Origin of the sequence: Clostridium transplantifaecale (assembly GCF_900626075.1) — a bacterium.
Taxonomy (GTDB): domain Bacteria; phylum Bacillota; class Clostridia; order Lachnospirales; family Lachnospiraceae; genus Otoolea; species Otoolea transplantifaecalis.
Genome location: NZ_UYZY01000003.1, coordinates 576,716 through 633,894 on the forward strand (window position 1 = coordinate 576,716; position 57,179 = coordinate 633,894).

Consider the following 57,179-nt stretch of genomic DNA (forward strand, 5'->3'; position numbering starts at 1 on the left):
GTGGTGATTTTCTGTATAGCGGTTTTTTTGCTCAGGTGGAAACATATGAATCCGGTAACGGTGATGGTGTTGGCGGGAGTGATTCAGATTGGCTTTTATTTTGGAGGGCGCGTGATATTTAGTTGAAAATTTTTTACTTGACTTCACCCCACAAAAGATGATATGATACTCGCGACATGGAAAATGATGATTTTTTTGGATGAGTCATCCATGCAAATATTCTTGACCACCCGCCGCAGACGGGTAGAGGCCATACGGACAGCCGGGTCAAATGCCGAGCGGCAACTTTCGTTGCCTTATTGATTGAGTTAGAAGCTCAAATTTTATAAGTTGGTTACTTTACAACCGGTGCGATGATGCACATCAACTTGTGAAACGGTCAATAAGAGTGGTAAAAGTAAAATATTTGCTATATAGACTCTGAAAATTTAAGTTTTCCTGAATCGTGAGAACGCCCGGGGAGGGTGTATAGAAAATTATGATACGGCGGGAGTATACCCGGCGGATCCAGGAGAATAGAACAAAGACTGAGATTATGCGCAAGTGATGGTGACACATTACTTGCGCTTTTTTAATTCATAGGAAATTACGCCCTATGAATTAAAAAACGCTCCGCGAGGATGCACATGCCGCGCAGGATGCTTTGAACGATTACCCTGGAACGGGGAAACAGGTTAATGTTACTGTGTACGGAGTGAACAGTAACGAAACGGGAGAAGGAGATAAGATGGATCAGAAGCTAAAATTATATGGTTTTAATAACCTGACAAAAGCCCTCAGTTTTAATATTTACGATGTCTGTTACGCCAAAACGCCCAGGGAGCAGAAGGATTACATAGCCTATATCGACGAACAGTATAATTCCGACCGTCTGACCGGAATTCTGACGACTTTGACGGATATGATTGGAGCGACCGTGTTAAACATTTCCCAGCAGGACTATGAGCCGCAGGGGGCGTCCGTGACGCTTCTGATAGCCGAGGGTTCCATGGTCCCGGTGGGGAGGGAGACACAGGTGGCCCATCTCGACAAGAGCCATGTCACGGTCCATACATATCCGGAATACCACCCCGAAACGTGCCTGGCTACCTTCCGCGTGGATATCGACGTGGCCACCTGCGGGGAGATTACGCCGCTGTCCACGCTCGACTACCTGATCGGTTCCTTTGATTCGGATATCATTACAATGGATTACCGTGTCCGAGGATTCACGAGGGATATGGACGGCAGAAAGCTATTTATGGATCACCGCGTCAAGTCCATCCAGGATTATATTGCAGAGGAGACGCTGCGCAGATACGACGTGGTGGATATCAATGTCTACGAGGCTAATCTTTTCCACACCAAGATGATGGTAAAAGACATCGACCTGCAGAATTATCTGTTTAAAACAGATGTTTACGAGCTTCCGCCGAGAACCAGGCTGGCTATTATGGACAGCCTGCGCCGGGAGATGATTGAGATTTTCAGCGGACGAAACATTTATTAACAAGAAGACGGAACCAGGGAGGAAATGGAAAATGACGGAGCTTTCCCAGGAGAGGGCGCCTATCTATGAGGCGCTGGAAAAATTTCAGAAAATGAGAATCGTACCCTTTGACGTGCCGGGGCACAAGAGGGGGAGGGGGAACCCGGAGCTGACGGCTCTGCTTGGGGAGACGTGTATGCAGATGGACGTCAATTCAATGAAACCCCTCGACAATCTGTGCCACCCCGTATCCGTCATCGCAGACGCGGAGCGGCTGGCCGCGGAGGCATTTGGCGCCGCCCATGCATTTTTGATGGTGGGAGGCACGACCTCGGCGGTTCAGAGTATGGTGCTGGCCTCCGTAAAGAGGGGGGAGAAGATCATCCTGCCCAGGAATGCCCACCGCAGCGTGATGGGAGCGCTTGTACTCTGCGGAGCTGTGCCGGTCTATGTGAACCCGGCCGGGGACAAGAGACTGGGAATTCCGCTGGGAATGCGTCTTTCGGACGTCAGAAAGGCCATTGAAGAAAATCCGGATGCAAAGGCCGTGTTTGTCAATAACCCGACCTACTACGGAATCTGTTCCGATCTGCGTTCCATTGCCAGTCTGGCGCATGAACATGGGATGCTCTGTCTGGCCGATGAGGCGCACGGGACCCATTTCTATTTTGGGGAAGGACTGCCGGTGTCAGCCATGGCGGCTGGCGCGGATATGGCGGCCATCTCCATGCACAAGTCCGGCGGGAGCCTGACCCAGAGTTCCCTCCTTCTCACAGGCCCTGCGATGCCGGCCGGTTACGTGAGGCAGATTATCAATCTGACCCAGACGACAAGCGGTTCCTACCTTTTGCTGTCAAGCCTCGATATTTCCAGGAGGAACCTGGCTCTGAGAGGCAGGGAGGCATTTGGAAAGGTAATTGAAATGGCCGGATATGCCAGGGAAGAGATAAACAGGATTGGCGGCTATTATGCCTACAGCAGGGAGCTTGTCAACGGGGACAGTATTTATGACTTTGATGTGACGAAGCTTTCCGTACACACCAGGGATATCGGCCTGGCGGGCATCGAGGTCTACGACCTTTTGAGGGATGAGTATGATATCCAGATTGAATTCGGCGATCTCGGCAATATCCTAGCTTACCTTTCCATCGGAGACCGGCAGAGAGAGTTGGAGCGCCTCGTGAGCGCGCTTTCAGAGATACGGCGCCGTTTCAGCCGCGATAAGGCAAGCCTGATGGATTACGACTATATCGATCCCGTGGTGATTCTGTCCCCGCAGGAGGCATTCTACGCAGATAAGGAATCCCTGCCGCTGAAAGATACGGCCGGGAGGATATGCAGTGAATTTGTCATGTGCTACCCGCCGGGAATTCCGATTCTGACGCCGGGAGAGCAGATTACAGGGGAAATAATTGATTACATACGATATGCAAAGGATAAGGGCTGTTCGATGACCGGACCGGAGGATGCCCGGATCGAGAGACTGAACGTGCTGAGAGGAGTATAAAAGAGGAGCATTAAATCGAAAGGGGAATAAAATGAATTTTTGGTTTTCTGAAAAACATACGCCGAACGTGAAATTGTCGATCCGGGTGGATCGCCAGCTCTACAGCGGCAAGAGTGAATTCCAGCGGATCGATGTTTTTGATTCACCGGAGTTCGGCCGTTTTCTCACATTGGACGGATATATGATGCTGACGGAAAAGGATGAATTTATCTACCATGAGATGATTACCCATGTGCCGATGGCCGTCCATCCGTCGGTAAAGCAGGCGCTTGTGATCGGAGCCGGGGACGGCGGCGTGATCCGGGAACTGACCAGGTATCACGAGATTGAACATATTGATATGGTGGAGATCGATCCCCTTGTGGTGGAGGTATGCAAAAAATATCTTCCGAAGACAGCCTGCCGCCTGGATGACGAAAGACTTGCTATCCACTATGAAGACGGGCTGAAATTCATCCGCGGCTGTGAGAACAGGTACGATCTGATTATTGTGGATTCCACGGATCCATTCGGTCCGGGAGAAGGACTTTTTACAAGGGAATTCTACGGAAACTGTTATAAGGCCCTTAAAGAGGACGGTATCATGGTGAACCAGCATGAGAGCCCCTTCTACGATGACGATGCGGAGGCGTGTAAACGGGCTCATAAACGGATTGTGGAGTCATTTCCTATCAGCCGCGTTTACCAGGCCCACATTCCGACCTATCCGTCGGGCCATTGGCTGTTCGGTTTTGCATCTAAGAAATACCATCCGCTTAAGGATTTAAATGAGACGAGATGGAATATGCGGAGCCTGCAGTGCCGCTACTATACGACCACACTTCATAAGGGCGCGTTCTATCTGCCCGCTTACGTAGAGGAGATGTTAGAAGATGTTGAAGGCAAATATTGAAAATTTTCTGGCCTGCGATGCGGCTTATGAGGAGGCCGGGATCGTGCTTTACGGCGCGCCCTTTGATTCCACCACCTCCTACCGGCCCGGCGCACGTTTCGGGTCCAGGGCGGTGAGGTCGGAATCATACGGTCTGGAGAGTTATTCTCCTTATCAGGACAGGGATCTTTTAGACTGCTCCGTGTTTGACAGCGGGGATTTGGAACTCAGCTTCGGGAACACAGGGGCTGCCCTTGCAGATTTGGAGCAGAGGGCGGACGAGATACTTCAGGATGGAAAACTGCCGTTTCTAATCGGCGGCGAACATCTGGTAACTCTGGCAGCTGTCAGGGCGGCAAAGAAAAAATATCCGGATCTCTGCATCATGCATTTCGACGCACACGCCGATTTGAGGGAGGATTATCTGGGGACTGAACTTTCCCACGCCTGTGTAATCAGGCGGTGCCACGAACTGGTGGGGGACGGCCGGATCTTCCAGTTTGGAATCCGCTCCGGTGACAGGGAAGAGTGGAACTGGGGGAGGGGACATGTGAAAACGGTTCCCTTTACACTTAAGGAAGAAGATATCCGAGAGACGTTAAAAGAGCTGGAAGGAAAACCAGTATATTTTACCGTGGATCTCGATGTAATGGATCCGTCGGTATTTCCCGGAACGGGAACGCCGGAGCCGGGAGGCGTGAGCTTTGACGAGCTCCGAAGGGCCGTAACTCTGGTCTGCGGGAACGCCAGGGTGGTCGGCTGTGATGTCAATGAACTGGCTCCGATGCTCGACGCATCCGGGGCGTCAACCGCAGCGGCCTGTAAAATCGTGAGGGAAATGCTGATTGCCTTGTCGGAACGGCGTTAGACCAGAGACAGAAAAAACAGGCAACAGCAAGAACAGGCAACAGCAAGAACAGGTAACAGCAAGAACAGACAATAAACAGAATAGAGAATAATCAGAACAGGGAGGACTTATCATGGGAAGAGCGTTAATTATCGGATGCGGCGGCGTAGCATCTGTGGCTATCCAGAAATGCTGCCAGAACAGTGAAGTATTTGAATCAATCTGCATTGCGAGCCGCACAAAGTCAAAATGTGATGCATTAAAAGAGAAGCTGGCAGGAAAAACAAAGACGGAAATCGAGACCGCGCAGGTGGACGCGGCAAACGTGGAGGAATTAGTTGCCCTCATTAAATCATACAAACCGGACGTGGTGCTGAACCTGGCTCTGCCATATCAGGATCTGGCGATCATGGATGCCTGCCTGGAGACGAAAACCCACTATATTGATACGGCCAACTACGAACCAGAGGACACGGCCAAATTTGAGTACAAATGGCAGTGGGAATACAGGGAGAAATTTGAAAAAGCGGGCATCACCGCTCTGCTTGGAAGCGGCTTTGACCCCGGAGTGACCGGCGTGTTTTCCGCATATGCTTTGAAACATGAATTTGACGAGATTAATTATATCGATATCCTGGACTGCAACGGCGGCGACCACGGTTATCCGTTTGCCACCAACTTTAACCCGGAAATCAACATCCGCGAGGTATCGGCCAAAGGTTCCTACTGGGAGGACGGCCACTGGGTGGAGACAGAGCCGATGGAGATCAAGAGAGTATATAACTTTGAAGGCGTCGGCGAAAAGGAGATGTATCTGCTGCACCATGAGGAGATCGAGTCCCTGGCATTAAATATGCCCGGCATCAAACGGATCCGTTTCTTTATGACCTTTGGACAGAGCTACCTGACCCACTTGAAATGCCTTGAAAACGTGGGAATGACTTCCATTGAACCGATTATCTATGAGGGCAGGGAAATTGTTCCCCTTCAGTTCTTAAAAGCGGTTCTTCCGGATCCGGCCTCCCTTGGCTCGCGCACGGTGGGAAAAACCAACATCGGATGCATTTTCCAGGGAAAGAAGGACGGAATAGAGAAGAAATATTACCTGTACAATATTTGTGATCACCAGGAATGCTACAAAGAGGTTGGCTCCCAGGCGATTTCCTACACGACCGGCGTACCGGCCATGATAGGCGCGATGCTGGTCATGAACGGAACATGGCAGAAACCGGGAGTTTACAATATCGAGGAATTTGATCCGGATCCCTTTATGGAGGCGCTGAACAAATGGGGACTGCCATGGAAAGAATCTCACGAGCCAGTATTGGTAGACTGAGAACGCAGTATCAATGAAGGAGAGACGGCAGATGGAAAACCGGAATCAAAAATTGAAAACCCCCTATTATCTGGTGGATGAGGCGCTGTTAACGGAAAACCTGAAGATTTTAAAGGACGTTTCAGAGCGTTCCGGCTGCAAAATCCTGCTGGCGCAGAAGGCGTTTTCCATGTTTTACGCCTACCCGCTTCTGAAAAAATATCTGTCCGGTTCGGCGGCCAGCGGCCTCTTTGAGGCCAGGCTGGGGCACGAGGAATTCGGAGGTGAAACCCATGTTTTTTCTGCGGCATACAGGGAAGACGAGTTTAATGAAATCCTGCGGTATGCGGATCATATTGTCTTCAATTCACCGTCCCAGGTGAAAAAATATGGGGAGAGGGCAAAAAGGGCGGGGAAATCCATCGGACTCCGCTTAAATCCGGAGTGTTCAACCCAGGAGGGACATGCGATTTACGATCCCTGTTCCCCTGGTTCCAGGCTGGGCACCGTAAAGAAAAATCTTAGCAGCGCCGGAGACTTTGAGAACGGGATACTGCCCCTTTTGGACGGCTTTCATTTTCACACTCTCTGTGAACAGAATTCGGATGCTTTGGAGATAACGCTGGCGGCGGTAGAAGAAAAGTTCGGTCCATATCTGTCCCGGCTTAAATGGCTGAACCTGGGCGGCGGCCATCACATCACAAGACAGGACTATGACAGGGAAAAGCTGATAAGCCTGATTTTAAAGCTGAGGGAAAAATATGGCCTAGAGGTATATCTGGAGCCGGGGGAGGCCGTTGTATTGAACGCCGGTTTCCTCGTTTCCACGGTGCTGGAACGGATGGAAAACGGAGTGGAGATTGCGGTTCTCGACACGTCGGCCGCCTGCCATATGCCGGATGTGCTGGAGATGCCTTACCGCCCGCCGGTACAGGGCGGCGGTGAACCCGGGGAAAAGAAGTATACATACCGCCTCGGCGGCCCAACCTGCCTGGCCGGAGATATCATAGGAGACTACTCCTTCGACACTCCGCTTATCGAGGGCGGGCAGGTGGTTTTCTGCGACATGGCGCTCTATACAATGGTGAAAAATAATACATTTAACGGAATGCCGCTGCCGTCTATCGTATTCAGGGATACCGGAGGGAATTTGAGGATGGTAAAAGAGTTCGGCTATGAAGATTTTAAAAACCGTCTTTCATAAAACAGGACCTGCTGTGCCGCGGTGGGCAGAGCAGATTATCCCGCGAGGTGCTGTTTAACTGCAGCAAAAGGATAAAAATTCCTTACTATGCCCATACTATCTGAAAAACGAAAAACGTAAATAGGTTGTCGCCCTTCCAAGACAATTTTACAGTAATGGGAGTCGGCAGCAGAGAGTGTGAGCAGGAGAGCGAGTGCAAAATGAAAAACCAGGAGAAAAAATCAGAGGCAAAGATAAGTGCGGCCGGAGAAGGTTTGGCTGGGGAAAGCTTAATTGGGGAAACTATATCGGATAAGCGTGAGGAAGGGCTGAAGGAAATACTGGGATATTATAGCAGCATGACATCTCCTTCCTCCCAGGAGAACATTGTTTCCATGCTGCAGGAGATACAGGAGCTTTACGGCTGCATTACCCCTGAACACAGCGCCATGGCGGCGGAAGCGGCAGGGGTGAAGGAGACGGTAATCGACTGTATTATGAAGCTGTATAAAAGCCTGAAACCGGCTCCCTACCGGCACCGTCTCACCGTCTGCACAGGAAAAAACTGTCACCGGGAAGAAAAAGACTTTCTGGACACGATAAAGAAGGAGCTTGGAATCAAGGGGAAAATCCCTTCTTCCGGTGCCCTGTCCTCAGATAAGAAAATTCTTCTGGAAACGAGAGACTGCCTGAAACAGTGCAGGACCGCTCCCAATTTCCTGCTGGACGGCAGGCTTTACGCCGGAGGCGAGAACAGTGACGTGAAAAAGTTGATTAAAACGCTGAAAGCGGAGCAGTAAGAAAACGCTCAAAGACAATTTGGCCGGAACAGGAATATAAAGAACCAGACCGTGAGGGGGCCTTAACCGGCGCCCTCTATTTTTTTTGCCGTTTCTGTCAGTTCTGCTATAATTTCCTCTTTATTTTTCTCAAGCCAGTAAATCATTCCCGTTACACTGCAGGTTCCATAGAAACTGTTTTTCCAGAATAACGGCACAGCCAGACTTGCAGCTCCCATCTGATGCTCCTGGTTTTCAAAAGAGTACCTCTGCTCCCGGATCAATTCCAATTCTTTTAGCAAATCGGATTTTTTGACAATTGTGTACTCTGTCATTGCCTTTAATTTTGTTTGAGTAAAATAGCGCCGTGTCTCGGTTTCGCTTTGATATGCCAGCAGCAGTTTTCCCGAAGCAGTGCAGTATAACGGCATCCGGTCGTTGAAATTGACCGAAATATAATATCCTTCCGCGGGAACCGCCTGATAAGCCAGATACAGCTTTTCATTTTCATAAAAAAAACCGGTCGATGTGGCTGAAAAATGTTTACAGATTCTGTCCAGACACGGTTTTATAAGTTCCTTAAGATGGGATATGCTGTTATCGCGGGCGAGGACCACCTTATCCAGAAAAATTTGCCCCAGTTTATACTTCCCGTTACTTTTCTGCTGAAGATACCGGTTTTGATACAGAGTGCTGATCAGCCCATGGGCCGTGCTTTTGTTCAAATTCAGTAGTGCGCTGATTTCACCCAGGGAAAATTCACTGTGCTCTTCATCAAAAAGACCTAATATATCCAGTGCCCTCTGAACCGACTGTATTGTTCGGCCTCCATATTCCTGACTCATTTTTGCTCCTCCTTTTCCTTCGTGCTTTTCTATAGTTTATCTCCTTTAAGGATATTTTACAAGAGTAAATTCGACATTATCGAAAACTAATTTTATTATGTCGAATTTTATTGACTTATAAAGGGCTTGTCTATATTATGAGATTAAACAGTCTGTTGCAATTTCCGAATCTATGCATGGAGAGCTAAGAGAGCTGAAAGGCCGCGGTGCCTTTCCTAACCTTGAGTATGATTGGAGGTATAACATTGACAACTGAAAAACAAAACCCGGAGGAAAAATATACGCTCAGAAAAAAGCTTGCCGCGGTCGGGCCGGGTGCTGTGATTGTCGGGTCGTTTATCGGCCCCGGCACTGTAGTGACGGCAACGCGGGCCGGGGCGGGCTATGGCTATACCCTGCTTTGGACTATTGTCTTTTCGTTTATTGCGGTTATGCTGCTGCAGGGGATGTCGGCGAAACTCGGTATTATTACGCAAAAAGGGCTGGCCGAAAATATTGTGGATACTTTTGCCCCACGCCCCGTGCTGCAGAAGATTGTAGTATGGATTATTGCCATTGCTTTGACACTGGGCGGCTTTGCCTATGCAGGGGGCGATTTGACCGGAACTTCCATCGGACTTTCCACCTTGATTGGCATTCCTTCCAATTATATTGCGCCCGTCTGGGGAATTATCATTCTGGTAATTGTAACGCTGCGTGACATCAAATGGCTCGAAAAGCTGCTGTGCGTTTGCGTTGGTTTTATGGCGCTTGTTTTCATTCTGACCATGTTTGTGGTAAAGCCGGATTTTGCCGGTGTTGTTTCGGGATTAATCCCCAGGGTTCCGGAGGGGAGCCTGATTTACTGTCTGTCTCTCATCGGCACCACGATTGGTCCGCAGAATATTTTCATCCACTCCGTCAGCGCGAAGCGCACCTGGAATAAACCGGAACAGCTCCAGCTTTCACGTTTTGACATTGGCCTTACAATGGGAATCGGAGCTTTGATTACAATCGCCGTGCTTGTCACTTCCGCCACCACCATGCTGGGATTTACGGTGCAGTCGGCGGCGGATATTGCCATTCAGCTGGAACCTCTGCTGGGAGGTTTTGCAAAGACTTTTCTCTGCCTTGGCCTGGTAGCTGCGGGATTTTCATCCGCCATTATCACACCTCTCGGTGTTTCCTATGTACTTGGAGGATTTTTCGGATGGAAGATGGACCGCAGCGATAAACGTTTTTTCTGGACCAATATCCTGGTTATTGCATTTGGTATTTTTATCGCTGCCACCGGATATAATCCGCTTTCAATTATTATTGCGGCACAGGCCTTCAACGGTGCGGTTTTACCGCTGGTGGTCATAACACTTGTCTACATCACCAGTCAGAAATCGGTTCTGGGCTGCTACGCCAATAAGACCTGGACCAGGATAGCAGGAGCGCTGATTGGCCTGATTACGATTATATTAGGGGGGACAAGTATCATTTCATTATTCTAAATTTTATATCGTGAAGGAGGAAAATATGGATAGAAATTGGGAATATGACGTACAACTGATGTCCCGTCGGCTGGCCACGCTTTACTATCATATGGTAAATGCGATGCTGGAGGAACTTCCCGAGGAACAAACGGAGCGTATTGTTAATAAGGCGGTGGAGGGCTACGGTCATTACTGGGGAGAGTATTGTAAAGAAAAAGTGCTTGCGTCCAATCTGCCGTTGACGCCGAACCACTATGATTTGGGAGGAGATCTGCCGAGCCGGGGGCTTTCGGTAGGATGCGACTTAATCAGCAATGACTGTGAGCTGCGGCAGGAATATACAGAATGCCTGTTTGCCCGTGTGTGGAAGGAACTTGGCTTTGAACGCTGGGGGCGGTTGTACTGCTACGTGGATTATGCTAAATTTGCCGCTTACAATCCTGATTTATCTGTAGAACACGAAAAAAACGAACTGGATGGAGATAACTGCTGTATCCTTCATGTTATGGCGCCCAAACACTGACCTTTATTATTTATCCTGGCTATTTTACATATCTTAATCGATGAGGATAAAATAACCGCTTGATCCCCTCGGATCGGGCGGTTATTTTGCAGCATAAAACGACATTTCCATTGCACGTATTGCCAAAAAGCAATATAATAGTTCAAGTGGCTGAGAACGGGAAAAAAAAGGAGTGAGCGGACTTCGTCTTTGGCCGGTGCCGAATTTCCCGTCTGAAAATATACAAGATGAAAAGGATGGTATATGAAGATGATACAGGATATTGCCCCTCATAAATATGACAATGCCTTCAGCGGCCGAAAGCCGGAACTGGATGATTACGTTTTACTGATACATAATAACAGCGCACTTCTGATTAACAGGGATGCGAAAATTCAGGATGGAAGCTTTGAAATCCCAATGTTTTCGGAATTGGCCGCAACCGTACCCGATGCACGTGAACGGGCGGTTTATTTATTTTCAATCGATGAAAAACCATATTTTCTTCTGGAGAAAAAAGAAGAGGAAGAAATAGTGGAAACCGGCTGTCTGGAATGGAAGGGAACGCAGTATTTCAGAATGATGGAGCCAATGTTCCAGGCGTTTGCAGCAATCACGGCAACACAGGTCTGGCGGTGGCGCCAGAGCAGAAAGTTCTGCGGACACTGCGGTGCAAGGACGACGGACAGCAAGACAGAACGGGCTCTTGTCTGCCCGGTATGCGGACAGATTGAATATCCGAAGATTTCCCCGGCCGTCATTGTGGCGGTTACAAACGGAGATAAGTTACTGATGTCAAAATACCGCGGCCGTGCATACAGAGGCTATGCCCTGATTGCCGGTTTTGTGGAGATCGGAGAGACATTCGAGGAGACGGTCCACAGGGAAGTCATGGAGGAGGTCGGTCTGAAGGTCAAAAATGTCCGGTATTTCAAGAGCCAGCCCTGGGCATTTACCGATACGGAAATGATCGGATTTTACGCTGAGCTGGACGGAGACGACGCCATCCGGCTGCAGGAGGATGAACTTGCCGAGGCAGGCTGGTATACGCGGGAAGAGATTCCGGATGACGAGGTCCTGATCAGCGTCGGCAGCGAGATGAAAATGCACTTTAAATATGGCGATGACTGGATGGAGAAGCTCGGAACGGTAAAAGGAACAGGGGAGACACTGGAATTAAGGCAAAGTGCAAGAGCCTGAAAAGTACAGAAACAGGCCGCGGCGGGTAATCGCCGGCGGCCTGTTTGCATGATATGACAGTTTCTTCGTTTTCTATAATTTCATGATGCCGATACCCAGAAGTCCCGGTCCGGTATGTACGGCAAGGGACGCAGTAATTTGTTTGGAAAGAAGAAGTTCGCCGTTTGGTATTTCTTTTGAAAGGCGTGGCTCCATCTCATCGGAGGCGGCTTCGGCGTCACCGTTCAACAGGGAGAACCATACCGGTGAGTCACCGGCAAATTCTTTCGCTTCGGAGAGCAGCTTGGTCAGCCCCTGTCTGGAACCCCGGATTTTGGCAACCGTATAATAGACGCCCTCTTCATTACAGGAAATAATCGGTTTCAGATTTAAAATACTGCCTACGATAGAGGTGACGAGCCCGATTCGTCCCCCCTTCTGCAGATAAGTCAGAGTATCCATATAATAGAAGATCTTCGAATCTTTCACCTTGTCCGGAAGCAGGCGGACCAGTTCGCCGTAAGACATGCCTTCCTCCAGCTTTTTCGCGGCCCATACAGCAAGAACACCCGATCCAAACGAAACATTGCGCGTGTCAAGAACAAACGAGGTCAATTCCGTCTCCTCGTTCAATACGCCGCAAATCGTATTATAGGTGCCGCTCAGCCCGCTTGAGATGGCAAAAGACAGCACGTGGGTATAACCTTCCCGCTTAATCTCATCCACCATATCCTTCACTTCCTGCGGCCCGGGAGTGGAAGTGTGCGGGATTTCCCCCGGAAAGCGGCTGTAGACCATCTGCGGTGTAATATCCAAATCATCGGAGTAATCCTTCTCCGGATAAATGACATGAAGCCGCAGAAGCTTCATATGATACTGGCGGATCAGCTCATCCGTAACATCACAACCCGAGTCAATCAGGATAGCAACCTTTTCCCGGGTACCTTTATTCTCATTCATATTATAATCTACATTCATAATTAAAAACCTCCAGATGTGGTTATGAAAACTACTTATTAAAGTATGACATAATGGGAGAATCCTGTCAACTAAAAAGTAGATTAGTTGAATAAGAAAAGTACCAACATAAAGACGGCTGTCCATCCGCGCCCTCTAAACTATTAAAAGATATATCTTAAAGTAATACGACCCATTCCTTTTAATTAGTTGACAAAGAAAGATTTGATTGTTAATATTAAATGTAATACATAGCGAGGTGGGGATTGCAGATGAGCAGAATTGTTTTATCATTATTAGTAGATAACACCGCCGGTGTTCTGAGCCGCGTGGCCGGTCTTTTCAGCCGCCGCGGATATAATATTGAGAGCCTTACCGTAGGCGTGACAGCCGATCCGAGGTATTCCAGGATGACGGTAGTGTCTCTGGGAGATCAGCAGGTGCTTGAGCAGATTCAGAAGCAGCTGGGAAAACTCGAAGATGTCCATGATATTAAGGAACTCCGTGAAGGTCATTCCGTTTACCGTGAGCTTATGATGGTAAAGGTGAGAGCCAATGCCAGTGAGCGTATGGCAATTAATGCAATTGCCGAGATTTTCCGCGCGTCGATTGTAGACGTCGGCAAGGAGTCTGTCACGGTTATGCTGACAGGAGATCAGTCCAAGCTGGATGCGATGATTAATCTTCTGGAAGATTATGAGATACTGGAGCTTGCAAGGACCGGACTTACCGGACTTTCCAGAGGAGCAGACGACGTCCGCTTCCTTCCGTAACCAAGTTACAAAGTGTCGCCAAAGGCGCACAGAGAGGCGTCGGCGGCATTCTTTATAAAATTATTAACTTTATACATATCCCAAGGAGGAGTACACAAACATGGCAAAGATTTATTATCAGGAAGATTGCAATTTATCATTATTAGAGGGAAAGACAATTGCCGTTATCGGTTACGGCAGCCAGGGACATGCCCATGCGCTCAATGCAAAAGAGTCGGGCTGTCATGTAATTATCGGTTTATATGAAGGCAGCAGATCCTGGGCGAAGGCAGAGGAAGCAGGATTTGAAGTTTATACAGCAGCAGAAGCAGCTAAGAAGGCCGACATTATCATGGTTCTTATCAACGATGAGAAACAGGCTCAGATGTATAAAGAGTCCGTTGAGCCAAACCTGGAAGAGGGTAATATGCTGATGTTTGCACACGGCTTTGCTATCCATTTCGGTCAGATCGTTCCTCCGAAGAATATCGACGTAACGATGATTGCACCTAAAGGACCTGGACATACGGTAAGAAGCGAGTATCAGAGAGGCAGAGGAGTTCCTTGTCTGATCGCAGTTCAGCAGGATTTTACAGGCAAAGCCCATGATAAGGCGCTGGCTTATGCACTGGCTATCGGCGGAGCAAGAGCAGGCGTATTACAGACCACATTCCGCGAGGAGACCGAGACCGATCTGTTTGGTGAGCAGGCTGTTCTCTGCGGCGGCGTTACAGCCCTGATGAAAGCTGGCTTTGAAACTCTGGTAGAAGCAGGATATGAGCCTGAGAGTGCATATTTTGAGTGTATCCATGAGATGAAGCTGATCGTAGACTTAATTTATGAGAGCGGATTTGCAGGAATGAGATATTCCATTTCCAATACGGCTGAGTTCGGCGATTATATCACAGGACCGAAGATCGTAACAGACGAAACAAAGAAAGCAATGAAGCAGATCCTTACAGACATCCAGGATGGTACATTTGCAAAGAACTGGCTGCTTGAGAATCAGGTTAACTGCCCGCATTTCAACGCAATGAGAAAGAAAGAAGCGGCTCATCAGCTCGAAGCTACAGGAAAAGAGCTTCGTAAGCTCTATAGCTGGAACAATACAAACAAATTAATCGATAACTAATATCCGGTATCCGGCTAATGATGCAGGCGGCTCCGAGCAGCAGCCTGATCGGGAACCGTGTCACGGAGATGTTGGTACATATACGGCATAGTCTGAACAGACTATGCCGTTTGTTCATCATAGGAAAGCGGAAAACCCGTTAAACTGCGTCCATCACAGAAATTCGGGCGCTAAGTTCCGCCGGAAACGGAGTCCCATATTCGCAAAGGGGCTAAAATACAGGTTGGAAAGCAGAGAAGCAGGAGGGGGAGACTATGAAAACAGAACGCAAGAAATTCAGAATACTGCTTCTCACCGCTTTTGTGCTGGCGGGGATTTTTAAGAGTTCAGGATATTTCAAATCCCAGGTATATGCCAAAAACGCGGATTATATCGTTAGAGTCGCCTTCCGGGGACTGGAAAATATGTTTCATGCCCCATATGAATATGATGCGGTTTGCCTGGGCCGTCCGCGCAAAGTGACGGAGCGCATGGTGAAGGAGCGGTTCGGCGAAGAGATAGAAAAGCGCAGCATCTATGGGGATGAAGACACATCCTACTGGTTCGTGGAGCTTGAGTATGCGGAGGATGGAGAGTATTATTTCAATAATGACAAATCTTATTTAGAGACAGCCTTTGGCGGACATTACCGTCTGTTTTATAGCAATTGGACCTCGAAAAGCGGGGAGCCGGACGGCGTGGATTTAAAAATCATGTTGAAGGCGGCGGAGTATTTATATGACGAAGACTTGTCTCACTGGGAGTCAAAACAGGGAGATACGCTGGGACTTATAAGTTTTATGCTCATCAGAAATGGAGATACCCGTTTGATAGAAAATAATAAGGCTCTGCTGGAGGCCTCCTCCGGCGGCGATATGAAAAAAGTGATGGATGTGCCGCCGGGAGGGCAGTTCGATTATTATTTTTTCGCGGAGTAAATTTATATCAGTGAAACGGAAACGCTCCCTGCGGTCAGCCTGTGTAATTTTTAAAATAATCCACATCCTCCTGATGATCCAGCCACAATTCAAACCATCCAAGAAAATCCTGGCGTTCGCAGCAGGGCTGGACGCCGACATCTGTAAAATTCCAGACCTCACCCCGGCATTTGCCGCTCACAATCAGGTGATAACTCATAGCGTCACCGAGATCAATCAGTCCATTTCATCCATCCCCATTAACCGAAAGCCGTCAATCATGACGCAGCCATTGCCGATTTCTTTTAAAAACATGCGGGATGCCTCCGGAAGCCGGATATTACAATGCGTTTCAAAACGCAGAATCTCTTCTTCCGTAAGGGGGTTCCCCATATCAATTTCCAGAGCAGCTATTTTTTCTTTTATCTGAACGATGACTTGTCCGTATTTTTTCCTTTTTATATACAGGCATTCGTGTTTCCTCCTGTTTCATCCAATTTTCCAAAGTATACCACAAATATGAGTAAAAAAGTAGAGTATAATAATTTATGTCCCGCGCTGCGCTTTTTGCCTTTTCCGTGCATCGCGAAGCGTGTTATTGTCTGCAGCAAAGCTGCTTTTTAGCTGGGTGTGAACAGTAACGAGGACAGGGGTGTTTGGGCTCCGCTTTGCCGTCCGATCTATCTTTTTTTCATTACAAAAAGCTGTATGAGTTTTTTTCCTTTTGGCAAAAATAATATTAGTAAAATTAGAAAATATTAGAAAAAAGTGTTGACAGGAAGAACTGTATCTGTTATTGTAACAGTATAAACTGTAACTAAAAAGAATACAGATAACAAGGAAGATAAATAAGGAGGAGCAACATGGAGAGCAGGAATAATAATTATGACGCGGTTATCATCGGTTTTGGCAAGGGAGGTAAAACTCTCGCAGCGGCATTGGGAAAGGCCGGAAAGCGCACGGCGCTGATTGAGCAGTCTTCCGGTATGTACGGCGGGACCTGTATCAACGTGGGGTGTATTCCGACCAAGTTTCTGGTACATAAAGCACAGGAAGCAAAGATGACCGCAGGCAGCTTCGAGGAGCGGGCGGCAATGTATGAGAAGGCAGTCGAAGGAAAAGCGGACCTTACCGGGAAACTGCGCGGGAAGAATTATCAGAAGGCTGCACAGGTCCCCAATGTGACGGTTATCACAGGCAGGGCAAAACTGCTTTCCCCGCATACGGTCGAGGTGACGACGGAACAGGGAAGGGAAGAACTCGAAGGCGCACAAATTTTCTTAAATACAGGTTCCGTAGCTTTTGTACCTCCGATTGAAGGGCTGAAAGGAAACCCATATGCATATACAAGCGAAGGGCTTCTGGAACTTAAAAAACTGCCGGAGAAGCTGGTGATTATCGGCGGCGGTTATATCGGAGTGGAGTTTGCCTCTATTTATGCGGACTTTGGCAGCAGCGTTACAATTCTCCAGAATGAAGAGCGATTCCTTCCGAGAGAGGATGAGGAGATAGCCGGCGCCGTAAGGGAGAATCTTGAGAGCCGCGGCGCAACCGTAATTACAAGCGCCGGAATCCAGTCGGTGCTGGAAGATAACGGCAGGGCCGTCATAACGGTAAAGATTGGCGGCACTGTGACAAAATTAAGCGCGGATGCGGTTCTCGTAGCAACGGGAAGAAGGCCGAATACCGCGGGACTGGGCCTGGAAGCTGCCGGTGTGGAGCTGAATGCCCGCGGCGGAGTAGCGGTAAATGAGCATATGCAGACTTCTGTGCCGCATATTTATGCAATGGGAGATGTGGCCGGCGGACTTCAGTTCACCTACATTTCACTGGATGATTTCCGAATAGTTAAATCAGCGGTTCTCGGAGACGGCGGTTATACGCTCAATGAACGCGGAGCCGTACCGTACAGCGTCTTTTTAAATCCTCCGTTCTCCAGAGTGGGAATGAGTGAGCAGGAGGCAGTAGAAAAGGGATACCAGGTTAAGGTAGCCAGACTGATGGCGGGCGCAATTCCGAAAGCCCAGGTTTTAGAGCAGCCTTCCGGCCTTTTAAAAGCCGTTATCGATGAGAAGACAGGTTTGATTCTGGGAGCGCATCTCTTCTGCGAAGAGTCCCATGAGATGGTCAACCTGGTGAAGCTTGCAATGGATGCACAGATTCCTTATACAAAGCTGCGCGATATGATTTACACTCATCCGACAATGAGCGAAGCATTAAACGACTTATTTAACATTGACTAAATAGATGAACAGCGGCAGCAGAGGCCGGATAAAGAGACAATAAAATGACGGAACGAAATAATGGAAGGAACGGAAAAAATATGACAAGGAGCAGAAAGAGAGCAGGGAGGCGCCGGAAGTATCCGGCGCTCGTCATCGGAGCTGCAGGAGCTGTGGCGTTGATTCTTGCAATCACCCTGCCCCTGATACAGAAAAAGCAGGCGGCAGCTCTGGGAAACATGGAGACGCAGGTACAGGAGAGTATCATTGATAAAGAGGGCGGATCTACTGTAGAAACACCGCGGAAAACGGCCGCGGTAACTGTAGAAGATACTGTCATCACCGGACTTTCAGGAGAAGAAGCACAGGAGACATTAAAGAAAAAATACTCCGGTCCCATAACGGTTCAGGGACCGGATGAAACGGAGGAACTCGTAAACCCGGTTGACAGCGAGATAGGGCGTCTGATTCAGAGTATCCCATCCCGGCCGGAGGAGGAACTTAAGCTGTCATTCGACTACGGTAAAATGGAGGAAGATGTGCGCGGACAGGTTTCGGCCCTTGCCGGGAAATGGGACAGGAACCCCTCCGATTCCAAAGTGGTATCTTTTGATAAAAAAACAGGCGTCTATGAATATTCCAAAGAAACAAACGGACGGACGCTGAATCAGGACCGGCTGGTGGAAGATATCATGAAAATGGTAAAAGAGAAGAACTATTCCGCACCGGCGGAGGCCGGTTTTACCGTGACGGCGCCGGCACGCACCCAGGCGCAGGCGAAAGCACAGTACAAGGTGATTGGGACGTTTAAAACGAAACTGACCAGCAATAAAAACAGAAACCAGAACGTGACCCTGGCGGCAGAGGCTATTGACGGACTCATTCTGCAGCCGGGTGAAGAATTTTCATTTAACAACACAACCGGAAACAGGACGAAAGAGAAAGGATATCAGCCCGCGGGAGCCTATAGAAACGGCGTGCTGATTGAGGAGCCGGGCGGCGGAGTATGCCAGGTATCCACCACACTTTACCACTCTATTATAGAAGCCGGTTTTAAGACCACCGAGCGCAATGCCCACAGCTTTGCCCCCTCTTATGTAGAAAAGGGGCAGGATGCCATGGTCAGCTTCGACGGTTACGCAGGCCCGGATCTCAAATTTGTCAATACAAGCGCCGCACCCGTAGTGCTGCGGGCTTCTGTCGACGGACTGGAATTAAAATTGTCTATCGTCGGCATACCCGTTCTGGAAGACGGGGTAAAAGTAAGCATCAAATCGGAAAAAGTCAAGGATGCGGATCCCGCGGCGCCGTCCTATGAAGAGAATGTACAGCTTCCTTTTGGAACGGAGCAGATAGTGGATCAGGGACAGAGCGGTTCTGTGTGGAAGAGCTTCCGTGTCGTGACTAAAGATGGAAAAGTAATTAAAGAAGAACCTCTGCACAACAGCTACTATAAGAGTAAAGCGGGAAAAATTGAACGAAACACAACGCTGCCTCAAACGGCATTGCCGGCAGAATCAGAAAGCGCCCAGGAGGGTGTTCCGGAAGCAGGGCAGCCGGGTACGGACCAGTCCGGTTTACCGGGCGCCGGAGATGTGACCGGCCCTGCCGAAGCCGCACCGCCGGGCGAGTCTGCACAACCCGCTGAGCCGGCTGATACCACCGGAACAGCGGAAGCTTCCGGACCGGCCGGAGCCGTAGAAACGGAACAGAATTAAAACCGCAGAGAAAATAAAAGAGAAAACAAAACATACAAAAGACAAAGGAAAATATTAACTGCAGGTTTTTTAGACGAGAGGGCTAAAATATGAAGAAGAGCACATGGATTGGATTAGGGATAGGAGTTCTGCTTGTAATGGGTCTGGCAGGATGCGCGAGAGCGAAGGCCGGGACAACAACACAGGCACAGATGGAAACCGGTATGACGGCAGGCATGGAGACAGAGACGGAGGAGCCGATGGGAGAACAGGAAAATACACAGATGGAACCACAGACGGAAGAGGCGGCTTATCATAAAATTTCAGCGGCTGAAGCAAAGGAAATGATGGATCAGACGGAAGTGACAGTAGTTGACGTAAGGACACTTCAGGAGTACAAGGAAGGCCATGTACCCGGTGCAATTAATATTCCTAACGAGGAGATTCAGGATACGGAGCCGGAGCTTCTGAATGATAAGGATGCAATGCTTCTGGTTTACTGCCGTTCCGGAAGACGCAGCAAAGACGCTTCTGATAAGCTGGTCAAGATGGGATATAAAAATGTCTATGATTTCGGCGGTATTATCGACTGGAATTACGATACGGAAAAATAGGAATGAAACAGGATTGCCAGACGGCACAGTTTAGCAGCGGTATGGCACAGTAGAACGAAAGTGACGAAAAGTACGCACTGCATACTTTTCGTCATGGGTGCCTGTGACTTGTGTGCGAAGCGCGCAGCAATGGAGTTTTTTATTGAAACAAATGGATGAGCTGCAGCGTCTGCCTGCCGGTTCAGCGCCTGTGTTCCGACAGAGATTTTATAATGGCCAGGACATGTCCCAGGACTTCACTGCTCAGATTTTGGCACTCCTCCGAGATTTCCTTAATCTTTTGCGGATCCTTTTTGTCGGATGCAAAAAAGTCGGACGGCGATATTGCCAGATATTCGCAGATATAGAAGAAAACTTCCATAGAGGGCATGGATTTTCCATTTTCCACTTTATTAATGTAGCCGGGGTTCTGTCCGAGAGAAAGACTCATATCCCGGGCAGATACCCCTTTTTTTTCGCGCAGTTCCGATAATCTTCTGCCAAAGTCAAATTCGCTATACATATCACACCGCCTTTATATGTATAGTTTATGCCATAAACTGGTAAAAATATCGCATTATATGCGCAGTAACGATTGACATGAAGCATTCGATGCCATAAAATAGATAATATGTAGTGCTTAACGTGATATGACAGAAATTATAACTTCAATTTGTATTGGCGAGGTAATCGGAATGGATAAGAACAAGGGGATATTGGATGAATTGAAACGAATTGTGGGGTGTCTATATATATCGGATCTTCATGATTCCTGCCGCTTTGACCAGATAAAGAGGGCATTGAAAGAGATTGAGTCCGGCCGCTACGACGACAGAGAGTGGCGGGAAGCCTTTGAATATGTATCGGGGGCAAAACTTCTGAATGAGACGGAAGGACAGGTACGCAGCTTGTTTGAAGACTTATAAATACGAACACAAAAAATATAGGATATTGTTTTGACACTCCATGGCGGGTGGTGAAACAATATCCTTTTTAATGTCGCAGGAAAGTGCTCTTACAGTTTCCGTTAACTCTGGTTGGAGGAGCAGAAATGTATAAAATTATTCATCGTCTTTGTGGCATAGGCCGGATTATAAGCGAAACCGATGGTTCTGTTCCTGATAGGGGAGCTTAACGGAATTTCAATCAGTGAACCGTCGGCCAGCTCATTGCGGACAAATTCCCGGATGACGCAGCCGATGCCGAGGCCGGTTTTGGCAAACTCAATCAGGAGATCCATGGTGGTGGCCTCTAAAACCTGCTTTACTTCTATATTATGTTCGGAGAAATAGGCGTCGATATGGGTTCTGGTCATATTGTTTCTGTCCAGCAGAAGGATCGTGCCCGCGGAGAAAATGTTGACATCCTCCCCCTCGCGTATTTTTAAGTTGTCCAGATATGATTTTGTACAGACGAAGGTGTCCTCGATTCTCATAATCGGCATAAAGGAAAGGGATCTTCTGGTCCTGGGTTCCGCGATCAGGCCGATGTCCAGTTTCTGCTGTTCAAGCATGGATATGGTCCGTGCGGTATCCTGGCTGTCAATCATGATTTTGACATGGGGATATTCCTCCACAAACCCTTTCAGGTAGGGCAGCAGGATATACTTGCAGAGTGTATTGCTGACTCCAATCTTAATCTGTCCTATATTAAAATTTTTAATGCGCTTCAGCTCGTTCTCGCCCCGCCCCAGCGTGTCGAAGGCGTTGCTGACATGGCTGAAAAGAACCTGCCCTTCCACCGTGAGCTGGACGCCCCTGGAATTCCTTGTAAACAGAGAGATGCCCAGATTTTCCTCCAGCTTGCTAATTGATTTACTGATAGCCGGCTGGCTGATGAACAGCTCCTTGGCCGCCTTTGAGATATTGCCTGCTTTGGCTACAGCGTAAAAAATTTTGTATTGGGATAAATGTTGATCCATACCGTTTCCCCTTATCTGAATGAGTGCTTTCAGCCATAGCGGAGACTCGCCCAAAACGCCGCCTTATGCTGCCGCCTATAACTGAGGTTTATACCATATATTCGTATTATATATTTGTATTATAACAGGGCGGATGCTATAATGTAAATACATAATTTTTAGGAGGAGATCAAATCATGGGAATGACAATGACTCAGAAAATTCTGGCTGCACATGCGGGCCTTCCGGAAGTAAAAGCGGGCCAGTTGATAGAGGCGGAGCTGGATCTGGTGCTGGGTAATGATATCACCACACCGGTTGCAATCAATGAGATGCAGAAGCTGGATACACAGTCCGTTTTTAATAAAGATAAAATAGCCCTGGTTATGGACCATTTTATTCCGAACAAGGATATCAAATCGGCACAGAACTGCAAGTGCTGCCGCGAATTTGCCTGTCGGCATGATATTACCAATTATTTTGACGTGGGGGAGATGGGAATTGAACATGCCCTGCTTCCTGAAAAAGGTCTGGTAGTAGCCGGTGACGCGGTGATCGGAGCCGATTCCCATACATGTACATACGGCGCTTTGGGCGCTTTCTCCACAGGAGTTGGAAGTACGGATATGGCAGCGGGTATGGTAACGGGTAAGGCCTGGTTTAAAGTGCCTTCCGCCATCAAATTTGAATTGACGGGTAAACCGTCTAAATGGGTCAGCGGTAAAGATGTGATATTACATATTATCGGTATGATCGGCGTGGACGGAGCACTCTATAAATCCATGGAATTTACCGGGGACGGAATTAAGAACCTGACAATGGACGACCGTTTTACGATCTGCAACATGGCTATAGAAGCAGGCGGCAAGAACGGAATCTTCCCGGTGGATGAATTGACGAAAGAGTATATAAAAGATCATTCGAAACGGGATTATACCGTATATGAGGCAGATGAGGACGCCGAGTACGATGCCGTCTACACAATTGATCTGTCGGAGCTTAAACCGACTATCGCTTTCCCTCACCTTCCGGAGAACACAAGGACGATTGACGAAGTCGGCGAGGTGAAGATCGACCAGTCTGTAATTGGTTCCTGCACCAACGGAAGAATCGACGACATGAGAATTGCCGCTGAAATCCTCAAAGGGCGCAAAGTGGCAAAGGGAGTTCGCTGTATCGTAATTCCGGCCACACAGTCCATCTATCTTCAGTGTATCAGAGAAGGCCTGATGGAAATATTCGTGGAAGCGGGCGCTGTTGTGAGTACGCCGACCTGCGGGCCGTGTCTTGGCGGATATATGGGAATCCTGGCGGAGGGTGAGAGATGCATCTCCACCACGAACCGCAACTTTGTAGGCCGTATGGGCCACGTGGATTCGGAAGTGTATCTGGCAAGTCCCGCTATAGCGGCAGCCAGTGCGGTAACCGGCAAAATCAGCTGTCCCTGCGAGCTGGGATTATAATGCTTTTTGAATGAGGAGGAAGTAAGATGAAGGCATGTGGACATGTGTTTAAATATGGCGACAATGTAGACACGGATGTTATTATTCCGGCAAGGTACCTGAATGCGACAGATGGAAAAGAGCTGGCAAAACACTGTATGGAGGATATTGATAAAGAATTTATCGGCAAAGTAAAGGACGGTGACATTATTGTCGCCAACAAGAACTTCGGCTGCGGTTCATCCCGCGAACATGCGCCTCTGGCTATCAAGTGCGCCGGGGTAAGCTGTGTCATTGCCGAGACATTTGCAAGAATATTCTACCGCAACGCGATTAATATCGGACTGCCGATTATCGAATGCCCGGAAGCAGCGGTGGCGATTGAAAACGGTGATGAAGTGGAAGTGGATTTTGACAGCGGCATGATCATCAACAAGACGAAAAACAAGAGCTACCAGGGACAGGCGTTCCCTGAGTTTATGCAGAAGATCATAACGGCCGGAGGGCTGGTTAATTATATCAATCAGAAATAAGAGGAATTTAGGCGACAGCCGCTGTCTTTGAAAAGATGGCGGCTGTCGTTTAACGTTGGGGATTTAGTTGAGATGCGAGGACGCCTCTGTAAGACGGCGGACGGGGGAGTGGGAGGGTGTGTATGAGTCTTCAGTCCCGGTTGGTAAGCTGTTGTGAGGGGGAATTCAGGAGAAAAAATTCCTACGGGGACTCGCTTCCGCTTGTGGAATGCGCAGCGGATGCTAAGCTCGAAAGAACCTCGCTAAGCACCGGCGGATTCCAAGGTCCCCTTCGGAAAGTTTTCTCCTTCCTTCCCCGGGCAGGTTGTTGGCGGGACTGAAGACTCAGGGAAGGTATTGCCCCGTCCGCCGGCTTCAGGGGCTGATTGTCTCTTTCGTCAAGTGGGGGATAGGTATTGTCGCGGCCACTATATAGCCGTGATTCTTTTACATTTTAACGGCATCTTGGGCTGCATAAAAAAAGGAGCAGAATAAACACTCTAAGATTATAAGTATATAAGTTTAGACAGTGTCATAGTGAACAGGAGGCAGGTTTCAGGCATTCTGAGAAACGTAGTGGCAGCGACAAGTGCCTCCGCCTTGAAGAAAGAGGACAAATCAGCGGCCGCAGGCCGGGGGCCGGGCAGACGCCCTTGGCGGAGTCTTTTGTCCCGGCCATAACCTTCCTGCGGGGAAGAAGGGAGAAAAAGATTCCGGAGGGAACCTGGGAGTTCATCGGCACTTACCGAGGTATTTTCGAGGTTAGTGTCCGTTATGTACTCCAACGAGCGCAAGCGTTTCCCGCAGGAACTTTTTCTGCCCGTATTCCCCGCCCACGATCACCTGACGCCCGGGACGAAAGACTCATCGATTCCCCTCACCACCCCGGTCCCCGGCCTGACGGCGGCGTCCTCATTTCTCAACCACACCCTTATTTACAGAAATTGACAGAAAAAAGTAAAACATCATTTTCATAAATGATCTATACTGTACTCAGACAAGGGAGGAGAAAAAGATGTTTTTTGATTCGTTTTTTTTCGGCGGCGGCTTTGACATCCTGTTTTTTCTGGTATTCTTTTTAGTGATAGGAATGTTTGTTATGATGTTTGTGAGAGGCATCGGCGAATGGAACCGCAATAACCAGTCTCCCAGGCTGACGGTGGAGGCCAGGATCGTAGCCAAGCGTACGAATGTCAGCCATCACACGCACTGTAATGCCGGGGATGTCACGGGCGCCCACGGTACACATTCCACGTCTTCCACCAGCTACTATGTGACATTTGAGGTCGAGAGCGGTGACAGGATGGAACTGCAGCTTGGCGGCAGCGATTATGGGATGCTTGCGGAAGGAGATACAGGACATTTAACATTCCAGGGAACCAGGTATCTGGGATTTAACAGACAATAGAAAGGGGAAGGGATGAAAGGAAAGGGAAAAATAATCGGACTGATTCTTTCTGTTTTGACGGCGGCAGGGATATTTTTAAGCTGTGTGAGCCTGTATATTGATAAACAGACCCAGGGAGCGCTTTCAATTATAGGAGGGGCGGACGGACCGACGGCTATCTATATAGCGTGCAAGACAGGTGATTTCACCTCTGTTTACGTTGTAACCGTATTAATGGTTATTATTACCGCAGTGTATTTTATTTATAGAAAAAGAACGGGAGGAGGGAGGTAGATGCTTTCTATCTTTAACAGAAGGGAGGTATATGTAACACAGAATATGAAAAAGCAGGCCGAGGTCAGGGACGCGCTTGCCACCGCGGGGATTAACTACACGTTTAAAGTGAGCAGCCGCGGCGGTCCGCTTGGAGGCCTCGGTATGAGACCTTTGGCGGCGGGGCTGCTGGCCAGGGAAGAGTGCTCTTACACATTCTACGTGCATAAGAAAGATTATGAATGGGCTCAGAGCCTGCTGCAGAGGATCGGGAATGCGGGCGCAACAGCTTAATTCTTTAGTATTTAACCGTTTCTGAGCTTTATTCACGGCGGAGACGGCGTTCCGAAAAACGGGTATCCTGAAAGCGTGCGTATTGCTTTTGGGATACCCGTATAAAATTTAGAAAAACAGGAGCAGCATTTATGAAAGTATATTATTCAGGAAATTTCCGGGGCAGTGGGAACCAAGAGGAGGCAGGTACGCAGGTGGTTCTGGGCCGGTCGTTTGAATACGGGGGATACGAATGGCTGGTTCCCGCAGTTTATTGCTGCAGCCAGGGACTGGTTCTTGACATCTGCCGTAAAATCCCGGTGGAGAAAGTGAAAGCATTTTACAGGAAGTGGGCAGGAGCAGATGAAGAGGAGCTTACCGCGGAGCAGCGTGATTTGATAGAGTATGAGAGCCCATGGAACTTTGAAGTTTCTTTTACGCTCAGGGTGAACGGCAGGACGGTGATCGGCGACAGAAGCTGTGGCGGCGGTTGGCAGGGGTTCGGGGAAGAAGCAGGCAGCGATATGACGGGAGAGGCGATAGAAGCATATGATCTTGACAGGAATTCTGCCTGGTATATCCACCGTGCGTACTACCGCTGGGGCGCAGAGGGGCAGGAAGAGATCCATTCCCTGTCTATTTTGTTTAAACCGGAGGATGAGGAAATACCCTGCGGCTGCCATTTTACAACATCCGCAGGCTGCGGGCCGTTTAAAGTTCCGTTTTGCCATCCCATTACAGGGGAGGAATATCGCCTGTCTGTGCGTTCCTGTATCGGAGAGATACTGCAGGATACACCTCTGGAGCATGAGATGCCAGGGATTGGCAAAGTCACATTCCCGGGGAATTACTGCGTGATGGAGTACGAGGTGGAGGGGGATAAACAGTTGGACGGAAAAATTGTGGTGAAAGACGCATCCGAAGATGATCCGGCAAAACGCGAAGATAAAGAGTCTTTGGACGGCCCGTCGGCTATTGGATTTATCATCGGCGCGGATAAGGGAGCCGCGCCTGCCGCTCACAGCCGTAAAACAGCCCGTTCCTCGATGCATTTTGAAAAGAGGAAGCAGACAGATTGGTATATCAGTCTTAAGACGGTACGATATAAACCGCAGGAGTATCAACTGATTTAAGCGGAGCGGCAGGTCAGGGAAAGTTTGGAAATGAGGATAGAAGGGATTAGAAGATGAAAGTATATTTTACAGGTGATTTTGGGAAAGGAGATAAAAACATGCAGGAGGGCAGACTCCTGGATATAAAAAGTGTGTTCCGCTGTAACGGCCATGAATGGCTGGTGCCGGCAATTTACTGCTTTGAAGAGGGGATTTCCGTTGATATTTGCAAGCGGATTCCAATCAAAGAAGTAAAAGAATTCTTTGAAAAATGGCCGCGTACGGAACGTATTGGGCTTACAATGGAACAGCAGAATGAGCGGAGGGCGGCCGATCCTTTTGGCGGTCACTTCAAATTTGATCTTCATATCAATGGTAAGAAGGTTAAGGGAGAGGGATGGAGCGGAACTTCGTGGTATGGGACGGATGACGGAAAGGAAAATGAGGATGCCGGGGAAATACTTGAAGTGTACGAACTGGACAGGGACTCGGCCTGGTCGTTTTACCGGGCGCGATTTTTCCGGCCCGAAGGCGTGGAAGAGATAAAGACGCTGGATATGACTATAACGGCTTATGCCGACACGGTTCCATGCGGATGCCGTTTCATTACGGCCGTGGGCTGCGCCCCTTTTGATGTGGAATTTACCCATCCGGTCACGCAGGATAAACGTTGTCTCCATATACTGTCCTGCACCCATGCCTCCATGGACAATCAACAGATAAAGTGGGAGCCGGGTAAAGAACGGGACTGCTTTATTTACCCGGAAAAATACTGTAAGCTGGAATACAGGGAAGTAACCCCGGAAGCATCGGCAGGCGCTGTTACGGTCCGTGACTGTACCCGCTCGGATACCCCCATCAGGAAAGAGACATCTGAATCAGACTGTTCCGTTGCCGTGAATATAATCGGAGGTGCGCGCGGTATGAGTGTACTGACGGATTCCGATGTAAAAACAGCATGCTCGGCCATGCATTTTGAGGAGCAACAGCAGGTGGAATGGTATGTGAGCGCCGAGGTGGTACCGTTCAAGCCGAAGAGGGTGCGGCTTTTATAGGGACAGTAAGATGGAACCGGAGATACGGAACCAGAGATATGGAACCGTAGATACACAAACAGAGATATAGAATTAAAAGTATAGAATAATAGAAATATTTATCGGAGAAAACAGAAATGTTTTCTCTTTTTTGAGTGGCAATGAAAAGTTGGGAATAAAAGTGTGCGGTTCCTGTCTTCTATTTCTTAAAGTCCGATTTAATGACAGTTTCTTCACCTTTTTTTGTCATTTTGTCTTTGATATAGTGATAATAAAGAAAAAACATGGGAGGGTGAGCAATGAGACTGAATCAGGAATATCTGGGCAGCCTGTTTTGTGAAGTGCTACAGGGGGAGTTGGCAGCTGGGATGCCGAACACGATACGGGCGGTATACACAGTCGGGAAATACGGGATTGACGACGGGGGAAATATCCGATTTGCAAGACAGGGGGTAACCGACTGGGAGGCGGTGCAGACCGCAAACGAACGGGAATCGGGCTACAGTACCGTGTCGGCAAGCGGGGAGGCATCGGTAAAAATATTACCTAATTCGGATGGAATCAGGCCCTATGAGAATGCGGTAACCGTACACGTCAGTGATGGGTGTTTAAAGGAGGGAGATCGGGTCGAGCTTCTTTTGGGAGACACATCGGCAGGTTCCCCGGGAATTATAACACAGACAATGGCGGAACGGAACCACAGGATCATAGCGATGGTCGATCCCTTTGGCAGCAACCGTTATGAGGAAATTCATCCGGCCTGCTTTCTGCATGTGAAGAGCGGCGTCTGTGGGGAAGTAGGCCTGGTAGCGCCCAGCAAAGTCGGAGTAAATGAGCCGTTTGAAATGAGAATTCGGATTCTGGATGAACATGGCAACCGCTGTGAGGATTTTACGGGGGAGGTGGATATCGAGACTCCCGACGGATTTTGGTGCGAAAGCCGCCGAATCTGCATGGAACAGGAGGACAGAGGCGTTAAGCTGGTAAAATGCAGGATCGAAAAGGAGGGAAGTTATCTTGCATATGCCCACATCCCAGAGTATGATCTTCACTCGGCAGGCAATGTGATAAAAGTGGAAAACGATATGGTGTATCGTCTTTTCTGGGGAGATATGCACGGCCAGAACTGCGAAGCCGGCGGCCTGGGCAGCATGGAGGATTCCATGGAATTTGCAAGAGAAGTGGGAGCCCTTGATTTTACCGGATGGCAGGGGAATGACTTTGAAGTGTCAGATGAAAACTGGGAACATGTAGGGCAGGCAATCAGAAAGAATCACTGCGACGGCCAATTTGTTGTATTTCCGGGATACGAATGGTCGGGAAATACCTGCGCGGGAGGAGATCACAACATTTATTACCTGAATGACGGGGAGAAACTGTATCACAGCAGCCGGTGGCTTTACAAGGAACCGGGAAGATATGAGGGCAGAGGCAAGGAAGATGACGGGGAGGACTGTTATCCCGTCAGCGAACTGTGGGAGCGCTTCAGGGGAAGGACGGATGTTATGGCGATTCCGCATGTGGGAGGCCGTCATGCCGATTTTTCGTTCCATAACCCGGAACTGACACCGGTAATAGAGGTGCATTCCCACCACGGTATTTTCGACTGGTTTCTGGAGGAAGCGGTGTCGAGAAAGATGAAGGTCGGCTTTATTGCCAGCAGTGACGATCACACGTCCAGGCTGGGGTTATCCTACCCTGTCGGAACGGATTCAGGCAGTTTCGGTGCGACCTTTGACGTGAAGTCGGGACTTACTGCGGTGTATGCAAAGGAACTGACCCGGGAAGGAATCTGGGAGGCGCTTAAAGAAAGGAGATGTTATGGGACGACCTCATCCCGGATTATCGCGGAATTTAACGTAAACGGAGCGGTGATGGGGAGTGAGATAACAGCCGGAAACGAGGTGACGGCCGAATTTTCAATCAGCGCCAATGCTCCGGTGGATCGTGTGGAATTATATAGAAATCTGGACAGAATACATACATTTACCCCGGATTCTGTTAAACTGGACGATAAGGCCGGAAATACCGGAATGAAAGATAGCGGAATGGAAAGTTCCGGTGAAGAAATTATTTGCAAAGCAGACAGAAGAAAGAAAATCAAAATTGCATGGACCGGAGTAAAGACATATTACAGGAACAAATCGGTCCGGTGGGACGGCAGCATTCTGGTGCGGAACGGAAGAATCGCAGGAGCGGACAACTTTGCAATCGATAATTGCAGAGAGGGAATCCAGTCAGTGGGAAACCAGACTCTGCACTTTAAGTCAAAGACATCAGGGGATGAGGACGGAGTGATCATAGATGTAATTCCCATTCCCGGAAAGCAATGTGAAATCATCTTCGCCAGCATGCAGAAAACGGTAATGGTCCCCCTGGAAATGATAACGGACGTTCCATATGAACATTATATCGGGGAAGTGGGAAGAAAAGTGACGTTTTCCATGGAGAGGACGCAGGAAAAATCGGAGGACGGCGTTTACAGCTTTACGGGGAAATTTAAAGACTCCGGCATGGAAGCCGGGCTGAACCTCTACTTTATAAAAGCGTATTTAAAAGACGGAAACAGGGCGTGGGTGTCTCCGGTATTTGTTAACAGCGGGGAGCAGGGATGAAAGGAATATGAGATATGGAGGAAAAAAGAGCAAAAACAAGAGAAGAGCGGCTTAATAATCTGTTGAACCCTTATGTATTAATATGTATCATTATTCTAATTGCGGCGGTCTGTACTTACATCATTCCGGCGGGAAATTACCAGTATATCTTAAATGAGAGCAGTGGAAAATCGGTAGTGGATCCCGGAAGCTACACGAGGGCGGCCAATACTCCGGTCGGCCTGATGGGAATCTTGAGTGCAATTCCCTCTGGACTTGAAAAGGCGGGATACATTATATTTTTTGTATTTATTATTGCCGGAGCTTTTGAAATGTTAAACAGGACGGGATTCACGGAAGCGCTGGTAGGAACGACAATGAAGAAATTTTCGAATCAGGAGAAAATCCTGTTCCCGGCGATTGTCGTTCTTCTGTCTTTTCTGGCAGCCACAATCGGTATGGCTGAGGAGGTCATTATTTTCGTGCCGATTCTGCTGGCTCTCTGTAAATATATGGGGTATGATGAGCTTCTGGCGGCAGGTCTTGCATACTGCGGCATCCGGGCGGGCCATATCAACGGAATGATGAATCCCTTCAATGTGGGAATTGCACAGAGCATCGCGGATGTTCCGTTATATTCCGGCCTGTGGTACAGAAGTATCTGGTGTGCCATAACGATTGCTGTTACCATTTTCCTTCTGATGCGATATGCAAAGAAGATTAAAAATCATCCGGATAAGAGCCTGATGTACGGAATCAGTACCTCCGTGGGGACGGAGATTGATCTGTCGGAAATAAAAACATTCACAGGGAAACACAAGATTCTGGGTCTTCTGCTTTTGGGAACATTTGCCCTTACGATATTCGGCGTCGCCAGATACGGCTGGTATATGACGGAGCTGGCCGCACTATTTTTGGGCTTTGGCATACTGACTGGTATCATCGGAGGTTTTTCTGCATCCTCCATAGCGGACACGTTTTTGGACGGAGCGAAAAATATTATTCCGGGAGCGCTGATTGTGGGAGTGGCAGGAGGAATTCTGGTAATCCTTGACAGCGGCAATATTACAGACACCATCATTTACCATGCAGCATCCTGTCTGCAGGGAATGCCGAAGGTACTGGCCGCCAACGGAATGTATGTGTTCCAGTGGCTGCTTAATATGATAATCCCATCTGGTTCCGCCCAGGCGGCTGTGACTATGCCGATTATGACACCTCTTTCCGATGTCCTTGGAATCAACCGTCAGGTTGCCGTTCTGGCATTCCATTACGGCGACGGGGTTACGAATCTGCTGACTCCGGCCTGCGGACCGCTTATGGCCTGTCTGGCTGTGGCGGGTGTTCCTTATCAAAAGTGGCTGAAATGGGTGATTCCAATGCTGATTGCCTGGACGCTGATCGGGTTCGGCGCCGTTACCGTGGCTCAGATAATCGGGCTTGGGCCGGTATAGGGAAAAGAAGGAAAAAGCGCATATATGAATTAAGACAAAGGGGAAACGTGTTATACTGGTAAAAAAGGAGGGCAATGATATGATAGTTGGACTGGTTGGAGCCCCGGCAAAGATCAATAATATGGAAAAGGCATTAAGACAGATGGACAGGAGCCTTTTAATAAGCCGCCTGGAACTGGAAAGCCTGCCGAAAGAGGAGCATCTGCCTTTGTTCATGCAGCTTCAGAAAACAGCGGATATCATTATCATTGCCGGGTATTACGACTACATGTATTTTACCGGCCATGTTTCGCCAAAGAAAATCACGGGTTATGTTGCCAGGGACATTCTGACGCTCTACCACACGCTGCTGCAGGCCCTGTCCGAGGGATATGATATAAACAGTATCAGTGTCGACGGGTATGAGGAGGAGGAACTGTGTGAAATATTTGAGGAGACGGGACGGTGCGGGAATCTCGACTCGGTTTATCTGTATAAGGATGCATACAAGGACAGCGCACTTTTTGAGGAGACGATCGAACGGATGGTTTCATTCCATTCGGAGACATACCGCAGCAGGAATACAAGTGTCTGCCTTACCTGCATCAGCCCTGTCTATGAACGTCTTTTGAAAATGGGGCTCCCTTCTATTCTGGTCGGTTCCACCTATGAAAATGTACGTCTGGCCTATGAGAAACTGAGGCTGGAGTACTTTTTAAAAGAGAAGGAGACGGGCCAGACGCTGATCATTTATATGGAGACGGGAAAAGGGGCACGGCAGGACAGAACCGGCTGCTATCTGGAACTTGACAAACTGAAAGCGGCGGAGAAAATACTGTCATTTGCACTGGAACTGCAGGCGGCGGTGGAGGAGATTGCCTGGGGAAAGTATATACTGGTCGTGGATAGGAATGTGTTCGAGAGACTGCAGTACAGGACACGCCTCGGCAATCTGCTGAGGGAGGTCCGGAACGCGGCGGGATGTCGGTTGAGCATCGGCGCAGGCACGTCGGATCTTATGTGGGAAGCGGGGGAAAATGCCAGGGCTGCCCTGGATAAAGCGCTTACGCAGGAGGTTTCCTGTGCCTATGTCGTCTATAACAATGTGCTGGTGGACGGACCGATTCTGAGCAGTGAGAAAAAAGAGAGCGTTTCTGCCGACCACCGGTGGCAGAAGATTGCGGAAGAGACATCTCTGAGCATCAACACGGTGCTTAAATTCCACGCGATTGTGGAGAAATACAGAAGCAATGTATTCACAGTAAATGAGCTTTCCCTTGTCTATGGCTGCTCGCTCCGGTCAATGTACCGCATGGTGGAGAAACTGGAGCAGTGCGGGTATATAGAAGAGGACGGAAAAAGGATGATAAACGATGCGGGCCGTCCGAGCCGGATCCTGAAGATAAAGTTCTAGTTCCGATTCCCCTTTACTATCCTCAAAAGCTGTGCTAATATATCCAACAAAAGGAAATAAAAGCGGAATTTTTCACGCAAAGTGCGCAAGAAAACACTTTGCGGAATAATGGCTGTGAATATTAACAGGAAGTGACATAATTATGACAAAAACAAACGTAATGCGCCTTTTGGATGCGGCTGGAATTGAATACGAACCGGGTGAATACGAAGTGGATGAGAATGATTTATCGGGCAGCCATGCGGCCGACAAAATGGGCGTGGATCATGACAGTATGTATAAAACGCTGGTGCTGAAGGGAGAGAAGAAGGGGTATCTGGTCTGCTGCATTCCGGTTGATGAAGAACTGGATTTAAAGAAGGTGGCCAGGGCGGCCGGAGATAAGAAAGTGGAGATGATTCACATGAAAGATTTACTGCCGCTGACCGGATATATCCGCGGCGGCTGTTCTCCGATCGGGATGAAAAAACGGTTCCCTACTTATATAGAAGAAACAGCCCAGCTTTACGACCGAATTACCGTCAGCGCCGGAATGCGCGGAGTCCAGGTATCGGTAAATCCGGAGGATCTTGCAGGCTATATTGAAGCTGATTTTGCTCCGCTAATCTGACGGAAAGTACAAAAAATCACAATGATCAAAAGGTAAAAAGTCTGAAAATAGTTAACATAAAAATCAATAGACATAAAACGACTCTTTTTTCATATGGAAGAAATTGCCATAACTGTTATAGCTTATGAAAAAAGCTTTTGCCAAAATATATAAATTTTATGGTAAAAAACGGTGAAAACATTGTGTAGATTTGACATAAGTGTTAACAAAAAGTTAAGCGCTACTGTATGATGTCACAAAAATGTTAAAAAGTTATTGACAGTTTTTACGAAACTCCCATATAATTACCACCGTCACTTGAAACAGGCAGTGGGGAAGGGTACCCCTGAAACCATTGCAGAACAAAAAAGAGCCTAAAAGAAAGAGGAGAGTGTATGCCAAACATTTACTCATTTCTTCAGACTGCTTATCATTTTGTCAAGTCGTTGGTTGTTAGTGTGACAAAAAAAATGTACCGTACAGCCGCAGTGCTGGTAACAGGACTGACAGTTGTGACGGTGGTATCTTTTAGTTCGAGCAGTTTTGCAGGCGCAGGAAAGACTGCGGCCGCAGCCTATCACGAGAATAGTGAGGATGAGGAAAAACTGCCGGATATGATGCAGTCGGAGGAAGAAAGTACAAGCTTTGGAACTGACATGGAAGTTCTGCTTACCGCTTCAAAAGAACAGGGTCAGCGGCTTATAGGAAGTCTGCTGGAAAAAAACATACAGGATGAACTGGCAAAATCCGCACTGGAGATCGAGGAGATTGAAAGAGAAGTCCTGATGCAGACGCAGCAGGCCGCGGAAGAAGCAGCGGAAAAAGAACGCGCCGAGCGCGCACGGTTAAAACGCGAACAGGCTGTAATCAGGTATTCAGACAGTGATTACAAAGTTTTGCAGAGAATCGTACAGGCGGAGGCGGGAATCTGTGATGAGAAGGGTAAAATTCTGGTAGCCAATGTCATCATAAACCGGGTTAAAAGTGGGGAATTTCCAAACAATGTAACTGATGTAGTGTATGAGAGATCCCAGTTTTCGCCGGTAATAGACGGAAGCATAAACACCTGCAAGGTGACCCAGCAGACGATAGACTGCGTGGATCGCGCGCTGGCAGGAGAAGATTACTCCCAGGGAGCATTGTACTTTATGAACCGGGGTGGATCGGAATCATCCAATGTAAAATGGTTTGACGGCCGTCTGTCCTTTGTCATGCAGCATGGAAGGCATGAATTTTTTAAATAAAGAATAATGGATTTACATTGCAAATGAGGTGCTGAGTCTGCCCGTGAAGGGGAGACTCCGGCGCCTCTTTTGATATCGCAGGAAAGCGCTCTTATGATATAAAAGCTCTCCGGCAGGATGCGCACTCGCGCGAAGATGTAATATGCCGCTATGCGGCCGCGCTGGGTATGAGAGTCAGGAACCGGCAGCCGCGGGAGACGCAGTGTCCGCAAAGGACGAACTTTACCATCTGGTGTCAGTATGGCACGGAAAACAGGCCGCGAATTTGTAACTAATGACGGCTTCGGAGAAAAACGGCTGGTCAATGTACATAAAATCGACTGCGAAAAATGGAGCGTTTTACTGAAAATTTTATAATGAACTTAATAATAATTTTATGAAGCCAGGCATTGACTTTTGTTTAACAAAGTGAGATAATTGAGGCAAATTTGAGGTGCAGTATAAAGGAGGACTAAGATGTCAACAAAAGCGTACTACCCAATTAGTGAGATCGGCGCAGGTAAGCCGGGTTTTTCTAAGACAAGATCCATCATTGAAGCAGCTTTCTACGGAAATAATGTGGTGAAAGTAAACACCTTGAAAGAAGCGTATGAATTAGCAAAGAATTCTCCTGGAACCGTTGTAACCGATATGCCGGTATACAGGGGTGAGGAGTTCGGCCTGGAGAAGGATGCGAAAGTACTGTTATTTAACGATGGAGCCATTACAGGACGTTATGCAACAGCACGCCGTATCGCTGGTGAGCCAGGTGTAGACTGTGCGGCCCTGGATCTCGTAGCCATGGACGCCATTTATGAGTCCCGCTGGAAAACAATGTATCATGCAGAAGTATTTGTAGGCCTGGATCCTGAATTTATGGTTAAGGCACATCTGCTGATTCCTGAGGGCGAAGAGAATATCATGTATAACTGGATGCTGAACTTCCAGTATATGTCCGACGAATATGTAAGAATGTACAAGAATTCCAAACCGGTTGGAGACGGCAGGGAAGCCGATATCTATATCTTCTCCGATCCGCAGTGGAACGGTTCCGACCGTCCGAACGTATCCTTAGACTGCCTGTCCGATCCGCAGAAGAAAACCCTGTGCTACTTCAACACAGAGACGAACTGCGCATGTATCCTTGGCATGAGATACTTCGGCGAGCACAAGAAGGGCACTCTGACAATGGCATGGGCAATTGCCAACCGCAACGGTTACGCATCCTGCCACGGCGGCCAGAAAGAATATACACTGGCAGACGGCAGCAAGTATGTTGCTTCTGTATACGGCCTGTCAGGTTCCGGTAAATCCACTCTGACCCATGCAAAACATGGCGGAAAATATGAGATTAAGGTTCTCCATGACGACGCGTTTGTTATCAACACAGATACCTGCGCATCCGTTGCCCTGGAGCCGACTTACTTTGATAAGACAGCCGATTACCCAACCGGATGTGAGGACAACAAGTACCTCCTGACGGCACAGAACTGCTCCGCAACTCTTGATGAGGACGGAAAGATTCAGTTAGTGACGGAAGATATCCGTAATGGTAACGGACGTGCCATCAAGTCCAAACTCTGGTCCCCGAACCGTGTAGACAAGGTTGATTCCCCTGTCAACGCGATCTTCTGGATTATGAAAGACCCTACCATCCCGCCGGTAGTGAAACTGAAAGGCGCATCCCTGGCATCCGTTATGGGAGCAACACTGGCTACCAAACGTTCCTCTGCTGAGCGTCTGGCTCCCGGCGTAGATCCGAACAAGCTGGTAGTAGTACCGTATGCAAACCCATTCCGTACTTATCCTCTGTCCAACGACTACGATAAGTTTAAGAAACTGGTAGAAGAAAAGAATGTAGACTGCTACATCGTCAATACCGGTGATTTCATGGGCAAGAAGGTAAAACCGGCCGATACTCTCGGCATTCTCGAAGCAATCGTTGAGAAGACGGCCCAGTTCCACAAATGGGGTCCATTCTCCGATATCGAAATTCTGGATTGGGAAGGATTTATCCCGAACATGGAAGATCCGGAGTATGTCAGCCAGTTAAAGGCACGTATGAACGACCGTGTCAATGAGATCAAGGCATTCGAAGTGGCTAAAGAAGGCTATGATAAGCTTCCTGACGACGCACTTGCTGCCATTCAGAAAGTAGTTGACGAATTAGGCTGATAGAAACTTAAATAACAGGATGCAAAGGCATCGTGATGAAGGAAAGACGGTACGGCGAGGGCTGTACCGCCTTTCTTTCCGTATTTGCAGAGGGAAAGAAAAGTGGAAAAAATTTTACTGTTTGATCTGGATGGAACGCTGACGGATCCAAAGGAAGGGATCACGAAGTCGGTTCAGCATGCCCTGAAAGCATATGGAATAGAGGAAAATGATTTAGACAGCCTGTGTCCTTTTATCGGGCCTCCTCTGGTGGACAGCTTTGTGGAGTTCTACGGTTTTACCGTAAAGGATGCCAGGGAGGCAATCCCTGTATTCCATGAATATTTTACAAAGCAGGGTATGTTTGAGAATAAAGTGTACCCGGGCATGGAAACGATGCTTGGGAATCTGAACGACGCAGGCTTCACCCTGGCTGTTGCCACATCCAAGCCGGAGATTTTTGCAGAACAGATTCTTGAACATTTCGGCCTGCTTCCCTTTTTAAGCTGGTGGGAGGCGCCGATATGGAAGAAACCCGGGTGAAAAAGGGCGATGTCATTGAGTATACATTAAAGCGCCTGAATGCCGATCCGGCTGTAACGCCCGTGCTCATGGTGGGAGACAGGAAACACGACGTCATAGGCGCGGCGGAGAACGGAATTGACTGCGTCGGAGTTCTGTACGGCTACGGCTCCTCAGAAGAGCTTACGGGAGCCGGAGCGAAGTATCTGGCAGAAAGTGTGGAGGAGCTTGAAAAATACCTCCTGTCCGGCGTCTGGGAGGCCTGATAAACTTTTCTTGTCCGGTATTGGGAAGGAATGAAAGCAAAAACCGTGGAGCAGTTCTGCCTCACGGTTTTTAAAATTCCCTTTTAGTTTCCTTTGTGCTCCAGATAGGGAGGACTGGGGATATCCGGGTTATCTTTATTAAGTTCGTCGTGTTTTCCTTTAATCAGATAGAGACCTGCAATAATAATGGCGATTGCCACAACACCCTGCGGCACGGTATTGGTAATGAAGCGGATCAGCTCCGACGCCTCGTTGGTCAGATAGAGGGCCGGTATGATGTACCAGAACAGCAGTCTTGAAAACAGCTTCCACAGAATGCTGATTCCAAAGAAAATCAGGCAGCCTGCCACCAGTTTGTAATGTTTCTTAACGGCATCCTGGTTGGGGGAGATGTCATTCCAGTGGATGATGAAGTCATCCTCCAGACTGTAAAATTCCTCATCGCTTAATGAATTCAGGTTGTTTGTGTGAAAGAAACTGTAAAACCAGACAATCGGGGACAGGAAAGTCAGGAAACTGAGCTGCAAAAAACCCGATATCCCGAGTAATACTGCAAAGATTGCCATGAGGCTGATCCCCTGTTTAAAGAATCCAAGATACATTTCTCCGGCGCCGGGAATCAGGGACCAGCAGAATGTCAATAATTTACCTTTCTTTTTCGTCATTCTTAAATACCTCCATATTGATATTGGACAGCTTTCCCAGCTGCTCCGTTAAATAATTTACCGTGTCATAGTAGAACCACTGGCTTTCGGATCTTGTATGGCTTTGTCTTGCCGCCGCATCCTGCCTTGAGCTTATTTCCCTGGAAAGTCCGGGGAGGATGGACAGCATGGTCAGCGCACACAGGACTGCGGCCCCGACCTTAAGGCTGAAGTAGAACAACTGCAGCCGTTTGGAAAGATGGTTCGTGCCTGCGATAATCTGTACGTCCAGATTCCTGCTTCGTTCCAGAATGTCGGATTTTAAATGCCTGGGCGCTGTGATAAGCTCCTGCGTCCCGATATAATCTGCAAACCGTTCACGGCAGAACGGACATGAGGCGAGGTGGGCGCATTCTTCCTGCGTCAGGTTATCCTTGAACCGCTTCGGATCGATGTGCTGTTTTTCCATATGCCGGTTCCTCCTTTCCATAGAGTTTTTTCAGCATTCCCTTCGCCCTGTATATCTGGGTCTGCAACGTTTTTATGTTTTTTCCTGTCTTAGCTACAATTTCACTGATTTCCATCTCATGATAATAATAGTCAAGGGCCACCTCCCGGTAAGGAGGTTTGAGGGCGAGACAGCAGTCATAGAGCTTCTGTCGTACCTCCTTTTCCAGGCATTTCTCTTCCACAGAATCGGGCGCAGCGATGGCAGTAAAATAGACGTCTTCAGTAGGTACTGATTTTCTGCCTGCCCGTTTCAGATAGTCGAGGCTCTTGTTGGTGGCGATTTTGCAAAGCCAGGCCCGCTCGTTGCTGCCATCGAAGAAGGCCATGCTTTTATAAGCGGAAAGAAAAGTATCCTGGGTCAGATCCTCGGCATCAAAATAGTTGCCTGTGAACTTATAGCAGATTGAATATATTAAATTCTGATATTGGTTTATCCATTGTTCCAACTGCTGTTCCGCATTAATAGGATCGCCCCCTTTCTCATCCGTCTCACTTATATAAACGATGTGCCTCCCCGGATAACTTCAAAAAGTTTTCAGAGTGAAAATAATGTAAACTGCCAATAATCTTAGCAGAGACTTCGGGAAAAGACAAGGGGGATGAGAACGCCGCCGGGACGGTCGGGGATCGGAATGGTGAGAGGAGGTTGTAAGTATTCAGTCCCGGCTTGGAGGTTGTCGCGGGTGGGGAATCCGGGCAGAAAAAGTTCCTACGGGAAACGCTTGCGCTCTTTGGAGTACATAGCAGTACTAAGGCGTCTGAGATACGACGCCTAAGTGCTGATGGACTCCCAGGTTCCCTGCGGAATCTTTTTCTCCCTTCTTCCCCACGGGTAGGTTATGGCCCGGGACTGAAGACGCGCAGGTTTTCGCCATTCCGCCCGGCTTGCGGTGGCTGATTTGTTCTCTTCCTTCAGGGGGGATGGTATTGCCGCGACCACTACGTTCTTCCATATGCAGGAGAATGCCTCCTGTCAAATTGGGAATGAAGTTAACGCGGAAATATTTGCACCCATTTTAAATTCAGATCAATTTAGCCAATAGGCGCATTGCAAGGTGGAAACACTCAAATCGAAGAACTTACAAGTATCACAGTCACATAGTGGCCGCGGCAATACCCTCCCACTCCCCCGTCCGCCGGCTCACAGAGGCGTCCCCGCCCCTCAATTAAACCTAACTATTTTAGTGACAACCCGCCCATCCTGTTATATACTTGTAGATGTGGAATGATAATAGCGGCCTTTCAATACGGCCGTGTGCTCATAATACAGAAAAGAGGTAAATGATATGAAACGTGTATTTTTAATTGTACTGGACAGCGTGGGAATCGGAGAGATGCCGGATGCGGCCGACTACGGTGACGCAGGCAGCAACACAATTGCGGCGGCGGCCCGGAGTTCCTCTTTTTCCATGCCTAATATGCAAAAATTGGGATTTTTTAATATTGACGGCGTTGACTGCCGTGAAAAAAGTGTGTCTCCATCCGGAGCCTTTGCCAGAATGACGGAGAAATCCAAAGGTAAGGATACGACGATCGGCCACTGGGAGATTGCAGGCGTTGTTTCTGAGCAGCCGCTCCCAACGTTCCCCGACGGTTTCCCAAGGGAACTTTTAGATGAATTTGAAAAAGAGACCGGAAGAAAGGTTCTCTGCAATAAACCGTACTCTGGAACCGAAGTTATCAAGGACTACGGCGAGGAGCATCTGAAAACGGGAGCTCTGATTGTTTATACGTCGGCGGACAGTGTATTTCAGATTGCCGCCCATGAATCGCTTGTCCCGATCGAGGAGCTTTACCGTTACTGCGAGATAGCGAGACGCCTGTGCGCAGGAAAATTCGGCGTGGGCCGTGTGATTGCCCGTCCGTTTGAGGGAGAATTTCCGTTCAGCAGGACTTCCAGGCGCCATGACTATTCCCTGGTGCCGCCGAAGGCTACCATGCTCAACTATATTAAGGATGCCGGAAAAGATGTTCTGGCAGTCGGCAAGATTAACGATATCTTTGCCGGAAGCGGCGTGACGGATATGGTGCGCACTGTGAACAACGGGGACGGCATTGACAAGACGCTTGCCTACGCACAGAAGGAGTTTAACGGAATCTGCTTCACAAACCTGGTGGATTACGATATGCTCTACGGGCACAGGAATGATGTGGAGGGTTATGCAAAGGCCCTGACTTATTTTGATGAGCGCCTGCCGGAACTTCTCGCAATGCTTGGGGAAGACGATATCCTGATGATTACGGCCGATCACGGCTGCGATCCCAGCACACCTTCTACCGACCACTCCAGAGAGTACACACCGCTTGTGATCGCGGGACCGCCTGTGAAAGAGGGCATAAACCTGGGAACGAGAAAGACATTTGCCGATATTGCAGCATCCATCCTGGATTATCTCGATGTGCCGGGAGAGACGGCCGGAGAGAGCTTTATCGGAGAAATTATTTAACAGAACGGGGAGAAGTTAACATGAACAGAGAAAAAATACTGGCAGCGGTCGATCATACCCTGCTTCATCCGGAATCCACTTGGGCGCAGATTAAAGAACTCTGCGACGATGCAGTCAAATACGGGACGGCGTCCGTGTGCATCCCTCCTTCCTTTGTAAAACAGGCAAAGGAATATGTGGGAAACAGAATGCGCATCTGTACGGTCATCGGTTTCCCAAATGGATATAATACCGAGGCGGTCAAGGTATTTGAGACAAAGACGGCAGTAGAAGAAGGGGCCGACGAGATCGATATGGTGATCAACATCGGTGATCTGAAGGACGGAAATGAGGAGAAGATCCTGCATGAGATTAAGGCGGTTAAAGAAGCCTGCGCAGGCAAGCTTCTCAAGGTGATTATTGAGACCTGCCTTCTGACGGAGGAGGAGAAGATTGTGATGTGCCGTCTGGTGACGGAGGCAAAGGCCGACTACATCAAAACTTCCACCGGCTTTTCCACGGCAGGGGCTACCTTTGATGATATTAAGCTGTTTGCCGCCCACGTAGGTGACGGTATCAAAATTAAAGCGGCAGGGGGAATCAGCTCCCTGGAGGATGCCAAACATTTCATGGAGCTGGGAGCCGACAGGCTGGGTACCAGCAGAGTGGTCAAGATTATAAAAGAAGAAGCATAACCGGCTGCGGAGCAGTTCCAAACCGGGATATTGAAACAGCGGGGAGAGCCGGCCATACGGTTTGTACCCGCTGTTTTTCATGTGGCCGCACTCGGCGCGGGAGACCGGCCGCAGCGCATGGCGGATGTATGACGGACTCCCGCGCAAAAAACTGCTTGCCTTACAGGCTGTTTAAACGTATCATAATATTAAATACGTTACTTCAGGGGAAGATATTATGGATAAGATAGGAAGCCGGCAGATTTGCGCTACGTTTATGGGCTGCTTTCTCGGAGCGGGATTTGTCTCGGGGCAGGAGTTATGGCAGTATTTTGGCTGCTTTGGCATACAGGGAATTGCCGGTTTGTTTGCGGCATGCTTTATATTGACGTTGTTGGGAATCATACTGCTCCTTACGGCAGGGATGAGCGGCACAGGGGAGATGGATCGGGTTGTGATGCCGGTGGAGCTTCCGTGGCTGCGCACGGCGATCGGAGCGGTGCAGATTACCTTTATGTTTGGGATTTATACGGTTATGGCATCCGGAGCGGGAACTCTGATAGAGAACCTGACCGGCAGCCATACGGCCAGAATCGTAGGAAGCGCCGTATTCTGTGCGCTTGTGACCGCCGTATCCTTCGGCGGAGTGGAAGCGGTGGTGAAGACCTTCGGCCGTGTAGTCCCGGTCCTGGTGACGCTGACGATTGCCACGGCTTTGATTGTGATCCTGAAGAATGGAATTGGCCGGATAGAGGTTTCACCAAAGGCTGCATCCAATCCGCTTCTGGGAAGCTGGGGGATTGCCGCCGCCAATTTTACTTCCTATAATTTTTTCTGTGCCATCGGCGCCCTTGCGCCCCTGGGCCTTGCGAATGAATCAAAGAAACCGGCGCTCCGCGGTGTGGTTGCAGGAGGCGTCATTTTATTTATCATCGGGCTCTGCCTTGTTTTTGCCATGCATTCGGGAAGTGCGGCGACGGAGACGGAGCTGCCGATCCTGACGCTGGCGGAGATGGTTCATCCCGTTTTTTCATGGATTTGCGCCATATTTCTTCTGGGAGCCATGTTCGGTGCGGCAATGTCGGTATTCACCCCGGTCCCACGGTATTTCTGCCGGTTTGCCTGCATAGGGAAGCATAGAAGGGTGTTTTCTTCCCTGCTGGGCATTGCGGCCTGGGCCGCGGGCCAGTTGGGATTCGGCAGCCTGATTGGGGTACTGTACCCGATTTACGGATATATTGCGTTTGCGGTCATTGCGCTGCTGATCATTAATTTTATAAAGCGGGTGCAAACAGATTCGCGGAGCCGTAAACAGAGAAAAACAAAATAATTAATTTAACCTTACACAGTAAAGGAGGAGTATATATGGCGGAAAAACGCACAATACGGAAGATACAGGCCGGAAACGGCGAACCGAAGGCGGAACTTACAAAAGAGGAGATAAGGGTTCTTCTCGAAGCGGCCTTTGAACAGCTTCCCTCCGCCTATGCGCCCTATTCTCATTTTCATGTGGCGGCCGCTCTTCTGTGCACGGATGGGACAGTCTGCACGGGAGTTAATGTTGAAAATGCCTCCTACCCTGCGACCAACTGTGCAGAACGCACGGCATTTTTCAAAGCGGTCAGCGAGGGGCAGCGGGAGTTCACGGCTATTGCGATATGCGGAGGAAAAGACGGAAAGACGGAAACATACTGTGCACCCTGTGGAATCTGCCGTCAGGTGATGAGGGAATTCTGCCGTCCGTCCGCTTTCCAGGTGATTGTGGCGAGAGCGGTGGACGATTACAGAATTTATACGCTGGAAGAACTTCTGCCCGAGAGCTTTGGGCCTGAGAACCTGGTGTAATGCGCCGTATTCATCCGTGCACGTTTTACACGGTTTGCAACAGCCGAATGAAAGGAAGGTAAGACGGCTTATGAGAATGTATGATCTGATTGAAAAAAAGAAAAGGAATGAGAGTCTTGATCGGGAGGAAATCCGCTTTATGGTACAGGGATTCGTGAACGGTGAGATTCCGGATTACCAGATGGCGGCCATGCTGATGGCGGTCTGCTTTAACGGGATGGACGATGAGGAGACGACAAATCTGACGTTGGAGATGGCTCATTCCGGCGATATGGTGGATCTTTCTCCGATCGAAGGATTTAAAGCGGATAAGCACAGCACCGGAGGCGTGGGCGATAAGACGACTCTGATTGTCGGCCCGATTGTGGCGTCGCTCGGAGTGAAGGTTGCAAAGATGTCCGGCCGTGGGCTTGGGCATACGGGAGGCACCATTGATAAGCTGGAGGCAATTCCGGGATTTCAGACCTCCATTCCGATTGAAACTTTTTTTGAGATTGTTAAGAAAACGGGGATCGCTGTGGTCGGGCAGAGCGGCAACCTGGTTCCGGCCGATAAAAAGATTTATGCCCTGCGCGATGTGACGGCCACGGTGGACAGTATACCGCTGATTGCATCCTCCATTATGAGCAAGAAACTGGCGGCCGGGAGCAATGGGATTGTCCTGGACGTCAAGACGGGAAGCGGGGCATTCATGAAGACGCTGGATGACTCCATCACACTTGCACAGAAGATGGTGGCGATTGGCAACGGGGCCGGACGCTCCTGCTCAGCCCTGATCACGGACATGGATGTGCCCCTTGGTTTTGCCATCGGCAATTCCCTGGAAGTGATGGAAGCAATCGACACCCTGAGAGGAAAAGGACCGGAGGATTTGCGGGAAGTCTGCCTGAGGCTTGCGGCCGAGATGCTGCATACCGCAGGGCGAGGGGATGCGGAGGAATGTTACCGTATGGCGGAACAGGCGCTGGAGGACGGAAGCGCTTTTGAAACATTTAAAAAGATGGCCGAGGCACAGGGAGGAGACGGCTCTTACATCGATCACCCGGAACAGTTTGAAAAGGCTCCGTATTGCAGGACCGTGGAGGCGCCGGAAGACGGATACGTCTCCCACATGGATACGGAAGGGTGCGGAATCGCCTCGGTTCTTCTGAAGGCCGGAAGGAGCACGAAAGAGGACGTGATCGACAATGCGGCCGGAATCATTCTTTCTAAAAAATATGGCGACTATGTAAAAAAAGGGGAGCCGCTTGCAAAACTGTATGCATCGGATGAGCTCCTGTTCGGCCCGGCGGAGGAAAAAATTCTTTCTTCCTACGAATTCTCGGACTCCAAACCGCAGGCCAAAAAACTGGTGTACGCGAGGGTTTCGAAAGACGGCGTGGAACGATAAAACAACCGGATATCATAAAAAAATTTTAACCGGAAGACACTGGAAATAAAGGGAAGAACACGAAAGACAAGAAAACCTTAAGATTAGGGCCAGTAAATGGAACTTGAAAAACACAAAGAACTGGTGTATAATAACGATATCAAAAGATGAAAAGCCTATCAGATAAAGCTTTCCATCCCAATGAATAAGAGCATTTGTAACTCCTGGGATGCTCGACAACTCTTACTTTTTTTGAACCTACATCGGACATAACGGGATTCCAATATTTTTAAGCGGATGTCAGGCCTCCTGTGAGTGGAAGGCAGAAGCCTAAGTGAGGTTGCCCACCTAGCAGAGCTAGGCGTCAATACTGTAAGAGCCGGCATTTTGGGGTTACAAACGATAAAAAGCAGCGAGCAATCGCTGCTTTTGCTTTGCCTGAAGAAAAATATGGGTATTCTTATTGCCGCTTACAGGCAGCAGCCCATGAGACGCAATTTCGCCTGTTGTTTACTTTTTGTTAAGAAATCTTTACATGATATTACTTGCCAAATAAGGAGGACTTCCTGTATACTGATGGTGAATAAATACGGACGAGGGAAGAACATGAAAAATAATGAATTTAAGCGTTACATTTATACCGGCCTTACCGCGGTTACCGTGATTGCGATCTGTATCGTGTTCTGGTACTGTATCCAGTACTGGGATCAGGTGGCAAAGGTCATACATCTGATTATTGGAATCGTGGCTCCGATTATATACGGTGCGGTGCTTGCTTACCTTACAACACCGATTTACAATCGGGTGACGGACGCCGTCAGGATGAAACTTCTGAAGGTTTGGAAGGATGAGAAGCATGTGGCGGGCGTTGCAAAGGCAGTCGGGACGGCGGCCAGCGTATCTCTTGTCCTTGTGATCGTGGCAGGCCTGTTCCAGATGCTGATTCCCCAGATGCTTGAGAGCCTGGCTGGGATCCGGGATTCGTTCCCAACCTATCTGCAGAACCTCTATTCCTGGATACGCCAGGTGCTGGCGGACAATCCGGATATTGAGGAGATGGTGCTCAGCAATCTGCAGAACGGGGTCCAGATGGCGGAAAGCTGGCTTGAGAATTCCTTTACCAATATTGACATGACAAGACTTGGAGAATTCCTGACCGGCGTCTCCAGCAGCGTCCTGAGCCTTCTGGTATTTATTAAGAACTGGCTTATCGGCCTGATTGTCATGGTCTATCTTCTGAATATCAAGGATACACTGGCGGCCCAGGGGAAAAAGATTATTTATGGCTGCCTCAATCTCAAGTGGGCCAACAGCGTGGTGGAGGAGCTCCGCTTTGTGAACAAGATGTTCGGCGGTTTCATCATTGGAAAACTGGTGGATTCCCTGATTATCGGGATTATCTGTTTTATTGGAACATCGCTTATGAAGATGCCGTTTACCCTGTTAATCAGCGTCATTATAGGAGTGACGAATATCATTCCGTTTTTCGGGCCGTTCATCGGGGCAATACCGACCGGTTTTCTGGTACTTCTTGTAAGCCCGGTCAAATGTATTTATTTCCTTATATTCATCCTGCTTCTCCAGCAGTTTGACGGCAATATCCTGGGACCGAAAATTCTCGGTGATTCAACGGGACTTTCCAGTTTCTGGGTGCTGTTTTCCATTCTGCTGTTTGGAGGGCTGTTTGGGTTTGTCGGAATGATTATTGCGGTTCCGGCATTCGCGGTTATCTATGATCTGATTGCCAGGGCAGTCCATTTTTCGCTCAGGAATAAGAACCTGTCCATGGCGACGGAAGATTATAGAGATCTGGATCATATTGACGAAAAAGACGGTAAGTTCATTAAATAACAATGGAAAGCGCGTTTTGCGTTCATTTTCATTGCCAATCAGTAATGAGGCGCTGTCCGGGAAAGGATTTTTATGAGATCAAAGAAGATGGTTTACTGGGCCTTCCTGATTCCGGCGGTTGTGATAATCCTGATTATCATAATTGTCAAACTCGATACAGCAGATAATTACATTTCCCGCGCCATGGCATCTAAAGCCATGGCGCTCGCGCTGACGGACAAAGACGGCTGCCTGTCCTCCCAGAAGGAGAACGGCTCCCACCTTTCCGCCAGGATGCAGGAGGACTGGTCGGCGAAATACATTGATTATCTGCTGGAACAGGGACTGCTCGAGGAAGGAACCGTTACGGAGGATGATTATGCATCCTCGGCTCTTACATACGGGGAAGCGGCATTTGCGGCGGAGCAGGTGTCAAAAGGGCTTTCTCAGGCTCTTGGCGTCTCCAGGAAGAAGTATAACAAGCCGATGCCAAAGGAGGCGTGGTGGCTTTTTTATCCGTCGTTTTTGAAAGCCGCAGACAAGGAGCAGGAGGTTAAGGAAGTGGATCTCCTGCTTTACGGAACTCCCGATAATGTGAAGGAGGCGGCGCCCTGGACCGCGTATACGAGCGAAGGTATTATGGGCTTTGAGGGACTCTCTATGGATTCCCATATCGACCGTGAGATCCGCGTCCTGGCCAGAAACGGCGAGATGATACACCTCACCGAGGAGGTATCGGAGGACGTCGTATACAGGAATGTATGGCTGGCGGCCGGCGAACGAGATAAGATGAATCTTTACATAGGCACCATTATCCGGGAATTTCCACTGGCAAAGGAAGTGGAAGAGCAGGAGAGCGGCGTGCTGGCCGATATCTCCCTGAGCAGGGGGAAAATTAAAAAACTGTCCCTGAAAACGGATACAATCGAGGGGAAGGTTCTTGCGGTCCGTGACGACTCAATTGAGATCGAAGGATACGGGGAGGTGCGTCTCGACAAAGATTTTAAGGTATATAAGACATACGGAGTGGTAAAGGAACAGAAGAAAAAAGATATTCTGGTGGGATATAATCTGGAGAAATTCGTGGTGGCCGATAAGAAAATCTGCGCGGCCCTGCTGGTGAAGAGCTTCTCCGCAAAAAATATCAGGGTTCTTATCATGGATAAGGGATTTTCCTCGATTTTTCACGACCAGGTGATACTGAAGGCCGATACGCCGCTGACGGTGGAGTACGGCGATTCTGCCGAACGGATCGAGGCGGGCAGCGAGCTGGTCATCAAAAAGGATGATGAACGCCTGAGCAAGGGCAGGATTACGGTGGAGCCGGAGGATCGGCAAAAAGGAATCAAAGTGCTGAGCGTCAGCAGGCAGCAGGGAACGCCGGAGTATTTCGGCTGTTTTGAAATCAGCCGTGAATCGAAAGGACTCCTGCTTCTCAACGAGGTTGATGTGGAAGATTACCTGACCAGGGTGGTGCCGAGTGAGATGCCTTCCTCCTACGAGGTTGAGGCGCTTAAGGCCCAGGCCGTCTGCGCCAGGACTTATGCCTACCGGCAGATCCAGGCTAACGCCTACAGCCAGTACGGCGCACACGTGGACGACAGCACCAATTATCAGGTATATAATAATATTGAATCTAACGAGAGAACTGACCTGGCCGTCAAGGAGACGGATGGCGAGATGGTGTTTTACGGGGATACGCCGGCGGAGACCTACTATTTCTCCACCTCCTGCGGTTATTCTACCGACGGGACGATCTGGGGAGCCGATATAAAGGATGTGCCTTACCTGAAAGGAATTTCCCTCACTGAGGGCGGCGGTACGGATGACCTGACGACAAACGAGGCCTTTGTGCCGTTTATACAGGGGCAGGGGACAAAGAATTACGATTCCGGATATTCGATGTACCGCTGGTCCACAACGGTCACCAACAAAAAACTGGCTGAGAAGATAGACGGCATCGGCACGATTCAGGCCCTCTTTGTGACAGAGCGCGGCACGGGCGGAATCGCAAAAACCGTGAAGGTGGTTGGAAGCGACGGAGAAAAAGTTCTGAAGGGCCAGACCCAGATCAGGAACACTCTAGGCGCGCCGGAACTTGTTTATAAGAAAAACGACGGTTCCACGATGACGGACTGGTCGTCCCTGCCGAGCGCTTTTATTGCGGTGGATGAGACGGCGAGAGACGAGGAGAAAGGCACCAGGACCTTTACAATCTGGGGCGGCGGCTACGGCCACGGTGTCGGGATGAGCCAGAACGGCGCCCAGCAGATGGCAAAGGAAGGAAAGACCTATAAAGACATTCTGTCCTTTTTCTACAGCGGAATCGAGGTCAGGGAGCTTACTGAGTAAAACAGCGCTGAGATGCGGGTATGATAAACCATGTTAAAAAAACACAGGAAGAACAGGAAGATAAAAGCGGCCCTGCCGTTTACCGTGCTATTGGCGGCAGCGTTCCTGACAGCAGCGGCGCTGTCGGGATGGCTGCCGCTCAACGCATATTTCTCAATACAATATGAGGTGAGAGGCGTTGACGTATCACATTACCAGGGGACCATAGACTGGGAAAAGCTGAAGGAACAGGATGTCGGTTTTGCGTTTATCAAAGCGACGGAGGGCAGCGGCCATGTCGACGGACAGTTTGCGGCGAACTGGAAGAATGCCGGGGATGCGAAACTTAAGACGGGAGCCTACCATTTTTTCAGCTTCGACAGTCCGGCTAAGACCCAGGCGGAATTATATATTAATACGGTCGGCGATCTTTCGGGCCGGATGGTTCCGGCCGTGGATGTGGAATACTATGCCGGTAGGGAACAAAATCCGCCGGATAAGGACGCAGTGGTCCAAAGCCTTAAGAAATTGCTGCGGATTCTGGAAGAGCATTATCAAGTGAAACCGGTCATCTATACGACCTATGCTGTTTATAACCGGTACATCAAGGGCGAATTTTACGAGTATCCTCTCTGGATCCGCAATGTCTATTATCCGCCTGTTTTCGGTAATAAGAGCAGATGGACGTTCTGGCAGTATTCGGATACCGCGGTGCTGGAAGGATATGAGGGGACGGAGAAATATATTGACATGAATGTGTTTCGCGGATCGGAGGAAGAACTGGAACAATATCTCGTGCCGTAACAGTTCATGCTGTCTGAACTGTTACAGATATTTTGATTAACAGGCAGCAGTTGACAGGCATCAAAAAGACAGGCATCAAAAAAGGGAACTACCGCTTCACATCATTTATGTGGACGGAGGTTCCCTTTTTTCAATGTTATTTATCCTTAAAAATTCCCATCGGGATTTCCATTCTCACCGTCTTCATCGGGTTGACGGTCTGGCATACGGCCAGATCTCCGCAAAGACTTAAGAGAAGTGAGGTGTCTTCGTAGCTGAGGCCTGCCTGAGAAGAGATAAAGGTTTCCATCCGCAAAGTTGCCAGTTTCCAGGCGTCCTCCACCGTCTCGGCAGCGGCGATCACGATGAAACGTCCATCCGTGACGGCAGCAGGCCATTTAAGAGGACAGTCTTTTAAGACCGTGACACGGACTGTGACAACGCCTTCGATCTCCAGACCGCAGCCGCAGACTTCACCGTCGCCCATGACGGCGTGAAGATCTCCCATGGATAATAGGGCGCCGGGGACATTGACCGGAAGGTAGAGAGTGGTTCCGGTCTTAATCTGGGTACAGTCCATATTGCCGCCGTGATCAAGGGGAGTCATTGTGGAGACTTCACCCTCTTTTGGTGCGGTGCCGATGACGCCAATCATCGGGTCAACCGGGATTTTTATGGAGCTGTTGAATTCTGCTTCACCGTCTTTGACTGAAAAACGGCGGAAGTATTTTTCTGTGAGAAGTCCGTTGTCCCAATCGGTCTTGGGGAAAGAACCGCATACGCCGACGGGACCCATTGCGATATCAAGAATTTCGATTTTCAGGGTGTCGCCGGGGGCGGCATCCTCCACATAGAGGGGGCCGGTTACCGCATTACCCATGGAGGAGTCGATATTTGAAAGATTGGCTCCCTCTTTGAGAAGCTGGTTGAAGAAACAGTCGTAAGTTTCAAAACAGACCGTATCCCCGGAGGGAACGCTGAGCGCCGGTTGAACGGCAGGGGAGAAAGCAAAATGAACATGTTCTTTTGTAATTGTGGTCATGGCAGATTTCCTTTCCTTTTATATTTTGTTTGCGGTTTACGGCATGAAACGCTGAGAGCCGCAAAAAAGCTTATCTTCGGTAGAGATAAAGCGGCAGGCCGTTCTCCATCTTTCGTTCGGCTTCTCCATGGATTAAAGGAAGTACATAGGTGAGAAACTCCGGTCCGATATCGGTTCCGTTTTTTGTGATCCATTCGGCCGGAAAAGTTTTCTCTTTATTGCAGATTTCATTGACGTCGGCCAGAGTGCACTCCATCGAGTACGGCTCGTCCCCGGTCCGTTTGAACGCTACCATCATTCCGCTGACGCCCTCCATTGCATTCTTGACGCCGTAGGAGCCGGCCTCGGCGGCCTCCTCTATATCCTGGGCGGAGACAACCATGCCGGAGCAGCGCTGGCTCACATTCACTTCCACGGAACGGACCTTGACGCCGAACTGGTTGCGGATATAATTTTCCAGAATCTCGCCGCAGCCGGTCAGCATCTTATGGCCGAAGGTGTCAAGCTGGGCCTCGTTGGAGTATTCACAGATAAAGTGTCCGGCGGAATCCGCAATTCCTTCCGAGACACAGACAACGACGGTCTGGCTTTTTTCAAATGCCTTCTTTAAGTCGATGGAAAACTGTTCGAATTCAAAAGGGGATTCCGGCAGATAGATGAGAAGCGGGTTATCCCCCTCGTGTTTTCTGGCCAGGACACTGGAGGCAGTGAGCCAGCCGGCGTGGCGTCCCATAAGTTCCACGATGGTGACGGATTTCTGCTGGTAAACGGAGGCATCCAGGGTAATCTCACGGACAGTGGAGCCGACATACTTTGCGGCGCTTCCGAATCCGGGCGTGTGGTCCGTCCCCACGAGGTCGTTGTCGATTGTTTTGGGGATTCCGATGAAGCGGATATCGCTGCCGATTCCGGCGGCATAGCGCGACAGTTTGCTCACGGTATCCATGGAGTCATTGCCTCCGATATAGAAGAAATATCCGATATCCAGTTCCTCAAATTTGTGGAACAGGGTGGGATAGAATGCTGCGGAAAGATTTTCTGGGAGCTTAAAACGGCAGGAGCCGAGGTAAGCGGCAGGGGTCAGTTTGAGAAGCGCCAAGTCTTCCTCGCTGAGTTCCGATGACAAATTCATGTATTTCCCGGCCAGGAATCCTTCGATTCCGTTAATCATGCCATAAACGGATCCTACTTTGTCAGGGTGGTTTTTCCCCTCTCTGATGACTCCGCAGAGGCTGGCGTTAATCACGGCGGTCGGGCCGCCTGACTGGCCGACGATAATATTTTTCTTCATTATGTGTTTCTCCTTTTTTTCAGAGGTATGATATCTTATATTCTATAATAGAGGGGGAAAGATTTCAACCGGATAATACTTCGGAAACTGGAATTGGAAATGAAAACTGGAATCTGGATTATTTTTGAGGATATAATAAACAAGTATGGTAAAAAAAATACAAAAATGGTAAAATAAAGGAGATTGAATGAGTTAGTGAAACAAAAACAGAGTATCTTGGGGTAGCTTTACCATAGTTTACGAGAAAAGAGATGCAGTATGAGAAAAAAAGAAAAAGGGTTCAGTCTGATCGAGCTGATTATTGCAATTGCAATATTGATTATACTGACTGGGCTGCTTGCCCCCCAGTTTATGAAGTATATCGAGAAGTCCAGAAAAGCCGCGTGTCTGCATGCGATGGATACGGTTGCGGAGGAATATCTGGTGGGACTGACTGATCTTGGCAAGGCGCCTGATTCGGCTGCAGCTGTTCAGATAATGAATAAGATTATCGTGGATCATGGCGGCAATGACAAAGGGACAGAGATAAGTTCAATTGTTTATGCATATGACGGGCTGTGTAAGAGCGGGGGTAAATACAGATGCCAGCTTGTGAATAATCTGGAGGCGGTAAAAATCGAGTGCAGCAAACATGGAGAGTGGGAGATGGATATTGTGACGCTCCATTCGCTGCTTACCAATATGGATTTGAGTTCTTATAAAGGAGTGGCATATAAGAATCTGGAAGAGTTTTTTAAGAAAAACACCACTCTGGATTCGGAGGCAATTTCAACAGATACTGAAGGGTATGGAGAGTATGGCTCTTTTGCTAAAGTTGTTGCCGAGGAGCTGTCAAAACAGGGATTAAATGTTAAGAACAAAAGCTGGATGATGCGCAGGAGCGGGGACAGTTATATCCTATACCTAACGGACAGTAAGATAACGCTGGATGATGCCAAAAGTGGCGCGGCCGTTACGTGTAAAAAGTATGACACGAAAAATGGAACGGTTACTTCGGGAACCATAACGGTTAATTCAAAAACCATAGTATCCGGAAAACCATATCCGATAGTTAAAGACGGTTCATTTGCCCCGGAATCTAATTAAAAAAAATATTTTTCGTAATGTGTATAAATCCAAACAGGGAGGTTATACTGTAAGTATCACAAAAGAGAAATTTTTGAATACTTATCCTCCCCTTTTTAAACCGGCTTGTCTGCAGATTGCAGGCAGGCCGGTTTTTTTGTTCATAGGAAATTATATCCTATGAATTAAACGTCTCAAAAACGGTCTCTGCATTTTTGTGTTTACTCCGAGCGTGAAGAATGCTTCTTAACTAAGGCAGAATATCCATAAAAGCAGTGGCAAAGTGAATCGATATTATGTATAATTATCGTATCAATTAAAATACAGGAGAGAAAACATATGAATACCAGGTTACGTGCATTGGAACAAATAAGTATGATATTGAAACACGATAACATAGAAACGCTTTCGGTTCTTAAATATGTAAACTCACTATGTGAAAATTATTCTAAAATTTTGATGCTAGATAAAATGGAGAGTATTCTAAAGGAAAAACAGAACACAACTTTCTTTTTAGCCAAAGGCTTATATCCATTAGGGCCAGAGAATACGGAGCAGTACATCGCCAGGGCAATCTCCGAACTCTATTATCCTCACCCGTTATCAGATTATAGTAGTAAGGAGTATTTTAGAAAATCCACAATTACAAATATGGATGAATCAGATATCGAATACTCATCATTTAGACATCATCGATACAGAGAATATGAAGTAGAGAACGTTACTGCATTTTATGATAGCTTCGTCAAAAAAGCAAGACCTATTGTGTTTTCGTATAGTGAAGATCCCAATAAAGATAGTATTGATAATTTAAGCGTACTTTTCGACTACCAGGGAAGTAGTGCCATAAAATTAACAACTTTAACACATAATTCTCCACCGCAATTAGGTTTTATTGGTGTTGTTAATATCTTCCGAGAAATTTTTGGCCTTTATTATGATAAACAAGAAGATAGAAGAGCAGAAGAAAGACTTCAGATGGAAAGAGAAGAGCACCTTTGGAGAGAAAAAGAGCATCAAGCAACTTTACGCAATCAAGAATTACAGTCAGTGCTTTACAGAGAGCGGATAAAAATATTAAAACAGAATGCCCAAAAATCAACGCCAGATGATTATGCTTTAAATATCGAACAGATAGCTGATACTAGGGCTCTAATCTGTGATAAGCAGAATAGGTTAAACGAGCAATACAGAGTTATAATAGAAGATAATCAACGGATTGATATTAAAGCATAGGGGGAGTATAATAATCCTTGGTAACGATAGTTAATCGCATAATTAATGATACCAAAAAATCGCTGAAGTCTCACGACCCCAGCGATTTTTCTATTTGGGGAGTTTTTTTACAGCCCCTTTGTTCTGGTTAAAGAAAACATCAACTTTAGACAGTGGAAACGCCTCCCGCCGCCTCACTCATTGCTTCACGCATCTCTGTGACAGGCTCCTCATGTCCGGTCCACAGGGCTATCTGGCGGGTGGCCTGATAGACCAGCATACCGAGGCCGTTTACTGCGGTACAGCCGGCTTCTTCGGCTTCCCGGAGAAAACGGGTCCTCACCGGATTGTAGGTTGCGTCAAAGCAGATCTGACGGGGCAGAAAACATGCTTCTTCTAGCGGCGTCTCGTCCAGGTGGCCATACATACCAAGACCGCTCAGATTCATCATGACGCCGCACTGTGCCGCGGCTTCGCGGACAGCGGCGCGGTCGGTTACAGGCAGTGCGACGGCTGTTCCCGGGCTTATCCTGTTAATCTGTTCCGCCAGTTCGCGGCACGGCGTTTCAAAATCAGAGATATAGATGCGCCCTGCCTTATGTAACGCCAATTCCATGCAGATAGACTTGCCTGCGCCTCCTGCGCCGAAGCAGAGGAAGGTATTGCCGGGGATTTCTACCCCGGTTTCTTCCTGTATGGAGCGGAGCGCTCCCAGGCCGTCCGTATTGTAACCTTTCAGGGAACCGTCTTCCTGCACCACCACGGTATTGCAGGAACCCATCAGACGCGTCATCTCGTCTGCGTCATCCAGATATTTCATCACAGCAATCTTATATGGTTTTGTGACGGCAAAACCGGCAAAGTTCATATGGCGGATTCCGCTTATAATCTTTCCCAGGTTTTCCGGCTTTTCTACCTCAACAGGGAGATAGCAGCAGTCCCAGCCCTTTTTTTCATATACGCTGTTATGGGAGGCCGCGGAAACAGATTGTCCCAGCGGATATCCCAGAAGGGCTATCAGTTTTGTATTAATGGTAATTGGGTTCATTATATCCTCACTTTCTCCCTGTTCACAGAGCGGCGTGGAAGAGATCCAGGGCGCCGGACATCCGGTCGACCGGTATTTGGCCGGGAGCAGAGCCTGTGCCGACTGCGCCGAAGGTCATGGAGGAGCCGAAAACCTCCGCGGCAAGACGGCTGACAACGCCTTTTCCGCCCATGGACATCGTGATAATAGGGCGGTTGGCATAAGATTCATGCATCCTGGCCGTTGCGGCGAGGAGTTCCAGAACATCGTCCGTGCCCCTCGGCATCACCGCCAGCTTTGGAATGTCCACGCCCATATCCTGCATTTTGCGCAGCCTGTAGAGGATTTCCTCACGGGGAGGAGTCTTGTGGAAATCATGGTTGGAACCAATGACCAGGGCGCCGGCCGTATGGATGGCGGCGATATTTTCCCTTGCCGTCTCATCGTCCATAAAAATCTGTACATCGATCAGGTCGGCGCTGCCGCTTTCGGCAGCCAGGCGGTTCAGCGCTGTATACTCTGACGGGGATATTTCTTTTTCACCGCCCTCCTCCGCTGTGCGGAAGGTGAACAGCAGCGGGAGAGAGGGGAGCGCTTCACGGAGCCTGTGCAGCGTATGAATGACCTGCTCCGGTTCCAGGGCGTGTTCAAAGAAATCCACGCGCCACTCTACCATATCTATAGCCAAATTGCGGATGGCCTCCGCTTTTTCTAAAATCTTTGTTTCAGTTACTTCCACGATTGGCACGATAATGCCGGGAACTCCGGCTCCGATTTCCTTTCCGCGGACAGTT

The 57,179-nt window shown here is 48.7% G+C and carries 56 protein-coding genes, 1 other RNA gene and 1 pseudogene (2 of these 58 running past the window's edge); 45 read left to right on the plus strand and 13 right to left on the minus strand.

From position 1 onward, the window contains the following. The 8 genes from EJL91_RS14040 to EJL91_RS14075 form a co-directional block, all read left to right on the plus strand. Positions 1-126, plus strand: the final stretch of a protein-coding gene (locus tag EJL91_RS14040; RefSeq protein ID WP_125142582.1) for a chromate transporter. 450 nt of this gene lie to the left of the window's left edge; only the last 126 of its 576 coding nucleotides appear in the window; its start codon lies beyond the left edge, outside the window; its stop codon occupies positions 124-126. Positions 127-727: 601 nt separating this feature from the next. Further along, the gene (speD, locus tag EJL91_RS14045; protein ID WP_125142583.1) at positions 728-1,489 is read left to right on the plus strand and encodes an adenosylmethionine decarboxylase; all 762 of its coding nucleotides are present in this window, start codon (positions 728-730) and stop codon (positions 1,487-1,489) included. A 31-nt stretch (positions 1,490-1,520) separates the two neighbouring features. Next, a complete protein-coding gene (locus EJL91_RS14050; protein WP_125142584.1) occupies positions 1,521-2,975 on the plus strand; it encodes an aminotransferase class I/II-fold pyridoxal phosphate-dependent enzyme in 1,455 nt (484 codons plus the stop codon). A gap of 31 nt (positions 2,976-3,006) precedes the next feature. Then, positions 3,007-3,867: a polyamine aminopropyltransferase gene (gene speE, locus EJL91_RS14055; RefSeq protein ID WP_125142585.1), complete on the plus strand. Its 861-nt coding sequence runs from the start codon at positions 3,007-3,009 to the stop codon at positions 3,865-3,867. Further along, positions 3,848-4,714, plus strand: a complete 867-nt coding sequence (gene speB, locus EJL91_RS14060; RefSeq protein WP_125142586.1) for an agmatinase — start codon at positions 3,848-3,850, stop codon at positions 4,712-4,714. The genes speE and speB overlap by 20 nt, the downstream gene beginning before the upstream one ends. Before the next feature lie 112 nt (positions 4,715-4,826). Further along, a complete protein-coding gene (locus tag EJL91_RS14065) occupies positions 4,827-6,029 on the plus strand; it encodes a saccharopine dehydrogenase family protein (RefSeq protein WP_125142587.1) in 1,203 nt (400 codons plus the stop codon). Between the two features lie 31 nt (positions 6,030-6,060). Further along, on the plus strand, positions 6,061-7,212 hold the full coding sequence (gene nspC / locus EJL91_RS14070; RefSeq protein WP_125142588.1) for a carboxynorspermidine decarboxylase: 1,152 nt from the start codon (positions 6,061-6,063) through the stop codon (positions 7,210-7,212). 200 nt (positions 7,213-7,412) lie between these two features. Further along, entirely contained in the window at positions 7,413-7,991 is a 579-nt protein-coding gene (locus tag EJL91_RS14075; protein WP_125142589.1) for an NADH-quinone oxidoreductase subunit NuoE family protein, read from the plus strand. 62 nt (positions 7,992-8,053) lie between these two features. Here EJL91_RS14075 and EJL91_RS14080 read toward each other — a convergent pair whose 3' ends face one another. Beyond that, positions 8,054-8,815 (minus strand): IclR family transcriptional regulator, encoded by a 762-nt coding sequence (locus EJL91_RS14080; RefSeq protein WP_125142590.1) that lies wholly within the window; start codon positions 8,813-8,815, stop codon positions 8,054-8,056. A 245-nt stretch (positions 8,816-9,060) separates the two neighbouring features. Between EJL91_RS14080 and EJL91_RS14085 the strand changes: the two genes are divergently transcribed. The 3 genes from EJL91_RS14085 (at position 9,061) to nudC (ending at position 11,977) form a co-directional block, all read left to right on the plus strand. Continuing rightward, positions 9,061-10,293: an Nramp family divalent metal transporter gene (locus EJL91_RS14085; RefSeq protein WP_243125349.1), complete on the plus strand. Its 1,233-nt coding sequence runs from the start codon at positions 9,061-9,063 to the stop codon at positions 10,291-10,293. Positions 10,294-10,318: 25 nt separating this feature from the next. Beyond that, positions 10,319-10,798, plus strand: coding sequence for an L-2-amino-thiazoline-4-carboxylic acid hydrolase (locus tag EJL91_RS14090; protein ID WP_125142592.1), 480 nt, complete (start codon positions 10,319-10,321; stop codon positions 10,796-10,798). 243 nt (positions 10,799-11,041) lie between these two features. Continuing rightward, the gene (nudC, locus tag EJL91_RS14095) at positions 11,042-11,977 is read left to right on the plus strand and encodes an NAD(+) diphosphatase (RefSeq protein WP_341467009.1); all 936 of its coding nucleotides are present in this window, start codon (positions 11,042-11,044) and stop codon (positions 11,975-11,977) included. Between the two features lie 72 nt (positions 11,978-12,049). Here nudC and EJL91_RS14100 read toward each other — a convergent pair whose 3' ends face one another. Continuing rightward, on the minus strand, positions 12,050-12,934 hold the full coding sequence (locus EJL91_RS14100) for a DegV family protein (RefSeq protein WP_125142593.1): 885 nt from the start codon (positions 12,932-12,934) through the stop codon (positions 12,050-12,052). Between the two features lie 251 nt (positions 12,935-13,185). Between EJL91_RS14100 and ilvN the strand changes: the two genes are divergently transcribed. From ilvN to EJL91_RS14115, 3 genes are all read left to right on the plus strand, one after another. Further along, positions 13,186-13,686 (plus strand): acetolactate synthase small subunit, encoded by a 501-nt coding sequence (gene ilvN, locus EJL91_RS14105; protein ID WP_009299222.1) that lies wholly within the window; start codon positions 13,186-13,188, stop codon positions 13,684-13,686. A 100-nt stretch (positions 13,687-13,786) separates the two neighbouring features. Then, on the plus strand, positions 13,787-14,797 hold the full coding sequence (gene ilvC / locus EJL91_RS14110) for a ketol-acid reductoisomerase (RefSeq protein ID WP_125142594.1): 1,011 nt from the start codon (positions 13,787-13,789) through the stop codon (positions 14,795-14,797). A gap of 254 nt (positions 14,798-15,051) precedes the next feature. Next, complete coding sequence (locus EJL91_RS14115) at positions 15,052-15,714, plus strand: hypothetical protein (protein ID WP_125142595.1); 663 nt, start codon at positions 15,052-15,054, stop codon at positions 15,712-15,714. 34 nt (positions 15,715-15,748) lie between these two features. Here the strand turns inward: EJL91_RS14115 and EJL91_RS24960 are convergent, their stop codons facing one another. Continuing rightward, positions 15,749-15,913: a hypothetical protein gene (locus EJL91_RS24960; protein WP_243125351.1), complete on the minus strand. Its 165-nt coding sequence runs from the start codon at positions 15,911-15,913 to the stop codon at positions 15,749-15,751. A gap of 17 nt (positions 15,914-15,930) precedes the next feature. After that, a complete protein-coding gene (locus EJL91_RS24965) occupies positions 15,931-16,086 on the minus strand; it encodes an SMI1/KNR4 family protein (protein WP_243125353.1) in 156 nt (51 codons plus the stop codon). A 470-nt stretch (positions 16,087-16,556) separates the two neighbouring features. Here EJL91_RS24965 and EJL91_RS14125 point away from each other — a divergent pair, with 470 nt between their 5' ends. From EJL91_RS14125 to EJL91_RS14135, 3 genes are all read left to right on the plus strand, one after another. After that, positions 16,557-17,936, plus strand: a complete 1,380-nt coding sequence (locus EJL91_RS14125; protein WP_125142596.1) for an FAD-dependent oxidoreductase — start codon at positions 16,557-16,559, stop codon at positions 17,934-17,936. A 44-nt stretch (positions 17,937-17,980) separates the two neighbouring features. Then, positions 17,981-19,633, plus strand: a complete 1,653-nt coding sequence (locus EJL91_RS14130) for a VanW family protein (protein ID WP_125142597.1) — start codon at positions 17,981-17,983, stop codon at positions 19,631-19,633. Positions 19,634-19,722: 89 nt separating this feature from the next. After that, the gene (locus EJL91_RS14135) at positions 19,723-20,226 is read left to right on the plus strand and encodes a rhodanese-like domain-containing protein (RefSeq protein WP_125142598.1); all 504 of its coding nucleotides are present in this window, start codon (positions 19,723-19,725) and stop codon (positions 20,224-20,226) included. 181 nt (positions 20,227-20,407) lie between these two features. Here EJL91_RS14135 and EJL91_RS14140 read toward each other — a convergent pair whose 3' ends face one another. After that, a complete protein-coding gene (locus tag EJL91_RS14140; protein ID WP_125142599.1) occupies positions 20,408-20,728 on the minus strand; it encodes a helix-turn-helix domain-containing protein in 321 nt (106 codons plus the stop codon). Between the two features lie 172 nt (positions 20,729-20,900). On the opposite strand from EJL91_RS14140, the gene EJL91_RS14145 reads away from it, so the two are divergent. After that, positions 20,901-21,131, plus strand: coding sequence for a hypothetical protein (locus tag EJL91_RS14145; protein ID WP_125142600.1), 231 nt, complete (start codon positions 20,901-20,903; stop codon positions 21,129-21,131). Positions 21,132-21,232: 101 nt separating this feature from the next. Here EJL91_RS14145 and EJL91_RS14150 read toward each other — a convergent pair whose 3' ends face one another. Continuing rightward, the gene (locus EJL91_RS14150; RefSeq protein WP_125142601.1) at positions 21,233-22,126 is read right to left on the minus strand and encodes a LysR family transcriptional regulator; all 894 of its coding nucleotides are present in this window, start codon (positions 22,124-22,126) and stop codon (positions 21,233-21,235) included. 176 nt (positions 22,127-22,302) lie between these two features. Between EJL91_RS14150 and leuC the strand changes: the two genes are divergently transcribed. From leuC to EJL91_RS25380, 16 genes and pseudogenes are all read left to right on the plus strand, one after another. Next, a complete protein-coding gene (leuC, locus tag EJL91_RS14155) occupies positions 22,303-23,568 on the plus strand; it encodes a 3-isopropylmalate dehydratase large subunit (protein ID WP_125142602.1) in 1,266 nt (421 codons plus the stop codon). A 26-nt stretch (positions 23,569-23,594) separates the two neighbouring features. Beyond that, entirely contained in the window at positions 23,595-24,080 is a 486-nt protein-coding gene (leuD, locus tag EJL91_RS14160; protein ID WP_125142603.1) for a 3-isopropylmalate dehydratase small subunit, read from the plus strand. Between the two features lie 753 nt (positions 24,081-24,833). Next, entirely contained in the window at positions 24,834-25,007 is a 174-nt protein-coding gene (locus EJL91_RS24610) for a hypothetical protein (RefSeq protein WP_164516847.1), read from the plus strand. Positions 25,008-25,074: 67 nt separating this feature from the next. Further along, the gene (locus EJL91_RS14165; protein WP_125142604.1) at positions 25,075-25,467 is read left to right on the plus strand and encodes a DUF2500 domain-containing protein; all 393 of its coding nucleotides are present in this window, start codon (positions 25,075-25,077) and stop codon (positions 25,465-25,467) included. A 12-nt stretch (positions 25,468-25,479) separates the two neighbouring features. After that, entirely contained in the window at positions 25,480-25,740 is a 261-nt protein-coding gene (locus EJL91_RS14170) for a hypothetical protein (protein WP_125142605.1), read from the plus strand. Further along, positions 25,741-26,013, plus strand: a complete 273-nt coding sequence (locus tag EJL91_RS14175) for a hypothetical protein (protein ID WP_125142606.1) — start codon at positions 25,741-25,743, stop codon at positions 26,011-26,013. Between the two features lie 131 nt (positions 26,014-26,144). Continuing rightward, the gene (locus EJL91_RS14180; RefSeq protein ID WP_125142607.1) at positions 26,145-27,125 is read left to right on the plus strand and encodes a hypothetical protein; all 981 of its coding nucleotides are present in this window, start codon (positions 26,145-26,147) and stop codon (positions 27,123-27,125) included. Positions 27,126-27,223: 98 nt separating this feature from the next. Further along, positions 27,224-28,159, plus strand: a complete 936-nt coding sequence (locus EJL91_RS14185) for a hypothetical protein (protein WP_125142608.1) — start codon at positions 27,224-27,226, stop codon at positions 28,157-28,159. 278 nt (positions 28,160-28,437) lie between these two features. Continuing rightward, positions 28,438-30,753, plus strand: coding sequence for a DUF3604 domain-containing protein (locus EJL91_RS14190; RefSeq protein WP_125142609.1), 2,316 nt, complete (start codon positions 28,438-28,440; stop codon positions 30,751-30,753). A gap of 14 nt (positions 30,754-30,767) precedes the next feature. Continuing rightward, positions 30,768-32,186, plus strand: a complete 1,419-nt coding sequence (locus EJL91_RS14195) for a YfcC family protein (RefSeq protein WP_125142610.1) — start codon at positions 30,768-30,770, stop codon at positions 32,184-32,186. Positions 32,187-32,265: 79 nt separating this feature from the next. Then, positions 32,266-33,579 (plus strand): hypothetical protein, encoded by a 1,314-nt coding sequence (locus EJL91_RS14200; protein WP_125142611.1) that lies wholly within the window; start codon positions 32,266-32,268, stop codon positions 33,577-33,579. A gap of 142 nt (positions 33,580-33,721) precedes the next feature. Further along, positions 33,722-34,189, plus strand: a complete 468-nt coding sequence (ybaK, locus tag EJL91_RS14205) for a Cys-tRNA(Pro) deacylase (protein ID WP_125142612.1) — start codon at positions 33,722-33,724, stop codon at positions 34,187-34,189. Between the two features lie 374 nt (positions 34,190-34,563). After that, positions 34,564-35,412: a cell wall hydrolase gene (locus tag EJL91_RS14210; RefSeq protein WP_125142613.1), complete on the plus strand. Its 849-nt coding sequence runs from the start codon at positions 34,564-34,566 to the stop codon at positions 35,410-35,412. A gap of 456 nt (positions 35,413-35,868) precedes the next feature. Then, entirely contained in the window at positions 35,869-37,566 is a 1,698-nt protein-coding gene (locus EJL91_RS14215; RefSeq protein ID WP_125142614.1) for a phosphoenolpyruvate carboxykinase (ATP), read from the plus strand. A 102-nt stretch (positions 37,567-37,668) separates the two neighbouring features. After that, positions 37,669-38,162, plus strand: a pseudogene (locus EJL91_RS14220) (HAD hydrolase-like protein); the annotation flags it as partial. Continuing rightward, positions 38,157-38,333: an HAD hydrolase-like protein gene (locus tag EJL91_RS25380; RefSeq protein WP_423243446.1), complete on the plus strand. Its 177-nt coding sequence runs from the start codon at positions 38,157-38,159 to the stop codon at positions 38,331-38,333. The pseudogene EJL91_RS14220 and the gene EJL91_RS25380, both read left to right, overlap by 6 nt. A gap of 83 nt (positions 38,334-38,416) precedes the next feature. On the opposite strand, the gene EJL91_RS14225 is transcribed toward EJL91_RS25380, so the two are convergent. Genes EJL91_RS14225 through EJL91_RS14235 form a run of 3 tightly spaced genes read right to left on the minus strand, consistent with a single transcriptional unit; the run spans position 38,417 to position 39,933 of the window. Continuing rightward, on the minus strand, positions 38,417-38,998 hold the full coding sequence (locus EJL91_RS14225; protein WP_125142615.1) for a hypothetical protein: 582 nt from the start codon (positions 38,996-38,998) through the stop codon (positions 38,417-38,419). Continuing rightward, a complete protein-coding gene (locus tag EJL91_RS14230; RefSeq protein WP_243125354.1) occupies positions 38,979-39,446 on the minus strand; it encodes an anti-sigma factor in 468 nt (155 codons plus the stop codon). Before EJL91_RS14230 ends, EJL91_RS14225 begins: the two co-directional genes overlap by 20 nt. After that, positions 39,406-39,933 (minus strand): RNA polymerase sigma factor, encoded by a 528-nt coding sequence (locus EJL91_RS14235; protein ID WP_243125356.1) that lies wholly within the window; start codon positions 39,931-39,933, stop codon positions 39,406-39,408. The genes EJL91_RS14230 and EJL91_RS14235 overlap by 41 nt, the downstream gene beginning before the upstream one ends. A gap of 840 nt (positions 39,934-40,773) precedes the next feature. On the opposite strand from EJL91_RS14235, the gene EJL91_RS14240 reads away from it, so the two are divergent. The 9 genes from EJL91_RS14240 (at position 40,774) to EJL91_RS14280 (ending at position 50,766) form a co-directional block, all read left to right on the plus strand. After that, positions 40,774-41,934 carry a phosphopentomutase gene (locus EJL91_RS14240; protein ID WP_125142618.1) on the plus strand — a complete coding sequence of 387 codons (1,161 nt, stop codon included), beginning with the start codon at positions 40,774-40,776 and terminating at the stop codon, positions 41,932-41,934. Positions 41,935-41,954: 20 nt separating this feature from the next. Then, a complete protein-coding gene (deoC, locus tag EJL91_RS14245; RefSeq protein ID WP_125142619.1) occupies positions 41,955-42,608 on the plus strand; it encodes a deoxyribose-phosphate aldolase in 654 nt (217 codons plus the stop codon). A gap of 217 nt (positions 42,609-42,825) precedes the next feature. Next, complete coding sequence (locus tag EJL91_RS14250) at positions 42,826-43,917, plus strand: YkvI family membrane protein (RefSeq protein ID WP_125142620.1); 1,092 nt, start codon at positions 42,826-42,828, stop codon at positions 43,915-43,917. A 35-nt stretch (positions 43,918-43,952) separates the two neighbouring features. After that, the gene (locus tag EJL91_RS14255) at positions 43,953-44,432 is read left to right on the plus strand and encodes a cytidine deaminase (RefSeq protein ID WP_125142621.1); all 480 of its coding nucleotides are present in this window, start codon (positions 43,953-43,955) and stop codon (positions 44,430-44,432) included. A 70-nt stretch (positions 44,433-44,502) separates the two neighbouring features. Further along, positions 44,503-45,822 carry a pyrimidine-nucleoside phosphorylase gene (locus EJL91_RS14260; RefSeq protein ID WP_125142622.1) on the plus strand — a complete coding sequence of 440 codons (1,320 nt, stop codon included), beginning with the start codon at positions 44,503-44,505 and terminating at the stop codon, positions 45,820-45,822. 197 nt (positions 45,823-46,019) lie between these two features. Further along, a non-coding RNA gene (gene ssrS, locus EJL91_RS14265) (6S RNA) lies at positions 46,020-46,199 on the plus strand. Between the two features lie 208 nt (positions 46,200-46,407). Beyond that, the gene (locus EJL91_RS14270) at positions 46,408-47,652 is read left to right on the plus strand and encodes an AI-2E family transporter (protein ID WP_125142623.1); all 1,245 of its coding nucleotides are present in this window, start codon (positions 46,408-46,410) and stop codon (positions 47,650-47,652) included. 72 nt (positions 47,653-47,724) lie between these two features. Continuing rightward, the gene (locus tag EJL91_RS14275; RefSeq protein WP_125142624.1) at positions 47,725-49,983 is read left to right on the plus strand and encodes a SpoIID/LytB domain-containing protein; all 2,259 of its coding nucleotides are present in this window, start codon (positions 47,725-47,727) and stop codon (positions 49,981-49,983) included. Between the two features lie 30 nt (positions 49,984-50,013). Next, positions 50,014-50,766, plus strand: coding sequence for a GH25 family lysozyme (locus tag EJL91_RS14280; RefSeq protein WP_125142625.1), 753 nt, complete (start codon positions 50,014-50,016; stop codon positions 50,764-50,766). 136 nt (positions 50,767-50,902) lie between these two features. Here EJL91_RS14280 and EJL91_RS14285 read toward each other — a convergent pair whose 3' ends face one another. Both EJL91_RS14285 and EJL91_RS14290 read right to left on the minus strand, forming a co-directional pair. Further along, the gene (locus EJL91_RS14285; protein ID WP_125142626.1) at positions 50,903-51,787 is read right to left on the minus strand and encodes an acetamidase/formamidase family protein; all 885 of its coding nucleotides are present in this window, start codon (positions 51,785-51,787) and stop codon (positions 50,903-50,905) included. A 70-nt stretch (positions 51,788-51,857) separates the two neighbouring features. Beyond that, complete coding sequence (locus tag EJL91_RS14290) at positions 51,858-53,078, minus strand: 6-phosphofructokinase (RefSeq protein WP_125142627.1); 1,221 nt, start codon at positions 53,076-53,078, stop codon at positions 51,858-51,860. Positions 53,079-53,336: 258 nt separating this feature from the next. On the opposite strand from EJL91_RS14290, the gene EJL91_RS14295 reads away from it, so the two are divergent. After that, complete coding sequence (locus EJL91_RS14295) at positions 53,337-54,164, plus strand: prepilin-type N-terminal cleavage/methylation domain-containing protein (protein ID WP_125142628.1); 828 nt, start codon at positions 53,337-53,339, stop codon at positions 54,162-54,164. 318 nt (positions 54,165-54,482) lie between these two features. After that, entirely contained in the window at positions 54,483-55,379 is an 897-nt protein-coding gene (locus tag EJL91_RS14300; protein WP_125142629.1) for a hypothetical protein, read from the plus strand. A 145-nt stretch (positions 55,380-55,524) separates the two neighbouring features. On the opposite strand, the gene EJL91_RS14305 is transcribed toward EJL91_RS14300, so the two are convergent. Both EJL91_RS14305 and aroD read right to left on the minus strand, forming a co-directional pair. Next, a complete protein-coding gene (locus EJL91_RS14305; RefSeq protein ID WP_125142630.1) occupies positions 55,525-56,406 on the minus strand; it encodes a shikimate dehydrogenase family protein in 882 nt (293 codons plus the stop codon). 22 nt (positions 56,407-56,428) lie between these two features. Further along, positions 56,429-57,179, minus strand: partial view of a type I 3-dehydroquinate dehydratase gene (gene aroD, locus EJL91_RS14310; RefSeq protein WP_341467010.1) — the 3' portion only. The gene runs 14 nt beyond the window's last position; 751 of the gene's 765 nt are visible here — the last part of the coding sequence; its start codon lies off the right edge, out of view; the stop codon is at positions 56,429-56,431.

What these genes read in the sequence shown, in the direction of transcription:
- EJL91_RS14135 (WP_125142598.1), top strand. Translation starts at nt 19,723, where the DNA reads ATGAAGAAGAGCACATGGATTGGATTAGGGATAGGAGTTCTGCTTGTA.
- EJL91_RS14075 (WP_125142589.1), top strand. Translation starts at nt 7,413, where the DNA reads ATGAAAAACCAGGAGAAAAAATCAGAGGCAAAGATAAGTGCGGCCGGA.
- EJL91_RS14305 (WP_125142630.1), bottom strand. Translation starts at nt 56,406, where the DNA reads ATGAACCCAATTACCATTAATACAAAACTGATAGCCCTTCTGGGATAT.
- EJL91_RS14080 (WP_125142590.1), bottom strand. Translation starts at nt 8,815, where the DNA reads ATGAGTCAGGAATATGGAGGCCGAACAATACAGTCGGTTCAGAGGGCA.
- EJL91_RS14180 (WP_125142607.1), top strand. Translation starts at nt 26,145, where the DNA reads ATGAAAGTATATTATTCAGGAAATTTCCGGGGCAGTGGGAACCAAGAG.
- EJL91_RS14285 (WP_125142626.1), bottom strand. Translation starts at nt 51,787, where the DNA reads ATGACCACAATTACAAAAGAACATGTTCATTTTGCTTTCTCCCCTGCC.
- leuD (WP_125142603.1), top strand. Translation starts at nt 23,595, where the DNA reads ATGAAGGCATGTGGACATGTGTTTAAATATGGCGACAATGTAGACACG.
- EJL91_RS24965 (WP_243125353.1), bottom strand. Translation starts at nt 16,086, where the DNA reads ATGGGGAACCCCCTTACGGAAGAAGAGATTCTGCGTTTTGAAACGCAT.
- EJL91_RS14195 (WP_125142610.1), top strand. Translation starts at nt 30,768, where the DNA reads ATGGAGGAAAAAAGAGCAAAAACAAGAGAAGAGCGGCTTAATAATCTG.
- EJL91_RS14145 (WP_125142600.1), top strand. Translation starts at nt 20,901, where the DNA reads ATGGATAAGAACAAGGGGATATTGGATGAATTGAAACGAATTGTGGGG.
- EJL91_RS14225 (WP_125142615.1), bottom strand. Translation starts at nt 38,998, where the DNA reads ATGACGAAAAAGAAAGGTAAATTATTGACATTCTGCTGGTCCCTGATT.
- deoC (WP_125142619.1), top strand. Translation starts at nt 41,955, where the DNA reads ATGAACAGAGAAAAAATACTGGCAGCGGTCGATCATACCCTGCTTCAT.
- EJL91_RS14230 (WP_243125354.1), bottom strand. Translation starts at nt 39,446, where the DNA reads ATGGAAAAACAGCACATCGATCCGAAGCGGTTCAAGGATAACCTGACG.
- EJL91_RS14215 (WP_125142614.1), top strand. Translation starts at nt 35,869, where the DNA reads ATGTCAACAAAAGCGTACTACCCAATTAGTGAGATCGGCGCAGGTAAG.
- EJL91_RS14295 (WP_125142628.1), top strand. Translation starts at nt 53,337, where the DNA reads ATGAGAAAAAAAGAAAAAGGGTTCAGTCTGATCGAGCTGATTATTGCA.
- EJL91_RS14270 (WP_125142623.1), top strand. Translation starts at nt 46,408, where the DNA reads ATGAAAAATAATGAATTTAAGCGTTACATTTATACCGGCCTTACCGCG.
- speB (WP_125142586.1), top strand. Translation starts at nt 3,848, where the DNA reads ATGTTGAAGGCAAATATTGAAAATTTTCTGGCCTGCGATGCGGCTTAT.
- EJL91_RS14170 (WP_125142605.1), top strand. Translation starts at nt 25,480, where the DNA reads ATGAAAGGAAAGGGAAAAATAATCGGACTGATTCTTTCTGTTTTGACG.
- EJL91_RS14300 (WP_125142629.1), top strand. Translation starts at nt 54,483, where the DNA reads ATGAATACCAGGTTACGTGCATTGGAACAAATAAGTATGATATTGAAA.
- EJL91_RS14185 (WP_125142608.1), top strand. Translation starts at nt 27,224, where the DNA reads ATGCAGGAGGGCAGACTCCTGGATATAAAAAGTGTGTTCCGCTGTAAC.
- EJL91_RS25380 (WP_423243446.1), top strand. Translation starts at nt 38,157, where the DNA reads ATGGTGGGAGACAGGAAACACGACGTCATAGGCGCGGCGGAGAACGGA.
- EJL91_RS14140 (WP_125142599.1), bottom strand. Translation starts at nt 20,728, where the DNA reads ATGTATAGCGAATTTGACTTTGGCAGAAGATTATCGGAACTGCGCGAA.
- EJL91_RS24610 (WP_164516847.1), top strand. Translation starts at nt 24,834, where the DNA reads ATGTACTCCAACGAGCGCAAGCGTTTCCCGCAGGAACTTTTTCTGCCC.
- EJL91_RS14125 (WP_125142596.1), top strand. Translation starts at nt 16,557, where the DNA reads ATGGAGAGCAGGAATAATAATTATGACGCGGTTATCATCGGTTTTGGC.
- nudC (WP_341467009.1), top strand. Translation starts at nt 11,042, where the DNA reads ATGAAGATGATACAGGATATTGCCCCTCATAAATATGACAATGCCTTC.
- EJL91_RS14065 (WP_125142587.1), top strand. Translation starts at nt 4,827, where the DNA reads ATGGGAAGAGCGTTAATTATCGGATGCGGCGGCGTAGCATCTGTGGCT.
- ilvN (WP_009299222.1), top strand. Translation starts at nt 13,186, where the DNA reads ATGAGCAGAATTGTTTTATCATTATTAGTAGATAACACCGCCGGTGTT.
- nspC (WP_125142588.1), top strand. Translation starts at nt 6,061, where the DNA reads ATGGAAAACCGGAATCAAAAATTGAAAACCCCCTATTATCTGGTGGAT.
- ilvC (WP_125142594.1), top strand. Translation starts at nt 13,787, where the DNA reads ATGGCAAAGATTTATTATCAGGAAGATTGCAATTTATCATTATTAGAG.
- EJL91_RS14280 (WP_125142625.1), top strand. Translation starts at nt 50,014, where the DNA reads ATGTTAAAAAAACACAGGAAGAACAGGAAGATAAAAGCGGCCCTGCCG.
- EJL91_RS14290 (WP_125142627.1), bottom strand. Translation starts at nt 53,078, where the DNA reads ATGAAGAAAAATATTATCGTCGGCCAGTCAGGCGGCCCGACCGCCGTG.
- EJL91_RS24960 (WP_243125351.1), bottom strand. Translation starts at nt 15,913, where the DNA reads ATGAGTTATCACCTGATTGTGAGCGGCAAATGCCGGGGTGAGGTCTGG.
- EJL91_RS14090 (WP_125142592.1), top strand. Translation starts at nt 10,319, where the DNA reads ATGGATAGAAATTGGGAATATGACGTACAACTGATGTCCCGTCGGCTG.
- EJL91_RS14200 (WP_125142611.1), top strand. Translation starts at nt 32,266, where the DNA reads ATGATAGTTGGACTGGTTGGAGCCCCGGCAAAGATCAATAATATGGAA.
- EJL91_RS14190 (WP_125142609.1), top strand. Translation starts at nt 28,438, where the DNA reads ATGAGACTGAATCAGGAATATCTGGGCAGCCTGTTTTGTGAAGTGCTA.
- EJL91_RS14130 (WP_125142597.1), top strand. Translation starts at nt 17,981, where the DNA reads ATGACGGAACGAAATAATGGAAGGAACGGAAAAAATATGACAAGGAGC.
- EJL91_RS14260 (WP_125142622.1), top strand. Translation starts at nt 44,503, where the DNA reads ATGAGAATGTATGATCTGATTGAAAAAAAGAAAAGGAATGAGAGTCTT.
- EJL91_RS14250 (WP_125142620.1), top strand. Translation starts at nt 42,826, where the DNA reads ATGGATAAGATAGGAAGCCGGCAGATTTGCGCTACGTTTATGGGCTGC.
- leuC (WP_125142602.1), top strand. Translation starts at nt 22,303, where the DNA reads ATGGGAATGACAATGACTCAGAAAATTCTGGCTGCACATGCGGGCCTT.
- EJL91_RS14050 (WP_125142584.1), top strand. Translation starts at nt 1,521, where the DNA reads ATGACGGAGCTTTCCCAGGAGAGGGCGCCTATCTATGAGGCGCTGGAA.
- speD (WP_125142583.1), top strand. Translation starts at nt 728, where the DNA reads ATGGATCAGAAGCTAAAATTATATGGTTTTAATAACCTGACAAAAGCC.
- EJL91_RS14115 (WP_125142595.1), top strand. Translation starts at nt 15,052, where the DNA reads ATGAAAACAGAACGCAAGAAATTCAGAATACTGCTTCTCACCGCTTTT.
- EJL91_RS14175 (WP_125142606.1), top strand. Translation starts at nt 25,741, where the DNA reads ATGCTTTCTATCTTTAACAGAAGGGAGGTATATGTAACACAGAATATG.
- EJL91_RS14210 (WP_125142613.1), top strand. Translation starts at nt 34,564, where the DNA reads ATGCCAAACATTTACTCATTTCTTCAGACTGCTTATCATTTTGTCAAG.
- EJL91_RS14255 (WP_125142621.1), top strand. Translation starts at nt 43,953, where the DNA reads ATGGCGGAAAAACGCACAATACGGAAGATACAGGCCGGAAACGGCGAA.
- ybaK (WP_125142612.1), top strand. Translation starts at nt 33,722, where the DNA reads ATGACAAAAACAAACGTAATGCGCCTTTTGGATGCGGCTGGAATTGAA.
- EJL91_RS14240 (WP_125142618.1), top strand. Translation starts at nt 40,774, where the DNA reads ATGAAACGTGTATTTTTAATTGTACTGGACAGCGTGGGAATCGGAGAG.
- EJL91_RS14150 (WP_125142601.1), bottom strand. Translation starts at nt 22,126, where the DNA reads ATGGATCAACATTTATCCCAATACAAAATTTTTTACGCTGTAGCCAAA.
- EJL91_RS14100 (WP_125142593.1), bottom strand. Translation starts at nt 12,934, where the DNA reads ATGAATGTAGATTATAATATGAATGAGAATAAAGGTACCCGGGAAAAG.
- EJL91_RS14165 (WP_125142604.1), top strand. Translation starts at nt 25,075, where the DNA reads ATGTTTTTTGATTCGTTTTTTTTCGGCGGCGGCTTTGACATCCTGTTT.
- EJL91_RS14275 (WP_125142624.1), top strand. Translation starts at nt 47,725, where the DNA reads ATGAGATCAAAGAAGATGGTTTACTGGGCCTTCCTGATTCCGGCGGTT.
- speE (WP_125142585.1), top strand. Translation starts at nt 3,007, where the DNA reads ATGAATTTTTGGTTTTCTGAAAAACATACGCCGAACGTGAAATTGTCG.